Origin of the sequence: Roseateles asaccharophilus, assembly GCF_031458115.1 — a bacterium.
GTDB lineage: Bacteria > Pseudomonadota > Gammaproteobacteria > Burkholderiales > Burkholderiaceae_C > Pelomonas > Pelomonas asaccharophilus_A.
Genome location: NZ_JAVDXV010000003.1, coordinates 1 through 55725 on the forward strand (window position 1 = coordinate 1; position 55725 = coordinate 55725).

50 protein-coding genes, 1 tRNA gene and 1 riboswitch (1 of these 52 only partly in view) are annotated in these 55725 nt (G+C 70.2%); of the genes, 19 read left to right on the forward strand and 32 right to left on the reverse strand.

The features are described 5' to 3' along the window. Positions 1–67 precede the first annotated feature (67 nt). Positions 68–1588: a DUF4139 domain-containing protein gene (locus J2X21_RS08425; RefSeq protein WP_310327248.1), complete on the reverse strand. Its 1521-nt coding sequence runs from the start codon at positions 1586–1588 to the stop codon at positions 68–70. A gap of 44 nt (positions 1589–1632) precedes the next feature. Between J2X21_RS08425 and queC the strand changes: the two genes are divergently transcribed. Further along, positions 1633–2337: a 7-cyano-7-deazaguanine synthase QueC gene (gene queC, locus J2X21_RS08430; RefSeq protein WP_310327250.1), complete on the forward strand. Its 705-nt coding sequence runs from the start codon at positions 1633–1635 to the stop codon at positions 2335–2337. Then, positions 2334–2879, forward strand: a complete 546-nt coding sequence (locus J2X21_RS08435; RefSeq protein ID WP_310327252.1) for a LemA family protein — start codon at positions 2334–2336, stop codon at positions 2877–2879. The genes queC and J2X21_RS08435 overlap by 4 nt, the downstream gene beginning before the upstream one ends. 142 nt (positions 2880–3021) lie before the next feature. Here the strand turns inward: J2X21_RS08435 and folE are convergent, their stop codons facing one another. Continuing rightward, positions 3022–3717 carry a GTP cyclohydrolase I gene (folE, locus tag J2X21_RS08440; protein ID WP_310327255.1) on the reverse strand — a complete coding sequence of 232 codons (696 nt, stop codon included), beginning with the start codon at positions 3715–3717 and terminating at the stop codon, positions 3022–3024. A 43-nt stretch (positions 3718–3760) separates the two neighbouring features. On the opposite strand from folE, the gene rsmB reads away from it, so the two are divergent. From rsmB to J2X21_RS08470, 6 genes are all read left to right on the forward strand, one after another. Continuing rightward, positions 3761–5095, forward strand: coding sequence for a 16S rRNA (cytosine(967)-C(5))-methyltransferase RsmB (gene rsmB, locus J2X21_RS08445; protein WP_310327257.1), 1335 nt, complete (start codon positions 3761–3763; stop codon positions 5093–5095). A 153-nt stretch (positions 5096–5248) separates the two neighbouring features. Next, positions 5249–5809 carry a DUF4390 domain-containing protein gene (locus tag J2X21_RS08450; protein WP_310327259.1) on the forward strand — a complete coding sequence of 187 codons (561 nt, stop codon included), beginning with the start codon at positions 5249–5251 and terminating at the stop codon, positions 5807–5809. Next, on the forward strand, positions 5806–8100 hold the full coding sequence (locus J2X21_RS08455) for a sensor histidine kinase (RefSeq protein ID WP_310327261.1): 2295 nt from the start codon (positions 5806–5808) through the stop codon (positions 8098–8100). The genes J2X21_RS08450 and J2X21_RS08455 overlap by 4 nt, the downstream gene beginning before the upstream one ends. A gap of 6 nt (positions 8101–8106) precedes the next feature. Next, positions 8107–8817: a response regulator gene (locus tag J2X21_RS08460; protein ID WP_310327262.1), complete on the forward strand. Its 711-nt coding sequence runs from the start codon at positions 8107–8109 to the stop codon at positions 8815–8817. 75 nt (positions 8818–8892) lie between these two features. Further along, positions 8893–8968: transfer RNA gene (locus tag J2X21_RS08465), tRNA-Phe, on the forward strand. Between the two features lie 148 nt (positions 8969–9116). Further along, positions 9117–9512: a hypothetical protein gene (locus J2X21_RS08470; protein ID WP_310327265.1), complete on the forward strand. Its 396-nt coding sequence runs from the start codon at positions 9117–9119 to the stop codon at positions 9510–9512. Between the two features lie 93 nt (positions 9513–9605). Here the strand turns inward: J2X21_RS08470 and J2X21_RS08475 are convergent, their stop codons facing one another. The 14 genes from J2X21_RS08475 to J2X21_RS08540 form a co-directional block, all read right to left on the reverse strand. Further along, positions 9606–12575, reverse strand: a complete 2970-nt coding sequence (locus J2X21_RS08475; protein WP_310327268.1) for a TonB-dependent receptor — start codon at positions 12573–12575, stop codon at positions 9606–9608. A gap of 252 nt (positions 12576–12827) precedes the next feature. Next, on the reverse strand, positions 12828–13973 hold the full coding sequence (locus J2X21_RS08480; RefSeq protein WP_310327270.1) for an MFS transporter: 1146 nt from the start codon (positions 13971–13973) through the stop codon (positions 12828–12830). Further along, a complete protein-coding gene (locus J2X21_RS08485; RefSeq protein WP_310327272.1) occupies positions 13970–14428 on the reverse strand; it encodes a thioredoxin family protein in 459 nt (152 codons plus the stop codon). The genes J2X21_RS08480 and J2X21_RS08485 overlap by 4 nt, the downstream gene beginning before the upstream one ends. A 69-nt stretch (positions 14429–14497) precedes the next feature. Then, positions 14498–15424, reverse strand: coding sequence for an extracellular catalytic domain type 1 short-chain-length polyhydroxyalkanoate depolymerase (locus tag J2X21_RS08490; protein WP_310327273.1), 927 nt, complete (start codon positions 15422–15424; stop codon positions 14498–14500). 100 nt (positions 15425–15524) lie between these two features. Beyond that, a complete protein-coding gene (locus J2X21_RS08495; RefSeq protein WP_310327275.1) occupies positions 15525–16886 on the reverse strand; it encodes an efflux transporter outer membrane subunit in 1362 nt (453 codons plus the stop codon). Beyond that, entirely contained in the window at positions 16883–20041 is a 3159-nt protein-coding gene (locus tag J2X21_RS08500) for an efflux RND transporter permease subunit (RefSeq protein ID WP_310327278.1), read from the reverse strand. Before J2X21_RS08500 ends, J2X21_RS08495 begins: the two co-directional genes overlap by 4 nt. Before the next feature lie 3 nt (positions 20042–20044). After that, positions 20045–21241 (reverse strand): efflux RND transporter periplasmic adaptor subunit, encoded by a 1197-nt coding sequence (locus tag J2X21_RS08505; RefSeq protein WP_310327280.1) that lies wholly within the window; start codon positions 21239–21241, stop codon positions 20045–20047. 71 nt (positions 21242–21312) lie between these two features. After that, positions 21313–22557, reverse strand: a complete 1245-nt coding sequence (locus tag J2X21_RS08510) for a multifunctional CCA addition/repair protein (protein ID WP_310327282.1) — start codon at positions 22555–22557, stop codon at positions 21313–21315. Between the two features lie 23 nt (positions 22558–22580). Beyond that, complete coding sequence (locus J2X21_RS08515; RefSeq protein ID WP_310327285.1) at positions 22581–23039, reverse strand: SRPBCC family protein; 459 nt, start codon at positions 23037–23039, stop codon at positions 22581–22583. Positions 23040–23119: 80 nt separating this feature from the next. After that, positions 23120–23776: a glutathione S-transferase family protein gene (locus J2X21_RS08520; RefSeq protein WP_310327287.1), complete on the reverse strand. Its 657-nt coding sequence runs from the start codon at positions 23774–23776 to the stop codon at positions 23120–23122. 2 nt (positions 23777–23778) lie between these two features. Beyond that, complete coding sequence (locus J2X21_RS08525) at positions 23779–24087, reverse strand: DUF1272 domain-containing protein (RefSeq protein ID WP_310327290.1); 309 nt, start codon at positions 24085–24087, stop codon at positions 23779–23781. Further along, on the reverse strand, positions 24080–24766 hold the full coding sequence (locus J2X21_RS08530) for a glutathione S-transferase family protein (RefSeq protein ID WP_310327293.1): 687 nt from the start codon (positions 24764–24766) through the stop codon (positions 24080–24082). The genes J2X21_RS08525 and J2X21_RS08530 overlap by 8 nt, the downstream gene beginning before the upstream one ends. 54 nt (positions 24767–24820) lie before the next feature. Further along, the gene (locus J2X21_RS08535) at positions 24821–25762 is read right to left on the reverse strand and encodes a complex I NDUFA9 subunit family protein (RefSeq protein ID WP_310327295.1); all 942 of its coding nucleotides are present in this window, start codon (positions 25760–25762) and stop codon (positions 24821–24823) included. Between the two features lie 31 nt (positions 25763–25793). Continuing rightward, on the reverse strand, positions 25794–27797 hold the full coding sequence (locus tag J2X21_RS08540; RefSeq protein WP_310327296.1) for a lytic transglycosylase domain-containing protein: 2004 nt from the start codon (positions 27795–27797) through the stop codon (positions 25794–25796). 150 nt (positions 27798–27947) lie between these two features. Here J2X21_RS08540 and J2X21_RS08545 point away from each other — a divergent pair, with 150 nt between their 5' ends. From J2X21_RS08545 to J2X21_RS08555, 3 genes are read left to right on the forward strand one after another with little or no spacing between them, the layout of a single operon-like run. Then, positions 27948–28523, forward strand: a complete 576-nt coding sequence (locus J2X21_RS08545; RefSeq protein ID WP_310327298.1) for a DUF4114 domain-containing protein — start codon at positions 27948–27950, stop codon at positions 28521–28523. A 54-nt stretch (positions 28524–28577) separates the two neighbouring features. Continuing rightward, complete coding sequence (locus J2X21_RS08550; protein WP_310327299.1) at positions 28578–29123, forward strand: 5-formyltetrahydrofolate cyclo-ligase; 546 nt, start codon at positions 28578–28580, stop codon at positions 29121–29123. A gap of 15 nt (positions 29124–29138) precedes the next feature. Beyond that, positions 29139–30830 (forward strand): cation:proton antiporter, encoded by a 1692-nt coding sequence (locus tag J2X21_RS08555; RefSeq protein WP_310327303.1) that lies wholly within the window; start codon positions 29139–29141, stop codon positions 30828–30830. A gap of 5 nt (positions 30831–30835) precedes the next feature. On the opposite strand, the gene J2X21_RS08560 is transcribed toward J2X21_RS08555, so the two are convergent. Genes J2X21_RS08560 through J2X21_RS08570 form a run of 3 tightly spaced genes read right to left on the reverse strand, consistent with a single transcriptional unit; the run spans position 30836 to position 32940 of the window. Then, complete coding sequence (locus tag J2X21_RS08560) at positions 30836–31474, reverse strand: LysE family translocator (protein ID WP_310327305.1); 639 nt, start codon at positions 31472–31474, stop codon at positions 30836–30838. Between the two features lie 4 nt (positions 31475–31478). Next, entirely contained in the window at positions 31479–32012 is a 534-nt protein-coding gene (locus J2X21_RS08565; protein ID WP_310327306.1) for a DUF4199 domain-containing protein, read from the reverse strand. 19 nt (positions 32013–32031) lie between these two features. After that, positions 32032–32940, reverse strand: a complete 909-nt coding sequence (locus J2X21_RS08570; protein ID WP_310327307.1) for a LysR family transcriptional regulator — start codon at positions 32938–32940, stop codon at positions 32032–32034. Positions 32941–33022: 82 nt separating this feature from the next. Between J2X21_RS08570 and J2X21_RS08575 the strand changes: the two genes are divergently transcribed. Further along, positions 33023–33757: a glutathione S-transferase family protein gene (locus J2X21_RS08575; protein ID WP_310327309.1), complete on the forward strand. Its 735-nt coding sequence runs from the start codon at positions 33023–33025 to the stop codon at positions 33755–33757. Here J2X21_RS08575 and J2X21_RS08580 read toward each other — a convergent pair. Continuing rightward, a complete protein-coding gene (locus J2X21_RS08580; protein ID WP_310327311.1) occupies positions 33743–34678 on the reverse strand; it encodes a LysR substrate-binding domain-containing protein in 936 nt (311 codons plus the stop codon). The two genes, J2X21_RS08575 and J2X21_RS08580, sit on opposite strands and share 15 nt — an antisense overlap. 102 nt (positions 34679–34780) lie before the next feature. On the opposite strand from J2X21_RS08580, the gene J2X21_RS08585 reads away from it, so the two are divergent. Beyond that, positions 34781–35095, forward strand: coding sequence for a DUF2917 domain-containing protein (locus tag J2X21_RS08585; protein WP_310327313.1), 315 nt, complete (start codon positions 34781–34783; stop codon positions 35093–35095). Here the strand turns inward: J2X21_RS08585 and J2X21_RS08590 are convergent. Beyond that, positions 35027–35482: a TfoX/Sxy family protein gene (locus J2X21_RS08590; protein ID WP_310327315.1), complete on the reverse strand. Its 456-nt coding sequence runs from the start codon at positions 35480–35482 to the stop codon at positions 35027–35029. The two genes, J2X21_RS08585 and J2X21_RS08590, sit on opposite strands and share 69 nt — an antisense overlap. Positions 35483–35507: 25 nt before the next feature. Between J2X21_RS08590 and J2X21_RS08595 the strand changes: the two genes are divergently transcribed. Continuing rightward, entirely contained in the window at positions 35508–36077 is a 570-nt protein-coding gene (locus J2X21_RS08595) for a 5-formyltetrahydrofolate cyclo-ligase (protein WP_310327317.1), read from the forward strand. 4 nt (positions 36078–36081) lie between these two features. Here the strand turns inward: J2X21_RS08595 and J2X21_RS08600 are convergent, their stop codons facing one another. After that, positions 36082–37134: a hypothetical protein gene (locus tag J2X21_RS08600; RefSeq protein WP_310327319.1), complete on the reverse strand. Its 1053-nt coding sequence runs from the start codon at positions 37132–37134 to the stop codon at positions 36082–36084. 68 nt (positions 37135–37202) lie between these two features. Here J2X21_RS08600 and J2X21_RS08605 point away from each other — a divergent pair, with 68 nt between their 5' ends. The 3 genes from J2X21_RS08605 to J2X21_RS08615 are packed head-to-tail and all read left to right on the forward strand — an operon-like array spanning position 37203 to position 39794. Next, complete coding sequence (locus J2X21_RS08605; RefSeq protein ID WP_310327321.1) at positions 37203–37439, forward strand: DUF1161 domain-containing protein; 237 nt, start codon at positions 37203–37205, stop codon at positions 37437–37439. Positions 37440–37449: 10 nt separating this feature from the next. Beyond that, positions 37450–38766, forward strand: coding sequence for a Xaa-Pro dipeptidase (gene pepQ / locus J2X21_RS08610; RefSeq protein WP_310327323.1), 1317 nt, complete (start codon positions 37450–37452; stop codon positions 38764–38766). Next, positions 38766–39794 (forward strand): hypothetical protein, encoded by a 1029-nt coding sequence (locus J2X21_RS08615; RefSeq protein ID WP_310327325.1) that lies wholly within the window; start codon positions 38766–38768, stop codon positions 39792–39794. The genes pepQ and J2X21_RS08615 overlap by 1 nt, the downstream gene beginning before the upstream one ends. Here J2X21_RS08615 and J2X21_RS08620 read toward each other — a convergent pair. Further along, positions 39773–42022, reverse strand: coding sequence for a WD40/YVTN/BNR-like repeat-containing protein (locus J2X21_RS08620; protein ID WP_310327328.1), 2250 nt, complete (start codon positions 42020–42022; stop codon positions 39773–39775). The genes J2X21_RS08615 and J2X21_RS08620 overlap by 22 nt on opposite strands. A gap of 234 nt (positions 42023–42256) precedes the next feature. Here J2X21_RS08620 and J2X21_RS08625 point away from each other — a divergent pair, with 234 nt between their 5' ends. After that, positions 42257–43768, forward strand: a complete 1512-nt coding sequence (locus tag J2X21_RS08625; RefSeq protein WP_310327331.1) for an MFS transporter — start codon at positions 42257–42259, stop codon at positions 43766–43768. A gap of 4 nt (positions 43769–43772) precedes the next feature. Here J2X21_RS08625 and J2X21_RS08630 read toward each other — a convergent pair whose 3' ends face one another. The 7 genes from J2X21_RS08630 to ahcY form a co-directional block, all read right to left on the reverse strand. Next, positions 43773–44432: a general secretion pathway protein GspB gene (locus J2X21_RS08630; protein WP_310327333.1), complete on the reverse strand. Its 660-nt coding sequence runs from the start codon at positions 44430–44432 to the stop codon at positions 43773–43775. Positions 44433–44446: 14 nt separating this feature from the next. After that, entirely contained in the window at positions 44447–46078 is a 1632-nt protein-coding gene (locus J2X21_RS08635) for an ExeA family protein (RefSeq protein ID WP_310327336.1), read from the reverse strand. A gap of 32 nt (positions 46079–46110) precedes the next feature. Then, a complete protein-coding gene (locus J2X21_RS08640; RefSeq protein ID WP_310327340.1) occupies positions 46111–46575 on the reverse strand; it encodes a low molecular weight protein-tyrosine-phosphatase in 465 nt (154 codons plus the stop codon). A gap of 20 nt (positions 46576–46595) precedes the next feature. Further along, positions 46596–48923, reverse strand: coding sequence for a TonB-dependent receptor plug domain-containing protein (locus J2X21_RS08645; protein WP_310327342.1), 2328 nt, complete (start codon positions 48921–48923; stop codon positions 46596–46598). 83 nt (positions 48924–49006) lie between these two features. Beyond that, positions 49007–49843 carry a methylenetetrahydrofolate reductase [NAD(P)H] gene (gene metF / locus J2X21_RS08650; protein WP_310327345.1) on the reverse strand — a complete coding sequence of 279 codons (837 nt, stop codon included), beginning with the start codon at positions 49841–49843 and terminating at the stop codon, positions 49007–49009. Beyond that, a complete protein-coding gene (locus tag J2X21_RS08655) occupies positions 49840–50586 on the reverse strand; it encodes a TlyA family RNA methyltransferase (protein ID WP_310327347.1) in 747 nt (248 codons plus the stop codon). Before J2X21_RS08655 ends, metF begins: the two co-directional genes overlap by 4 nt. A 7-nt stretch (positions 50587–50593) precedes the next feature. Next, positions 50594–52009, reverse strand: a complete 1416-nt coding sequence (gene ahcY, locus J2X21_RS08660; RefSeq protein WP_310327350.1) for an adenosylhomocysteinase — start codon at positions 52007–52009, stop codon at positions 50594–50596. Between the two features lie 75 nt (positions 52010–52084). Continuing rightward, positions 52085–52162, reverse strand: a riboswitch (S-adenosyl-L-homocysteine riboswitch). Between the two features lie 81 nt (positions 52163–52243). Between ahcY and J2X21_RS08665 the strand changes: the two genes are divergently transcribed. After that, entirely contained in the window at positions 52244–53230 is a 987-nt protein-coding gene (locus J2X21_RS08665; protein WP_310327353.1) for an aldo/keto reductase, read from the forward strand. Here the strand turns inward: J2X21_RS08665 and J2X21_RS08670 are convergent. Both J2X21_RS08670 and J2X21_RS08675 read right to left on the reverse strand, forming a co-directional pair. Beyond that, entirely contained in the window at positions 53220–54311 is a 1092-nt protein-coding gene (locus J2X21_RS08670) for a DNA glycosylase AlkZ-like family protein (RefSeq protein WP_310327355.1), read from the reverse strand. The genes J2X21_RS08665 and J2X21_RS08670 overlap by 11 nt on opposite strands. After that, positions 54295–55725: the 3' portion of a diguanylate cyclase domain-containing protein gene (locus tag J2X21_RS08675; RefSeq protein ID WP_310327357.1), read on the reverse strand. It continues 324 nt past the right edge of the window; only the last 1431 of its 1755 coding nucleotides appear in the window; its start codon lies off the right edge, out of view — the gene reads right to left on this strand; the stop codon is at positions 54295–54297. Before J2X21_RS08675 ends, J2X21_RS08670 begins: the two co-directional genes overlap by 17 nt.

The window sequence follows — 55725 nt, forward strand, 5'->3', positions numbered from 1 at the left end:
CCCATAAGTGTTCACGTGTCCGCCTCCTTCTAAGCGGACAGATGTTCACTACCGAGGCACGGTCAGATCAACATGTGTTCCCTGGCTGCTTACGTGGCAGCTCCCACAGCACCAGGCCCGGCTGCTTGCGCCAGGCCTGCGTCGTGGGCGCGGGTGTGAACTGGGCCTGCACCTTGATGTCCTCGTGCTGCGCCACCGGCGCGGCCTCCACGACCTGCAGCGTCACCGGCGTCGCATGCCGGTTCTCCACCAGCCAGGCGCGCGTGTAGCGCTGCTCGGCGCGGGCGCCGATGAAGCCGGTGTTGCCGGCGTTCTTCTGCTCGGGCTCCAGCTGCACACGCAGGCCGTCGTCGCGGCCGAAGGGCAGCTCCAGCCGTTCCTCGCCGGTGGCGACGTTCAGCGTCGTGCTGCCCACCAGCGTGCCGTCCCGCAGCAGCTGCACCGTGCCGCGCGGCCAGGCGCCGGCGGGGCGCGCCAGGTCGGCCACCAGGTAGGCGGCCGCCTCGGTCTGCGGCTGCACGCGTGCCAGCACCTTGGCCTGCAGCTTGTCGCTGCCCAGCGTGAGGCTGGCGCGCTGCGTGCCGCTGGCGATGTTGACGCGCAGCGGCAGCTGGAACTCGGTGGCATGGGCGCCCTGGAACACGCTCAGGTCGAACCGGTCCAGCGCGGGCTCGGCGATGCGCGAGCCGGTCACGGCGACCTGCGCCGACTGGATGGCGGGCGCCGGCGGGGCCGGTGCGTAGGCGGCTCGCATCTCGGCTTGTGGCGGCGCCGGTTTGTAGAGGTCCAGCAGCCAGGGCCGCGGCAGCGCCTGGCCCACGCGCGGCGTGGCTTGCGCGGTGGACAGGCGCAGCTTCACGTCGTTCCAGTCCTCGCCGCTCTGCTGCGACACCTGGGCCAGCCGCTCCAGGTTCAGTGCGCCGCTGGCGGTGTCCAGCAGCGCGCGGTAGCTGGGCGCCCAGCCGGCCTGCGTGATGCGGTAGCTCAGCTTCAGCTCGGCCTCGCGCGCGGTGGACAAGCGCAGGCGCAGGCTGCGCCATTGCGGGTTGGCGCTGGCCAGCCGGTCTCGCTCGCCCTGCAGCGGCGCGAGCTGCTTGTCCAGCTCCTCCTGCTGGCGGCGCAGCTGCGCCTGGCGGGCCAGCGTGTCCTGCGCGGTCTTGCGGATGCTGTCGGCCGTGGCGCCAATGCCGGCGGCCGGCGTGCCGCGGGCCTCGCCGGAGCCCAGCGCCTTCAGATAGCCCAGCCCGGTGTCCAGCGCGCCCAACTCGGCGGCGATGGCATCGCGGCGCGTCTCCAGCTTGCGGATGTCGTCGTCCAGCGGGCTCTTCGCGCAATCGGGGGCGCGCTCGCGCGGCAGCGTCTCGATCTGCACCGGGCCGAGGTTCACGCCGGTCGGCGCGGTGATCTGCAGCGAGTCGGCGTCGAAGCGCGCCGTCAGGCAGTGCAGCACCAGTTCGCGCGCACCGGCCGCCACGGTGGCCAGCCGCGTGACCTGGGCGCCGCCGGGGTAGACCAGCACCTCGTCGATGCGCGACTGGGCGAGCGTCAGCGCCGGGGCCAGCGCGAGCAGCAGGGGGGCGTGTTTCATGGTTTGACGGCGGTGGCGAGGAGGGCAAAGGTAGCATCCCGCCCATGACCGACCCCCGCAAAGCCCTGGTCCTGTTCTCAGGCGGCCAGGACTCCACCACCTGCCTGGCCTGGGCCCTGGACCGCTATGCCGAGGTCGAGACGCTGGGCTTCGACTACGGCCAGCGCCACCGCATCGAGCTGGACTGCCGTGGCGGCGTGCGCGACGAGATCGCGAAGCTGCGCCCCGACTGGGCCGCCAAGCTGGGCGCCGACCACCTGCTGGACCTGAGCCTGCTGGGCCAGATCAGCGACACCGCGCTGACCAGCGAACGTGCCATCGAGCTGCAGGCCAACGGCCTCCCCAACACCTTCGTGCCGGGCCGCAACCTGTTGTTCCTGACCTTCGCCGCGACGCTGGCCTACCGCCGCAGCGCATCGGTGCTGGTGGGTGGCATGTGCGAGACCGACTTCTCCGGCTACCCGGATTGCCGCGACAACACGATGAAGGCCATGCAGGTGGCGCTCAGCCTGGGCCTGGACGCGCCCATGACGCTGGACACGCCGCTGATGTTCATCGACAAGGCCGCCACCTGGCGGCTGACCGAGCAGTTGGGCGGCGCGGCGCTGGTGGACCTGGTGGTGGAGCACACCCACACCTGCTACCTGGGCGAGCGCGGCCAGCGCCACGACTGGGGCTATGGCTGCGGCCACTGCCCGGCCTGCGCGCTGCGGGCGAAAGGCTTTGCGGCTTACCGGGGCGACGCGTGAGCTTCTGGCAATGGGTCAGCGTCGCCGCGGCGGCGCTGTTGTTCTTCTGGGGCGTGGGCGCCTACAACCGGCTGATGGCGCTGCGCAATGCGATCGGCGATGCCTTCGTGCAGCTGGATACGCAACTGCGCGAGCGCAGCGACATCTGCGACCGCCTGCTGGCCGCCGTCGCGCCGCGCCTGCCCAGCGAGCAGGCCACCTTCGACGCGCTGGCCAATGCGCAGACCGAGTCGCAGAACGCCGCCCATGCCGCGCGCGGCAAGCCCTGGTCGCCCGACCCCATCGGCAGCCTGGCTGTGGCCAGTGCGCTGCATGCGGCGGCGCTCACAAGGCTGTCCTCACTGCTGGACCACCAGCCCGAGCTGCGCAGCGAAACCGAGATCGGCGCGCTGGTCAGCGAGCTGAAGCTCATCGAGCGCCAGCGTGCGTTCTCCCGCCAACTCTTCAACCAGGCCGTGGCGCAGTACAACGAGGCGCTGCACCAGTTCCCGACGAGGGTGCTGGCGAACCTCTACGGCTTCGGAGAAGCGCGCTCCCTCTGAGTATTGCGGGCCGAGCGCCGGGCCGCCCCAAGCCGGCCCGCTGGGCGATGTGCGAGCGGGGCATCCCCCGCGAGCATCGCCGTCCCCTCGGGGGACCGACCAGGCACGCCCGCGTTCAGCAGGGCGAGACTGGGCGAGGGGCTCACACTTTCTTCGGCATGAGGGCCAGGAACTCCCGGCGCAGATTCGCGTCGGTGAGGAACGCCCCGCGCATGACGCTGTTGGTCATCGCCGCCTGGTTGTCCTTCACGCCGCGCCAGTGCATGCAGAAGTGATCGGCTTCCATGACGACGGCCAGGCCGTCGGGCTTCACGCGGCCTTCCAGCTCGTTGGCCAGCATGATGACGGCCTCTTCCTGGATCTGCGGGCGGTTCATGACCCAGTCGGTCAGCCGCACGTACTTGGACAGGCCGATCAGGTTGGACTTCTCGTTGGGCATGATGCCTATCCACACCTTGCCCAGGATGGGGCACAGGTGGTGCGAGCAGGCGCTGCGCACGGTGATCGGGCCCACGATCATCAGCTCGTTGAGGCGGCTGACATTGGGGAACTCGGTGACGTTGGGCGCCTCGGCATAGCGGCCGGCGAACACCTCGCGGATGAACATCTTGGCGACGCGCTTGGCGGTCTCCTGCGTGTTGTGGTCGCTGTCGGTGTCGATGACCAGGCTTCTCAGCACGTCCTGCATCTTGGCCTGCACCTCGGCCTGCAGCGCGTCCAGCTCGCCGGGCAGGATGTGCTCGGCGATGTTGTCGTTGGCATGGTGGCGGCAGCCGGCCGACACGAGGCGGTAGCGGATGCGTTCGGAAACGGGAGCGTCGGCGGCAGGGGCGTTCATGGGGGCGGATTCTCCCGGCAAAGCCGACTTCTACACTGCGCCCATGTCCCAAAGCCCCCAAACCGCCGGCCTCAGCGCTCCGCTGCACCGGCTGCTGTCCCAGGCCGCCGACGCGGTCCAGGGCGTTCGCGAGGGCAAGTCCCTGACCGACCTGCTGGCCCGCACGCCGGCCGACCTGCGCCCCGGCACGCAGGCGCTGGCCTTCACCGCGCTGCGCCGCCTGGGCGGCGCCGAGGCCGTGCGCAGCCAGCTCGCGCCCAAGGCGCCACCGCCGCGCGTCGACTCGCTGCTGCTCGTGTCGCTGGCGCTGCTGTGGCCCGACCCCGAGCCTGCCTATGCCGACCACACGCTGGTCGACCAGGCCGTGCATGCCGCCAAGCAGCGCGCGCCCGCCAGCGCCGCCTTCGTCAACGCGGTGCTGCGCCGCTTCCTGCGCGAGCGCGAGGCGCTCGTCGCCGCGGCCGAGCGCGGCCCGCTGGGCGCCTTCAACCATCCCGCCTGGTGGGTGGAGAAGCTGAAGGCCGACTGGCCTGCGCAGTGGCAGGCCATCCTGGCCGCCAACAACCGGCCGCCGCCGATGACGCTGCGCGTGCACGCGCAGCGTGGCACGGCGGCCGACTACGCCGAGCGCCTGGCCGCGCTGGGCCTGGGCGGCCGCGTGCTGGGCGCGCCGACGCCCCAGGCCATCGTGCTGGACAAGCCCGCCCCGGTGTCGGCGCTGCCGGGCTTTGCCGAGGGCCTGGTGTCCGTGCAGGACGCAGCCGCCCAGCTGGCCGCGCCGCTGGTTGTCGGCGCCGGACTGAAGCCCGGCGCGCGCGTGCTGGACGCCTGCGCCGCGCCCGGCGGCAAGACCGCGCATCTGCTGGAGCTGCAGCCCGACCTGCAGCTGACCGGGCTGGACGCCGACGCCCAGCGCCTGACCCGCGTGCAGGACAACCTGAACCGGCTGGGCCAGACCGCGACGCTGAAGGCGGCCGACGCCCGCCAGACCGCCACCTGGTGGGACGGCCAGCCCTTCGACGCCATCCTGCTGGACGCCCCCTGCAGCGCCTCCGGCATCGTGCGTCGCCACCCCGACGTGCGCTGGCTGCGCCGGCCCGACGACATCACCGCGCTGGCCCGCATCCAGGCCGAGCTGCTGGACGCGCTGTGGCCGCTGCTGGCACCGGGCGGCCGGCTGGTCTACGCGACCTGCTCGGTGTTCCGCGCCGAGGGCCAGGCCCAGCTCGACGCGTTTTTGCAACGCCATCCCGAGGCGAAGGCCCACGACGTGCCCGGGTTCACGGGTCACCTGCTGCCCCTGGTCGACAATGCCCAGCAACCCCAGCCGCCCCTGGACGGCTTCTTCTACGCCATGCTGACCAACGAGAAGCTGTGAACGACCCCTTCACGCCCGCTCATCCCGCCGCGACGCCGCCACTCGGCGTTGCAAATGCTCGCCGCAGTCCCCACTGCGGCTGCGCTTTGCGCCTTGATTGGCAACGCCTCGACGGTCTGCTCGGCCGCGCAGGGGCCATCCACAGCTTCTGATTTGTTCGCCCGGATCGCCATCGTCGCCTTCTTCGCCGCGCTGCTCGCCCTGTTGCCGGGCGGGGTGCGGGCCGAAGGCATCGAGCTGGTTCACCTGACCACCCGCAAGGCCGAAGACGGGCTGGAGCTGAGTTTCACGACCCGCTTCGAGCTGGGCCGGGCCGCCGAGGACGCGCTGCACAAGGGCGTGCCGCTGTGGTTCGTGGCCGAGGCGCAGGTGCTGCGCAACCGCTGGTACTGGCGCGACGCCCGCGCCGGCCGCGTCGAGCGCAGCTGGCGTCTGGAGTGGAAGTCGCTGCTGCGGCAGTACCGCGTCTCCACCGGCGGCCTGCACCAGAGCTTCGCGACGCTGGACGAGGCCTTGACCGTGCTGCGCGGCATCAGCGGCTGGCGCATCGCCGAGCCCAAGGACATCGAGGACAGCGGCAACTACTACCTGGAGTTCAGCTACAAGCTGGACGTGACCCAGCTTCCGCGCCCCATGCAGATCGGCCTGCAGTCCGGCTTCGCGCTCGGCATCGAGCAGAAGCGCAACCTGGCCCCCGACTTCAGCATCAAATGACCAGGGTCGCGCGTTGGGGCTGGGTCATCACCTTGGTGACCCTGACGGGCGTGGCCGGCGTGCTGGCCTTCGTGCTGACCATAGGCACCACCAGCGAACGCGGCTTCTTCGAGCGCCACTACCACTGGCTGTACTGGGTCAACGTGGCGGTGGCCGCGGTGCTGACGCTGGTCATCCTGACGGCCGCCGTGCGGCTGGTGGTGCGCGTGCGCAGCGGTCGCTTCGGCAGCCGGCTGCTGCTGAAGCTGGCGGGCATCTTCGCGCTGGTGGGCGTGGTGCCCGGCGTGATGATCTACGCCGTCTCCTACCAGTTCGTAAACCGCAGCATCGAGACCTGGTTCGACGTGCGGCTGGCCAGCGCGCTGGAGGCTGGCCTCAACCTGGGCCGCGGCACGCTGGATGCGATGGTGGCCGACCTGGGCGTCAAGACCCGCGACGCCGCCGAGCAGCTCGCCGAAGGCGGCACGACGCCCCAGCTGCTGGCGCTGGAGCGGCTGCGCGACAAGCTGGGCGCCCGCACCATCGCGCTGGTGGGCGGCCGTGGCCAGATCCTGATGGAAAGCGGCGGCGACACCCGCCAGCTCGCGCCCGACCGACCCAGCGACACCATGCTGGCCCGCGCCCGTGGCGGCTCTCCGGCCAGCCAGCTTGAAGGCCTGGAAGACGAGGCCGCCGCGCTGCAGGGCAACGCACAGATCCGCGCGCTGGCGCTGCTGCCCAGCACCGAGCTGCGCCTGGGGCTGGGCGAGCGCTACCTGATGGTCATCCAGAGCGTGCCGGCGTCCATGCTGGCCAATGCGCTGGCCGTGCAGACCGCCAACAGCGAGTACCAGCAGCGCTCGCTGGAGCGCGTGGGCCTGCGCCGCATGTACCTGGGCACGCTGACGCTGGTGCTGATCCTGGCCCTGTTCGCCGCGCTGCTGCTGGCCGTCACGCTGGGCAACCAGCTGGCGCGGCCGCTGCTGATGCTGGCCGACGGCATGCGGCTGGTGGCGCAGGGTGACCTGTCAGTGCGCCCCGCGCTGGCCACGCGCGACGAGCTGGGCGGCCTGACGCGGTCCTTCGCGGACATGACCGGCCAGCTGTCCGATGCGCGCGCGCAGGTCTCGCGCACCGTCGTCGAGCTGGACGCTGCCCGCACCCACCTGCAGACCATCCTCGACAACCTGACCGCCGGCGTGCTGGTGTTCGACGCCGACGGCCACATCGAGACCGTGAACCCCGGCGCCACGCGCACGCTGCGCCTGCCGCTGTCCGCCTACGTCGGCCGGCCGCTGGCGGACGTGCCGGGCCTGGAGGCCTTCGCGAGCCAGCTGGACCAGCGCTTCGAGCAGCACCTGGGCAGCCGCGACCCCACCGAGCGCGACATGGACCGCGAGCTGTGGCAGGACTCCTTCGAGCTGCAGCTGGACCCCAAGCAGGATCCGCTGACGCTGCTGGTGCGCGGCGCGCCGCTGCCGCAGGGCGCGCGGCTGGTCGTGTTCGACGACATCTCCGAGGTCGTCTCCGCGCAGCGCTCGGCTGCGTGGAGCGAGGTTGCGCGCCGCCTGGCCCACGAGATCAAGAACCCGCTGACGCCCATCCAGCTGTCCGCCGAGCGCATGCAGCACAAGCTGGAGGCCAAGCTGGAAGGCACCGACCAGGCCATGCTGGTGCGCTCCGTCGCCACCATCGTCAACCAGGTGCAGGCGATGAAGCAGCTGGTCAACGAGTTCCGCGACTACGCGCGCCTGCCGTCCGCGCAGCTGAAGCCTCTGGACCTCAACGCGCTGATCCACGAGGTGCTGAGCCTGTACGCCGAGCCGCAGGAGAAGGGCCGCCTGGCCGCCGACCTGGCGCCCGGACTGCCCAACATCCGCGGCGACGCCAGCCAGCTGCGCCAGGTCATCCACAACCTCGTGCAGAACGCGATGGATGCCGTGCAGGAGCGCGCCGATGGCCGCGTCGTCGTGCGCTCCTCGCTGTCGCTCACCGAGACCGGCGCGCCGCGTTCCGTGCGCCTGCACATCATCGACAACGGCCCCGGCTTCGCCGAGAAGGTGTTGAAGCGCGCCTTCGAGCCCTATGTGACGACCAAGAGCAAAGGCACCGGTCTGGGCCTGGCCGTCGTGAAGAAAATCGCCGACGAGCACGGGGCGCGCATCTCCCTGCGCAACCTGCATGCGGCACCGGATGCGGGTTCTCCCCCCGATGCGGCGCCCGATGCGGCCGTGATCGGCGCGCAAGTTTCGCTATCATTTTCAAATCTGGCGCCGGTCACTGAACCCGGTGCGACAGGCGCCAAGACTTAAGGATTCATGGCCACCATTCTTGTTGTCGACGACGAACTGGGCATTCGGGCCCTGTTGTCAGAAATCCTCAGCGACGAGGGGCACACCATCGAGCTTGCCGAGAACGCCGCCCAGGCGCGGGCGGCGCGCGAGCGCATGCGGCCCGATCTCGTGCTTCTCGACATCTGGATGCCCGACGTCGATGGCGTCACGCTGCTGAAGGAGTGGGGCGGCGCCGGTCTTCTGACCATGCCCGTCATCATGATGAGCGGCCACGGCACCATCGACACGGCGGTCGAGGCCACCAAGTTCGGCGCCGCGGCCTTCCTGGAAAAGCCCATCACGCTGCAGAAGCTGCTGCGCGCGGTCGAGCAGGCGCTGGTCAAGACCGCGCCGCCGCGCCCGGCACCGGTCGCACCCGGCCTGCCCAGCTATGCGCGGGTCGAGCCCGGCAGCCTGAACAGCCTGCCCGTCGCGCCCAGCCACGGCGTCGTGATGAGCAACCACATGCCGGTCAGCAATGCGCTGGCGTCGGAGCAGAGCTTCGAGCTGGACCGTCCGCTGCGCGAGGCGCGCGACGCGTTCGAGAAGAGCTATTTCGAGTTCCACCTGGCCAAGGAAAACGGCTCCATGACCCGCGTCGCCGAGAAGACCGGTCTGGAGCGCACCCACCTGTACCGCAAGCTCAAGCAACTGGGCGTGGACCTGAGCCGCAACAAGCGCGGCAGCGGCGCCTGATTGGCAGCCGCTGTTGCTGTGCTATAGTCGCGGACTTCGCTGAACGGCCAGTTGGCCGCCGGTGATCAGAACAAAGGCCAAGTAGCTCAGTTGGTAGAGCAGCGGATTGAAAATCCGCGTGTCGGTGGTTCGATTCCGCCCTTGGCCACCAAGACTGCAGGCCCCTGATTCCCAACGGAATCAGGGGCTTTCGCTTTCCGGGCTTTGCTTCGGCCTTGCCGCCGGTGTTCGCGGGTCCGCCCATGGGCCTCCGACCGTTCCGATTCCCGTGGGTTGATTGATGTAGCAAGGATCCTCCCGTGGCCGCTGTAAACACCCCCGCGCACGAAGAACTGCTGGCGCTTGTCGCCAAGAGTCTGTGCACCCGTCCGCTGAACGTCTTCGCGCAGGAGTCCCGGCTGGATGGCGAGAGCCTGAAAGATGCCGTGGAGCGCTACGAGGTCGACTACGCCTGGCATGTGCTGGCCTCGGACCGCCTGCGCGACGAGACCGTCGCGCTGCTGGAAGCCAAGCTCAAGCAGCCGGCGACCGACGCGCAGAAGGCCTGCGTGGCTGAAGTGCTGAAGGCTGCCGCTGCAGGCCAGCCTTCTGAGCTACTGATGAGCTTTGACAGCGACGTGCCCGAGCAGCTGGCCGCGCTGCTGTGCGCCCGACATGAGCGCAGGACGCAGGTGCAAGCCGAAGCGGTGAGCTGAAGGCGCACCACATCATTGCCCGCTGAATTCGGGCACCTGGAGCAAGCCCCGCACAGTGCGACTGTCCGGGGCTTTTCTACACCGGCCTGGTCGTCAGAACTTGTACGACATGCCCAGCCCGAACGTGCGCCCGAAGTGCGCGTACAGCAGCGTGTCGTCACGCTGCGAATCGCGGCCGTAGCGGGTGGCCTGATCGGTCAGGTTGGCGGCTTCGAAGGTGACCTTCAGCTTCGGCGACACCTGGTACGACGCCGAGAAGTCCACGTTGGTGGACGCGTTGACGAAGGTGAAGTCGTGGCCGTTCACGTCGCCCAGCACGTTGAACAAATACTTGGCGCGGTAGGCCGCCGAGACGCGCGCGCTGAACTTGCTGTCCTCGTAGAACAGCGTGAAGTTGCGCGTGTTGGGCGACATGCCCACCAGCGCGGCGTTCATCGACAACTGCGGCAGCGTCGGCGTGGCCGTGCGGGTGATGTAGGTGATGTCGGACTTCACCTTCGTGAAGTTGGCCAGCAGGCCGAAGTTGCTCCAGAAGCCCGGCAGGAAGCTGAACGGCATCTGCAGGTTGATCTCGAAGCCGTCCAGCGTGCCGCCCGGCGTGTTGGCCGCGCGGCTGACGGTGACGACGGAGGACGGCAGCGTCGGGCAGGCCGGCACGCCGCCGGTGATGGAGCAGGTGCCGCCGCCGGTCAGCAGGTCGTTGGGCAGGCCCAGCGTGTTGTAGGGCAGGCGCTCGCTGATGCGCTGGATGTAGGTCTCGATCTTCTTGTGGAAGACGCCGGCCGACAGCGCCGAGTTCTTCGCGAAGTACCACTCGGCCTGCAGGTCGTAGGTCTTGGCGCGGATGGGGTCCAGCTGCGGGTTGCCGACGCTGACGGTCTGTGCATTGGTGTTGACGGCGGCCGACGGCGCGAGGTCCACGTACTCGGGGCGCGACAGCGTCTTGCCGGCCGAGAAGCGCAGGTAGAGGTCCTTGGGCAACTGGGCCGTCAGGTTGAAGGAGGGCAGCGTGTCCTTGTAGGTCTTCTCGAAGGTCAGCGGTTGCAGCGTGCCGGCGACGTTGACGAGGGCCGAGGCGGTGGCCTTGGTCTCGGCCGAGCGCACGCCGACGTTGCCGCGCATCACGATGGAGCCGATGTCGAAGTTGAAGTCGGCCGACAGGTAGCCGGCGTTGATCTTCTCGGTCACCGTGCGGTTGGACTGGCCGAGCACGTTGAGCTGCGAGCCGGGCACGGCCGCGCAGTTGCACTCGATGTCCCAGATCTGGCGGAACTTGTCCAGGTCCACGGCCACCCACTGGCTGGGGTAGCCGGAGCCTTCCAGGCCCTTGCCGAAGCCGGAGATCATGCGCGAGACGCTGGCCATCGTGAAGCCGGCCGGGTTGGCCAGGCCGTTGGCGGCGCCGGAGCCGATCTCGTAGTTGTCCCAGCGGTTGTCGCGCGCCGACAGGCCGCCGCGCAGCGTCAGGTGGTCGTTGAGTTCCCAGCTCAGGCCGGCGTTGTTGGTCCTCAGCACGTTGCCGGTGTTCAGGCGGCGGCCGACGAACTGGCCGTGCACGGTGCCGTCGGCGTCGGTGGGGCCGAAGGTGAAGCTGTTGGGGTTGGCCACGTCGATGCCGAAGTTGATGTTCGGCACGTTGCGGTTCTGGCGGAAGTCGAAGGAGAAGCCCTGCACATTGGGCGCGTCGAACTGCACCGTCGCGCGCATCGGCGAGTCCAGCCGGTTGTTGGAGACGCCGCTCATGAACTCCAGCTTGAGGCTGTCGGTCAGCTTGTGGCTGCCGCTCAGCACATGCTGGCGGAAGCTGGTGTTGTTGATGTCCAGCAGGCCTTCGGAGCGCACGTCCACGCCGTTGAACTTGCCGTACTCCCAGCTGCCGTTGCTGTTGAACGAGGTCTCCAGGATGGAGGTCTGCGGCTTGCCGTTGGCGGCGGCCAGCGTGCGGCCGAAGGAGATGGCCGAGATGTAGTTGTCGTAGCGCTTGGTGTCGAAGGTGCCCACCATCATGTCGAGGTTGAGCTCGGTGGCGCTGGACGGCTTCCACTGGAAGGCCGACGAGATGCCCAGGCGCTCGTACTGCGACACGGAGCGGCGGTAGCGCGGGATGCGCGGGTGGAAGGCGCCGCTGCCCGCGGCTGGCGTGGCCATGGTGCCGCCGTAGTTGTCGGTGCGGCCGAACACATCGTTGTAGGCCGTCAGGCTGGACGTACGGGGCAGGCTGTTGCCGCAGTTGGCGGCCGTCACGCCGCGCAGCGCGTCGTTGGCGGGGCTTTGCGGCGTGTAGCCCAGCGGCGAGCAGAAGCCGCCGTCGGCGCTGGCGCTCAGCATCTCGACGGCCTCGTAGCCTTCCTCCGTCGCGTTGCGCTCGGAGTAGGCGGCCGACAGCAGGAAGCCCATCTGGCCGGCGGGCGTGTCCACGCGCGTGGAGTACAGGCCGGTCAGGCGAGGCGCGCTGCGGCGGGCCAGCGTGTTGTAGTTGGACTGGAAGCCCACGGTCAGCGTCTGGCCGGTCTTGAAGTCGAAGGGGCGGGCGCCGCGCAGGTCCACGGTGGCGCCCAGCGAGCCTTCTTCCACGTCGGCCTGCGAGGTCTTGCGCACCTGCAGCGTGTTGAACAGTTCGGCCGCGAACACCGAGAAGTCGAACGCGCGGCTGCGGTTGGTGCTGCCGTTGATGTCGGAGGCGCCGGTGGCCGAGATGCCTTCGATGCCGTTGATGCGCACCCGCGTGAAGCCGGCGTTCAGGCCACGCACGGTGATCTGCTTGCCTTCGCCGCCGTCGCCGCGCGCCAGCGCCACGCCGGGCACGCGCTGCAGCGATTCAGCCAGGTTGGAGTCGGGGAACTTGGCGACGTCCTCGGCCTTGATGACGTCGACGATGCCGTCGGCGTTCTTCTTCAGCGCGAGGGCGTTGTTCAGGCTGGCGCGAAAGCCCGTCACGACGACGGCGTCCAGCTTGTTCGGGTCCTCCTGGGCGATCGCGCTGCTGGCGACGGCGCTGATGGCGAGCGCCATCACGCTCAGGCGCAGCGGTTGACGGCCGCGGCCTCCACGGGTCTTGTTCAATTGAGTCTCCTGAGATCGTTATAGGTGTCCAGCGAGGGACCAACTCATGGTCGTCGTACGACATGAGCGTCGCAATAGCGATGCAGAAACACTCAAAGGCTTGCGCGCTGCGAGCGCGCGGATCTCGGGAACTCCCTTATTTATCTTAGGGATGCGCGCAAAAGCGGCGCGTCTGGCGGGGCCGGGCGTTGCGGCGCAGCGACTGTCAGGCCGTCTGGGTGGCGGCCTGTTGTCATACAACGCGTGTGGGGCTCAGGCCGCCCGCAGCGCCCGCTTGGCCGCCAGCGCCATGAAGATGGCGAACACGACGACGACCAGCAGGCCCATCGTCAGCGACGAGTGCTGGGCGATCAGGCCGATCAGCGGCGGGCCGGCCATCATGCCCGCGTAGCCCACGCCGGCCACGGCGGCGATGCCATGCGCTGGCGCCACGCCGGGTAGCTGCGAGGCGGCGCTGAACAGCACCGGCACGACGTTGGACAGGCCCAGGCCCACCAGCGCATAGCCCAGCAGCGACACCCACGGCGAGTTCACGGCCAGCACCAGCGCCATGCCGCCGGCGGCCAGCACGCCGCTGGCGCGCATCAGCCGGCGCGGCTGCATGCGCGCACGCACCCAGTCGCCGCCGAAGCGGCCTGCCGCCATCGCGCCGCTGAAGCTGGCATAGGCCAGTGCGGCGGTGCTGGCGTCGCTGGCGCGGTCCTGCTTCATGAACAGCACGCTCCAGTCGTAGATGGCGCCCTCGGCGATCAGGCCCATGGCCGCCAGCACGCCCAGCAGCAGCAGCGGGCCGCGCGGCAGGCTCAGCGGGTGGTGCTCGGCGGCGGCCGCCTTGTCCGGCACCGGCAGCATGAAGCGCGACGCCATCAGCACCGCAGCGGCACTGGCGCCCGTGGCCAGCAGCAGGTGGCCCTGCGCCGACAGTCCCATGGCGGGCACGAGGCTGCCGAAGCCGGCGCCGGCCATGCCGCCGAGGCTGAACATGCCGTGGAAGCCGCTCATCAGCGGCTTGCCGGTCAGCCGTTCGATCTCGCTGGCCTCGCTGCTCAGCGACACGTCGAACAGGCTGCCGCAGGCGCCGAACACCAGCATGGCGACGGCCAGCCCCGCGTAGTAGGGCGTGGCGATCAGCACGGCGATGGCGGCGCAACTGGCCGTGCCCATGACCGCCGCGATGACGCGCGGGCCATGCCGGCCCACGATGCGCCCGGCGTGCGCCAGCGCGGTCAGCGCGCCGACGCCGCTGATCAGCATCGCCAGCGCGACGCCCTGCTCGCCCAGGCCATAGTGGGCCTTGACCGTGGGCACGTGCACGCCCCAGGTCGCGAACAGCAGGCCCATGACGAAGAACTGCGTGCGCAGCGCGAAGGCTGCGCCCGTCACAGACGGCGCGCTCACTTGGCGGACGCGGTGATCTGCGTGAAGAAGTCCAGCACGCCCTGGTCGCCCATCTTGCGCGCATTGGCCAGCTCGCCGCCCTCGGTCGCGTACAGCAGCTTGCCCTGCGGCGACAGCACGGCCACGGCGGGGATGCCCTTCTTCAGCGGCACCTTGTAGCGCTCGGCGATGTCCACGTTGCGGTCGAAGCGGCCCACGTCCACCTTGACGACCTTGAAGCTCTTGGCGATCAGCGGCGCGCTGGGGCCCGACTTGAAGGTCGCATCCAGCATGCGGCAGTCGCCGCACCAGTTGGCGCCGAACACCACCAGCACCGGCAGCCTGGCCTTGTCGGCCTCCGCCAGCGTGGCGGTGATGGCGGCCTTGGCGTCGGCGCCTTCGTCGTAGATGGCCGGCGGGCCGGCGTGGGCGGTGAGGCTGGCGGCGAGCAGCAGGGAGGCGGTCAACAGGCGCATGGAGAGTACGTCCGGCGTGGAATCGATTCCACGAAGTTTAGTTTGGGAAATTTGTTTAGTAAAACAAAATCAGCGACCGGCCGCGGCCTGGAAGAAGCGCCAGATCTCGTCGTTGGCATCCAGCGCCTGGGAGGGCGACTTGCCGCGGCGCTGCATGTCGGCGCCGGGCCAGGAGTGGCCGCCGCCCTCGGTGACGCACAGCTGCACCTGCACGCCGCCGGCACAGCCGCCGGTGGTCTCGCACCAGGCGCCGGGCTTGTCCAGCGTGCGCTGCGGCGCGGCGGTGCATTGGTTGCGCTTGGTCCAGCGCGCAATGGTCTCGGGCACGGACACGAAGTCCATCACCTTGCTGGTGTCGCGGAAGGCGTCGGGGCCGGCGCCGCCGTTGAACAGCACATGGGTGTCGTCCTTGGCGTGGATGTGCAGCACGGGGATGGGTTTGCTGGGCGTGCAGCTGGCCGTGGCATCGGTGCCGGCCACGGCGGCGACGGCGCGGAACACATCGGCCGCCTCGCAGGCCAGGCGATGGCTCATCATGCCGCCGTTGGACATTCCGGTCGCGAAGACGCGGGCCGGGTCGGTCTTGAAGCGGGCCTGCACGGCGGCCACGACGGCGCGCGCGAAGCCCACGTCGTCGCTGTCCTTGTCGCGCGCGTCGCCGCAGCAGCCGCCGGCATTCCAGGTGGCGAATCTGCCGCCAGGCAGCTTGCTGTAGCCGTTGGGGAAGGCGACGACGAAGCCGGCCTCGTCGGCCTTCTGCGTGAGGCCGTAGTTCTCGGCCATGTGCTCCGCATGGCCGCCGCCGCCGTGGAAGGCCAGCACCAACGGCGCGGGCCTGGCGGCGTCAAAGCCCTTGGGCAGATGGACCAGCACCTTGCGGCCCTGCACCTGCAGCTCCTGCAGGCCGCCTTTGTCCGCGCGGCGCTGCTCCATGCGCTCCTTGATGCGCTCGCGCAGCGTCTCCTGGGCTTGCGCCGCAGGCAGCAGCAGCGCCAATGCGGCAGCAGAAATGCAACCACGGAGGCACAGAGGCACAGAGAACTCCATGGCTTTCCTCCGTGTCTCCGTACCTCTGTGGTTGCATTTGATTCGCATGTCAGTTCCCTCCGCCCAGGCTTCGATAGACGGCGACGAGATTCTGCGCGCGCAGGCTCTGCACCTGCACCAGCGCCTGGCGGGCGGCGAACAGCGAGCGCTGCGCGTCCAGCACCTCCAGCGAGCTGGAGACGCCGGCGCGGTAGCGCTCGTCGGCCAAGGCCAGGCGGCGGGACTCGGCGTCCACCAGAGCGGCCTGCGCCGCACGCTGCTCGCTCAAGGTCGTGCGGCCGGCCAGCGCGTCAGCCACGTCGCGGAATGCACTCTGGATGGCCTTTTCGTACTGCGCGGTCGCCGCATCGCGCTGCGCGCGCGCGGCGGCCAGGTTGGCGCGGTTGCGGCCGGCGTCGAACAGCGGCTGCAGCAGCTGTGGCGTAAAGCTCCACACCGAGTTGCTGAACAGCTCGGACAGCTCATTGCTGGCCGTGCCGACGCTGCCGGTCAGCGTGATGCGCGGCCAGAAGGCGGCGCGGGCGGCGGCGATGTTGGCGTCGGTCGCGGCGAGCTGCGCCTCGGCCTGGCGCAGGTCGGGCCGGCGCGTCAGCACGTCGGCGGGCACGCCGGCCGGCAGTTCGGCCAGCGGTTCGAAGTCGGCCAGCAGGCCCGTGGGCGCGGGCAGGTCGGCCGGCAGCGCCGAGCCCAGCAGCAGCACCAGCGCGTTCTGGTCCAGCGCGCGCTGGCGCTGCGTCTGCGCCAGCGCCACGCGGGCGGCCTGCAGCGCGGACTCGGCCGCGCGCAGGTCCAGCTCGCTGGTGATGCCGCCCTCGAAGCGCTGGCGGATCAGGCCCAGCGACTGCTCGCGGCTGGCCAGCGTGTCGCGCGTGATCTGCAGCAGCGCCTCGTCGGCCTGCAGCGCGATCTCGGTCGTCGCGATGGCAGCCACCAGCGCATTGCGGACGGCCTGCTGGCTGGCCTCGGCGGCCAGCAGCTGCGCCTGCGCGGCGGTGCCGGCGCTGCGCAGCCGGCCGAAGAAGTCCAGCTCCCAGGCGGTGACCTGCAGGCCGGCCTGGTAGCTGCTGGTGGTGGACGAGCGCGTGCCGGTGACGCCGGCATTCACCGTGGGCCACAGGTCGGCATCGCGCGCCGCGGCGGTGGCGCGCGCGGCCTCGATGCTGGCCGCCGCCACGCGCAGGTCGCGGTTGTTGGCCAGCGCCAGCGGGATCAGCCGCTGCAGCCGCGCGCCCTGGAAGGCCTGCGCCCAGGGCAGGGCGGCCGCGGCCGTGCCGGTGCCTCCCGCATCGGGGAAGGCGGCGGCCGGCAGCGCGGCTTGCGCTGCTTCGGGGGCGCTGGGCTTCCTGGGCTCCGGGCCGGCGCAGGCGGCCAGCAGCACGGCGGCGGCAGCGAGGGTCAGGGCTTGCTTCATGCCTGGCCTCCGTTGTCTTCCTCGGCCTCGTGGGCATCGCGCCTGCGCTGCCTTTCGCTGACGGGGAAGAAGCGCCTCACGACGACGAAGAACACCGGCACGAACAGCACGGCCAGCGTGGTCGCGGTGATCATGCCGCCCATCACGCCGGTGCCGATGGCACGCTGGCTGGCCGAGCCGGCACCACTGGCCAGCACCAGCGGCAGCACGCCCAGGATGAAGGCCAGCGACGTCATGACGATGGGGCGGAAGCGCAGGTGGGCCGCCTCGATGACGGACTCGAACACGCTCTTGCCGTGCGCCTGCAGGTCCTTCGCGAACTCGATGATGAGCACCGCGTTCTTGGCCGACAGGCCGATGATGGTGATCATGCCGACCTTGAAATAGACGTCGTTCTCGAGGCCTCGGATGTTGGCGCCGAGCACGACGCCCAGCACGCCCAGCGGCACGACCAGCAGCACCGCCAGCGGGATGCTCCAGCTCTCGTACAGCGCGGCCAGGCACAGGAACACGGCCAGCAGCGAGAAGCCGAACAGGATGAAGGCGGTGGAGCCCGACAGCTTCTCCTCGCGCGACTGGCCCGTCCACTCGTAGCCGAAGCCTTCCGGCAGCGCGGCGGCCAGCTTCTCCATCTCGGCCATGGCGGTGCCGGTGGACACGCCCTTGGCCGGCTCGCCGGCGATGCGCAGCGTCGCGTAGCCGTTGTAGCGCACGGTCTGCAGCGGGCCGGTGATCCAGCGGCTGGTCGCGAACGACGCCAGCGGCACCGGCTGGCCGGACGTGTTCAGCACGTTCAGCTTCAGCAGGTCCTCGGGCTGCATGCGCGCATTCGCCTCGGCCTGCACGACGACGCGCTGCAGCCGGCCGGCGTTGGGGAAGTCGTTGATGTAGCTGGAGCCCAGCGACGTGCCCAGCACCGCGTTGATGGCGGCGATGGGCACGCCCAGCGCCAGCGCGCGTTCGCGGTCCAGCTGCAGCTCCAGCTGGGCGGCGTCCTCCAGGCCGTCGGGCCGCACGGCGGCCAGCAGCGGGTTCTTGGCGGCGGCGGCCAGCAGCTGGTTGCGCGCGGCCAGCAGCTCGGCGCGCGTGTGCGTGCCGCTGCGGTCCTGCAGCCGGAACGCGAAGCCGTTGGCGCGGCCCAGGTCGCGGATGGGCGGTGGACTGACCGGGAAGATGGTCGCGTCGCGGATCTTGGCCAGCGCCGGGAAGCTGCGCTGCACCAGGGCCTGCGCGCTGTGATCGGCACCGGGGCGCTCGTCCCAGGGCTTCAGCGTGACGAAGCCCAGGCCCGCGTTCTGACCCGAGCCGGCGAAGCTGAAGCCCACCACGCTGACCATGCTCTCGACCTCGGGCTGCTTCAGCAGGTAGTCCTCGGCCTGCTCCATGACGGCCAGCGTGCGCTCGCGCGTCGCGCCGGGCGGCAGCTGCACATTGACGAGGATGCTGCCCTGGTCTTCATTGGGCACGAACGACGTGGGCAGGTTGCGGAACAGCAGCACCGCCGCGCCGATGACGGCGAGGTAGACGATGAACATGCGCCCGCCGCGGTGGATGAGCTTGGCCACCCATCCTTCGTAGCCCTTGGCCGTGCGCGCGAAGCCGCGGTTGAATTTGCCGAAGAAGCCGCGCTTCTCGTGGTGGTGGCCGGCCTGCACGGGCTTGAGCAGCGTGGCGCACAGCGCGGGCGTCAGCGACAAGGCCAGGAAGGCCGAGAACGCGATGGAGCTGACCATCACCGCCGCGAACTGGCGGTAGATGTTGCCGATGGCGCCGCTGAAGAAGGCCAGCGGCACAAACACCGAGATCAGCACCACCGTCACGCCGACGATGGCGCCGGAGATCTGCGTCATCGCCTTGCGCGTGGCCTTGAGGGGCGACAAGCCTTCCTCGCTCATGATGCGCTCGACGTTCTCGACGACGACGATGGCGTCGTCCACGACGATGCCGATGACCAGCACCATGCCGAACATCGTCAGCACGTTGATGGAGAAGCCCAAAGCCAGCAGCGTCGCGAAGCTGCCCAGCAGCGCGATGGGCACGACCAGCGTGGGAATGATGGTGTAGCGGATGTTCTGCAGGAACAGGAACATCACGAGGAACACCAGCGCCACGGCCTCGATCAGCGTCTCGACGACCTGCGAGATGGAGATGTCGATGAACAGCGAGCTGTCGAACGGGATCTGCGCCTTCACGCCCGACGGGAAGTAGGGCTGCAGTTCCTTCAGCCGCGTCTTCACCAGCTGGGCCGTCTCCAGCGCATTGGCCGACGGCGCCAGCTGCACGCCGATGCCCACCGACGGCTGGCCGTTCAGCCGCGTGATGCGGCCCGTGTAGGCCTGGGCGCCCAGCTCCACGCGGGCCACGTCCTTGAGCCGCACGGTGGAGCCGTCGGCATTGGCGCGCAGCACGATGTTGCCGAACTGCTCGGCCGTGCTGAGCTGGCCGCGCACGACGACGGTCGCGGCGACGGTCTGGCCGGGGATGTTGGGCAGGTCGCCGATGGCGCCGGAGTCCACCTGCGCGTTCTGCGCGCGGATGGCGTCGTTCACGTCGGCCGGCGACAGGCGATAGCCCACCAGCTTGGCCGGGTCCAGCCAGATGCGCATCGCGCGCTCGGTGCCGAACAGGGACGCCTGGCCCACGCCGGGCACGCGTTGCAGCTCGGGCAGCAGCGAGCGGGCGACATAGTCACCCAGCGCCGTCGTGTCGACGTCCGGGTTGGTGCTGGACACGATGGTGAACAGCAGGAAGTTGGGATTCGCCTTGTCGACGCGCACGCCCTGCTGGATGACGCTGGCCGGCAGCCGCGGCGTCGCGCGGGCGAGGCGGTTCTGCACGTCCACCTGCGCCAGGTCGGGGTTGGTGCCGGGCTCGAAGTTCAGCGTCAGCGAGCCCGAGCCGTCGGACTGGCTGCTGGCCTCCATGTAGATCAGCCCCGGCGCGCCGTTCATCTCGCGCTCGATGATGCTGATGACGGCGTCTTCCAGCGTCTGTGCGGAGGCACCGGGGTAGGTGACCGAGACCTGGATGGCCGGCGGCGCGACGGGCGGGTACTGCGCGATGGGCAACTGCGTGACCGCCACGCCGCCGATGACGAGGATGAACAGCGCGATGACCCACGCGAAGATGGGCCGGTTGATGAAGAACTGCGCCATGGGTCAGTTCTTCGCGGAAGCTGCGGAAGCCGGGGCGGACGCGGCCGTTGCCGGTCCAGCGACCGGTACTGGCCGCGCCTTGCCGCCGGCCTTGGTCTTCTGCAGGCCGTCGACGATGACCTTCTCGCCGGCCTTCAAGCCGCCCAGCACCAGCGCCTTGCCGCCTTGCGGCGGGCCCAGCTTCACCGGCTTCGCGCTGACCGTGCCGTCCTCGGCAACGACCAGCACCGTGTCGCCCGACAGCCCGCGTGCCACCGCCTGCTGCGGCAGCAGCACGCCGTCGGCCACCTCGGCCTGGGCCACGCGAACGCGCACGTAAAGCCCCGGCAGCAGCAGCCCTTGCGGGTTGGGCAGCTCGGCGCGCAGCGCGATCTGGCCCGTACTGGCGTCCACGCTGAGGTCGGAGAACAGCAGCTTGCCCGCATGCGCGTAGACGCTGCCGTCTTCCAGCAGCACCTGCACCTTGGCCGCTTCGCCGTTGCCCGCGCGCTGCAGCCGGCCCTCGGCCAGCGCCTGGCGCAGCCGCATGACGTCTGCGGCCGACTGCGTGAAGTTCACATACAGCTTGTCCACCTGCTGCACGACGGCCAGCGGTGTGGCTTCGCCCTGGCCCACCAGCGCACCTTCGGTGACCAGCGCGCGGCCGATGCGGCCCGAGATGGGCGCGGTGACGGTGGCATGGCCCAGGTTGATCTGCGCCGTCTGCACGGCCGCCTTGCCCGCGGCCACGTCGGCCGCGGCCTGCTTGGCGGCGGCCTGCGCGTTCAGCGCTTCCTGCTGGCTGACGGCCTGGCTTTTGGCCAGCGGCGCATAGCGGTCGGCCAGCGCCTGGGCTTGCGACAGGTTGGCTTCGGCGCGAGCCAGTTGGGCCTGCGCGCTGGCCAGCGAGGCGCGGTAGGGCGCGGCGTCGATGTCGAACAGCGGCTGGCCGGCCTTGACGTCCGAGCCTTCGTTGAACAGCCGCTTGTTCAGGATGCCGGCGGCGCGGGCGCGCACCTGGGCCACGCGGTAGGCCTCCAGCCGGCCCGGCAGTTCCACGGAGAGGTCGGCCCGGCCGGGCGCCACGGTCACGACGCCCACCTCCGGCGGTGGCGGCGCGGCCGGCGCCGGGGCGCTGCCACTTTGGCCGCAACCGGCCAGCCCCACTGTCGCCAGCGCCAGCACCGTTGCTGCCGCCCGTCCGATTCCCGTCACCCTCATGCCCCGCCCCAGGTTTGCCAAGCTTGCTGCTAGCTGTCTGCCAGCAAAGCTGCCGACTGTAGCGATTCGTTTCAGGCTGCGTTGGTGAACGAAAGCAAAGCCCGCAGACGGGCGGCCTTCACGGCCGCGCCGATGGCCGGGCCCTTGGCGCCGCGGGCGACGGCCTCGGCGGAGACGGCGGCCAGATCCACGGCCTGCGTGGCAGCCAGGTCGTCCAGCAGCCGCTGGCGCTGCGGATAGGGCCGGTCCTCCAGGCCCAGCCGGCCGCGGGCGTCGCACTCGCAGGCCCACAGCGCCTCGGCAAAGCGCTGCGGCCGCCGCCAAGCGTCGCAGCGCTCCAGCAGGCGCAGCCGGGCCTCGGCGCCAAAAGCACCGCTCTGGTGGACATGGGTGTGCTCGCGCGCCACCAGCTCGGCCAGTTCGCGGCAGTCGGTGGGCACCTTCCAGCGCTCGCTGACCTGGCGCGCCAGCTTCTCGCTGCGCACCTCGTGGGCGATGTGGCGGGGCAGCTCCTCCTTGCGCGTGGTGCCCTTGCCCAGGTCGTGGCACAGGCAGGCGTAGCGCACGGTCAGCGGCGCGCCTTGCAGCGCGCACTGGTCCAGCACCATCAGCAGGTGGATGCCGGTGTCGATCTCGGGGTGATGGGCCTCGGGCTGGGGCACGCCGAACAGCGCCTCCACCTCAGGCAGCAGCCGCGCCAGCGCGCCGGCGTCGCGCAGCACCTCGAACATGCGCGAGGGCTTCTTCTCCATCAGGCCGCGCGAGAGTTCCTGCCACACGCGCTCGGGCACCAGCGCGTCCACCTCGCCGGCGGCCACCATGTCGCGCATCAGCGCGACGGTTTCGGGTGCCACCGTGAAGTCGGCGAAGCGCGCCGCGAAGCGGGCCAGCCGCAGGATGCGCACGGGGTCTTCGGCGAACGCGGGCGACACATGGCGCAGCACGCGGTCCCGGATGTCGCGCTGGCCGCCGTGGGGGTCGATGACCGCGCCGGCCTCATCCTCCGCCATCGCGTTGATGGTGAGGTCACGGCGGGCCAGGTCCTGCTCCAGCGTCACGTCGGGCGCCGCATGGAAGGCAAAGCCGTGATAGCCAGCGGCCGTCTTGCGTTCGGTGCGGGCGAGGGCCACCTCCTCGTGCGTCTGTGGATGCAGGAAGACCGGGAAGTCCTTGCCCACGGGCTGGTAGCCGGCGTCCAGCAGCGTCTGCGGCGATGCGCCGACGACGACCCAGTCGCGGTCCTGCACCGGCAGGCCCAGCAGGCGGTCGCGCACGGCACCGCCGACGAGGTAGGTCTGGAAATGGGTAGCAGCCATGGCGCCAGTATCGGCGCGGGTCCTCACCGTTTGGCGCGGGCCTCGCAGAGTGTCTTCAGCGTCAGCAGCGCCTGCGGCCAGGTCTTCTGCATCATGTCCACCCAGTCGGCCGTCATCTGCAACTCCACCTCGACGCGCGTGCCCTGCGGCACGGCGACGAAGCGGTAGTTCTCATAGGCCGGCGCCCAGGCCTTGACGGCGTCGCTGGTGGTGTCTTCCACGCCGTTGTTGATCATGCCGAGATGGCGGATGGAGATGAACTCGTTGGGCCGGTTCTCGGCGATCTCCGACAGCATGCCGTCGCCCGGTGTCGCGAGGAAGCGGATGCGCTCGCCCTGCTGCCAGGAGCCCTCGTAGTACGAGCCTTCGGCAAACACGCGGGTCCATTCGCGGTAGTCGGCCGGGTCGATCATGGCCGTGTAGACCAGCGGCACCGGGGCCTCGATGAGGGCTTCGAACTTGAGGGTCTGCAATTGCGGCATGGCGCGGCTCCGTCGTGCGGGAACCCCATGCTAGTGAAGCGGTCGCGCGGCTCAGCCCCTTGCCTTTGGGATGGTGCGCATCACCACTTCGGCGCGACCTGTTCGCCCGGCAACAGGTCGTAAGGCGGCTTCCACCCCGGCAAAGCGCTCTTCAGCCGCTCGCGCCAGGCGGCAATGGCCGGGTACTGCACGGCCACGTCGATGCCGCTTTCCTCGACCGGAAAGAACTGGTAGCCCGCCAGCGAGATGTCGGCGATGGTCGGTGCGTCGCCGACGATGAAATCCCGCCCGGTGAGGTGCTTGTCGACGATGCCGAAGGCGTTGTCCACGCGGCCCTTGAACCAGGCATGCAGCGTGGGATCGGGCGCCGTCGGCGCGAACGACTTCATGAAGCGGTAAGTGGCGAAGTAACTCGTGAACTTGTGGTTGTCGAAAAACAGCCAGCGCAGCACGTCCTGGTGCTCGTCGGCGTTGGCGCCGCCGAACTTGCCGTGCCGCTGGGCCAGGTACAGCAGGATGGCGGCCGACTGTGTCAGTCGCTTGCCGTCCACCTCCAGGATGGGCACCTCGCCCATCTCGTTCTCCGCCTGTCGCCAGGGCTCGGAGCGGGTCAGGCCGGCGGCGAAGTCGGCCAGCGGCACATGCCGCGCGGTCCAGGGCAGCTGCAGCGCCTGCAGCATCAGCGCGACCTTGTAGGTGTTGCCGGATTGGGCGAAGCCGTGAAGGGTGGTGGTCATGTTCAACGTCGTTCGGGCGGCAGGCCCTTCAGGGATTCGATCAGCTCGGCGTGCGCGGCCAGGTCCACGGGCCGGTGCTTGGGCGTGGTCTTGGCGGGGTAGTCGCCGAGGTAGTTGCCGCCCTTCCAGTCACGACTGGGCCGCACCGGGCGCGGCACGAAGCCGCCGCCGCAGTTGGGGCAGACGTCGTGCAGCAGGCCGTCCACGCAGTCGGCGCAGAAGGTGCATTCAAAGCTGCAGATGCGCGCGTCGAGCGATTCCGGCGGCAGCGCGACGGCGCAGTGTTCGCAGCAGGGGCGCAGTTCAAGCATCGCGGGACTGGCGATAAGGTTCGTCCTCGGCGATGTAGTCCTGCTCGCGCATCGCGTCGGCGACCCAGTCTTCCACGGCCGGATGCGCCAGCAGCGCATCGCGATAGGCGGCGGCGCGTTCGGACAGCGGCAGGCCGAAGCGCGACAGCCGCACGGCCACCGGCGCGAAGAAGGCGTCCGCCGCGCTGAACGACCCGAACAGGAACACGCCGCCGCTGGCCGCCAGCGCGTCGCTCCAGGCCGCGTCGAGCCGCGCCACGTCGGCGCGCAGCGCTTCGTCCTCGACCCACAGCTTCTGGCCGATGTCGGGGAAGAAGGCTTCGATGTTCATCGGGCAGACGCTGCGCAGCCGCATGAAGCCGGCATGCATCTCGGCGCACAGGCTGCGTGCGCGGGCGCGGGCCTTGGCATCGCGCGGCCACACCGCATGCTCGGGATGGCGGTCGGCCACGTACTCGGCGATGGCCAGCGTGTCCCACACGGTGAAGCCGTCGTCCTCCACCAGCACCGGCACGCGCTTGGTCGGTGTGACAGCGGCGATGACGCGCGTCCATTCCGAGCCGGGGCTGAAGTCGAAACGCAACTTGACCTCTTCGAAGGGGATGTCGAACGCGGCCATCAGCACGCCCGCGCGCATGGACCAGGACGAGTAGTTCTTGTTGCCGATGTAGAGCTTCATGCCCGCAAGCCTAACGGCGTCGTGAGCCGTGTGGGATGACCGTTACGCATCGGATCAATGCCTGGCGCGCCACGCATCCAGCCGCGCGACGCCCATGCCCGGCGCCAGATAGCCGGGCAACACGGCCTCCAGCGCGGCCGGGCGTATGCCCAGCCGGCCCGGCCCCGGCAGGTCGCCACCGGGCACGTTGGGCACGGTCAGCGAGGCCAGGTTGTCGCGCGACAGCAGCGGCTCGCCGGGCAGGCATTCCATGACCAGCGCCTGCAGCGTGGCCAGCGGTGCGGGCAGCGCCAGCACGGGGCGCTCGCAGCCGGCGGCGCGGCCGGCCAGGCGCACCAGCTCGCCCAGCGTCAGCTCGCGCGGGCCGGCGATCTCGTAGGTCTGGCCGATGCTGTCGCGGCGCAGCAGCACCTCCACCAGCGCGCGGGCCAGGTCTTGCACCCAGACCGGCTGCAGCCGCGCGTCGGCGCCCCCCAGCGGCATGACGGGCGACCAGCGCTGCAGCCTTGCGAACAGGTTGACGCTGCGGTCCTCGCGGCCGAACACCAGCGACGGGCGCACCACGGTCAGGTCCAGCCCGGCCGTCTGCTCGCCGACGCGCAGCACGCCTTCGCCGGCGGCCTTGCTGCGCAGGTAGCGCGACGGCGCATGCTCGGCCACGCCCAAGGCGCTGACGTGCACGACACGCCTGGCGCCAGAGGCCACGATGCGCCGCGGCAGTTCCACATGCACATGCTCGAAGGCCGCCGCGCTGCCCTGCAGGATGGCCACCAGGTTGACCACGGCGTCATGGCCGCGCACCAGCGCCGGGAGGTCGCGGAACACATCGGCCTGGATGATGGTGACGCCCGGCAGGCTCTGCACCGCTTGCGCATGCGGCAGGCGGCGCGTGGGCACGGTGATGCGTACATCGGCGCCGAGACGGCGCGTCAGCTGCTCGCACAGCGCGCGGCCCACGAAGCCGCTGCCGCCGAGGATGAGGACGGACAGACCCATGACGCAGCCCTCCTGCGGCGGTTGGTGTGTTTCAGCGTGCCGCGTCGCCCGCCGCCGACGGCACGTCGCCCACGTCTCGCGCGCCGGCTGGACCGACGCTCGTGCCCAGGCGCTCGCGCAGCGACGTGGCCGGCAGGCCCAGCACCTGCGCGTACACGGCGCCGCCCAGCAGCACCTTGCGCACATAGTCGCGAGTCTCGTTGAACGGGATGTTCTCGGCCCAGATGGCCGCGTCGATGACGGGGCCATCGCGCCAGCGCGCCGGCCGGCCCGGGCCCGCGTTGTAGGCCGCGGCGGCCAGCGCCTGCGCGCCGTCGAAGCGGTCCAGCACCAGCTTCAGGTAGCTGGTGCCGATGCGCAGGTTGAAGTCGCGGTCGTTGAGCCGCTCGGGGCTGTAGGGCAGGCCCACCTTCTTGGCCGTCCACTTGGCCGTGGCGGGCATGACCTGCATCAGCCCCGACGCACCCACATGCGAGCGCGCATCCATGACGAAGCGCGACTCCTGGCGGATCAGGCCGTAGACATAGGCCGCGTCGATGCCGCTGGCCTGGGCTTCGCGCAACAGCTCCTGGCGGTGCGGCGTCGGGAAGCGCTGCGCCATGTCGATCTCGGCCTTGGTGCGCTCGCTGGTGTTGATGCAGCGGTCCCAGACCTCGCGGTCGCAGGCCTCCTGCGCGGCGGCCAGCAGCTGGCGGTCGCTCATGCCGCGCAGCGAGAAGTTCCATTCACGCACGCCCTCACTGCGCAGGCCCAGCGCGATCAGGCTGAGCGCGCGCGTCAGCCCCAGGTGGGCGCGCGCGGCGCGGCGCTCGTCGGTCGTCAGGGGCGCGGGAGCGGGCGGCAGCGCGGTGGGCAGGCCCAGGTCCTCGATGGCAAGGCGGCCGAAGAAGTTCAGCGGGCCGCCCGGCGTGGCGGTGGCCAGCGCCGTCAGCTGGCTGCGCGCCGCGGTCGTGTCGCCTTGCATGCGGGTCGCGCGCGCCTTCCAGTAGACCCAGGCGGGGTCGCGCTGCTCGCCGGTGCTCATCTGCGCGATGGCCTTCAGCGCCGCGGCGGGCTGCTTGGCGCGCAGCGCGGCGCGCGCGGCCCAGGCCAGCGCGTCGTCGCTCCAGGCCAGCTCGGGCGCCAGCTGGTGGGCGCGCTCGAAAGCGGCGGGCGCGTCGTCCTGCAGCCGCAGCGCGGACTGGCGGCCGATCTGCACCCACAGCCAGGCCTGCAGATCCTTGGGCAGCTGGCGCCACTTGTCGCGCAGTATGTCGCCCGCCTGGTCGGGGTTGCTGGCGGCCACGCGGGCCAGCGCCAGCGTCGTCAGCTCGGCCTCGGCGCGCGGCGTGGTACGGGCCTTGCGCGTGAGGTAGCGGCCGGCGTTGTCCTGCAGCTCGGCCAGCTTCTGGCTCAGCGCCTTGTTGTCCATCAGCGCCACGGCCTGTCGCACGGCCAGCGCGCGGCCCTGCTCCTGGGCCTGGCGGGCGCGGGCCCACAGCGTGTCGTGCTTGAAGACGCCGGCGTCCACCAGCGCGGCGGCCAGCGCGCGGCAGCCCTCGTCGGCGTCCTTCTGCACGAACCAGGCGTCGCGGGCTGCGTCCGCCGAGACCTTGCCGCCGGTGGCCTGCTCGGCCAGCAGCGTGTAGCAGTGCACCTCGCGGTCGTCGCGCATCTGGTAGGTGGCGTGGTCGCGCTTGAAGCCGCTCCAGTCCTTGCGCCGGCCCAGCTCCAGCAGCCAGTCGTTGCGCAGCCGGTCTTCCACGTAGCTGCCGGGATGGCGGGCGTAGAAGGCGTCCATCTCCGATTGATTGACCTGGTACAGCCGCGCGTTCAGGTCGAAGTAGTCGACCCAGCCGGCCAGCGGGTGGTTCTGCGCGCGGGCGGCGTCGACCAGTGCGGCCAGGCGCTTGCGGTCGCGCTTGGCCCAGGCTTCGCGGGCCTGCACGGCGAGGTCCGACCCGGCGGGCTGCGCCGCCACCGGGGCGCCTGTCGCCAGTGCCACCAGCATCGCCAGGGTCCAGCGCCCCAGGCTTCCCACTACCTGCCAACTCATTCGACTCATGCCTACCGCCACTGCACAGGCGAGGAAATTTAACCCAGTGCCCGCGACCCTCCACGCAACAGGCCGTTTGCCTTGTCCTAGGGGCTGGTGGTAGCGCTGTCCACTCACTACGCTGCGCAGCCACGCCAACAAGGAGACCGCATGATCAAGTCCATGCAACGCCTGACGCTCGCGGCCGCTGCCGCGCTGTTGAGCCTGGCGGCCCATGCGGTTCCCGACCCCTATCCCAACAGTGGTACGCAGGCACCGGCCAGCAGCTTTGTCGCGCCGTCCAGCGGCCAGCTGCGCGCCTACTTCACGGGCCTGTCCGGCGGCTTCACCAACCTGCTGGGCGTGCGCATCAACGGCGTCGACGGCGCGCTGGGCCTGGACAACCATGCCAGCGCCTATGGCGACAGCTTTTTGCTGGGCAACGTGGTGGCCGGCGACACGCTGGTGTTCTTCATCGACGTGAACGCCGGCACGGCGCGCTACTACAGCGACCCCAGCCTGAATGCCGACGGCGTCAACCACGCGTGGGCCGCGGCCTATGTGGGCGATGCACAGGTGCCGGCCGGCATCAACGTTGCGTTCGAGGACCTGCCGGGCGGCGGCGACTTCAACTACCGCGACCACAGCTTCGTGTTCCAGGTCACGGCCGTGCCCGAGCCGGCGGCCTGGGTGCTGCTGCTGGGCGGCATGGCCGGCCTGTCTGCCTGGCGGCGACGCCGCGACTGAGCAGCCGGGTGTGTTGAGTTCCAATGGGCGCCAGCCCAGAGGACTCACGCGCCCATGACCGCCACCCACCCCGCCGACCGCCCCGACCTGCGCCGCCAGCTGCTGGCCGCGCGGCGTGACCTCGCCGCGACGCCCGCCTTCCAGGCCGCCGAGCATGCGTTGAGGCAGGCGCTGGCCGACCTGCTGGCGCAGCTGGAGCCCGAGCTGCTGGGCGTCTACTGGCCTTTGCCCGGCGAGTTCGATGTCGGCACGCTGCCGTATCCGCGTGCGCTGCCGTTCGCGCGCCGCGATCCGGCCGAGATGGTCTTCCGCCGCTGGGATGGCGCCGCGCCGTCCGCGCAGGACGAGTGCGGCATCGCGACCGCCACCGGCGCCGTCGCCGTGCCGGACGTCGTGCTGGTGCCCTGCGTCGGTTTCACACGCGAAGGCTTCCGGCTGGGCTACGGTGGCGGCTACTTTGACCGCTGGCTGGCCTCGCACCCGGGGGTGACCACGGTGGGTGTGGCATGGTCGGGGGCCGAAACGCATTTCCCCGTCGAGGCGCATGACCGCGCCCTGACTCTCATCCTGACCGAGCGCGAACTGATCGCTCCCGACTGAAAGGCTCCCCGCACGATGCATGACGGCATGACCCTGATCTCGACGCTGGCCGCGGCGTTTGGCCTGGCCCTGGTGCTGGGCTTGCTCGCGCAGTGGGCGCGGTTGCCGGCGTTGGTGGGCTATCTGCTGGCCGGCGTGCTGATCGGGCCGCACACGCCGGGCTTCGTGGGTGACCTGCATCTGGCGCAGCAGCTGTCGGAGGTGGGCGTCATGCTGCTGATGTTCGGCGTGGGCCTGCACTTCTCGGTGGGCGACCTGATGTCGGTGAAGGGCATCGCGCTGCCGGGCGCGCTCGTGCAGATGGCCGCGGCCACGGCCATGGGCGGCGCGCTGGCGCACTGGTGGTGGGGTTGGACGGTCGGGGCCTCGCTGGTGTTCGGCCTCGCGCTGTCGGTGGCCAGCACGGTGGTGCTGCTGCGCGCGCTGGAGTCGCGCGAGTTGCTGCACACGGGCAACGGCCGCATCGCGGTGGGCTGGCTGGTCGTGGAAGACCTGGCCATGGTGCTGGCGCTGGTGCTGATCCCGGTGCTGGGCGGCAAGGACGAGGGCGCCGGCGGCGGCAATCTCGCCGTCACCATCATCACGACGCTGCTGGCCGTGGCGGCCTTCGTGGCCGTCATGCTGATCGCCGGCCGGCGCCTGCTGCCGTGGCTGCTGTGGCAGGTCAACCGCACCGGCTCGCGCGAGCTGTTCACGCTGGCTACCGTGGCCGCGGCCGTGGGCCTGGCCGTGGGCGCGGCGGCGCTGTTCGGCGTCAGCGTGGCCCTGGGCGCGTTCTTCGCCGGCCTGGTGCTGCGCGAGTCGGCCTTCAGCGAACGCGCCGCGCACGAGAGCCTGCCGCTGCGCGACGCGTTCGCCGTGCTGTTCTTCGTCGCGGTGGGCATGCTGTTCGACCCGCGCATCCTCATCGACCAGCCGCTGGCCGTGCTGGCCACGGTGGCCGTCATCCTGGTGGGCAAGACGCTGGCGGCCGCGGCGCTGGTGCTGCTGCTGAAGTACCCGCTGTCCACCGCGCTGACGGTGGCCGTGAGCCTGGCGCAGATCGGCGAGTTCAGCTTCATCCTGCTGGGCCTGGGCCAAAGCCTGAACCTGGTCCCGCCGGAGGCGGCCAGCCTGGTCGTCGCCGGCGCCATCGTGTCCATCGCGTTGAACCCGGTGCTGTTCTCGGGCGTGGAGCCGCTGCGTCGCTTCGTGCTGTCGCGCTCGGCCTGGGCACGCAAGCTGGAGGCGCGGGACGACCCGCTGGCCGAACTGCCGGCCGACACGCCGCACACGTCGCTGGCGGGGCAGATCGTGCTGGTGGGCCACGGCCGCGTGGGCCAGTCGCTGCTGCAGCAACTGGGCGGCCGGCCGGTCGTCGTCGTGGACCGTGACCGCGATGTCGTCGAGCGGCTGCGGGCGTCGGGCCAGGCGGCAGTGCTGGGTGATGCGTCCGAGGCCATGACGCTGGTGCAGGCCCACATCGCGCACGCGGCCTGGCTGGTCGTGGCGCTGGCGGACGTGCGCGGCGTGCCCGTTCTGCTGGACCTGGCGCGCCAGCTCAACCCCCAGCTGCGCTGTGCCGTGCTGGCCTACACGGAGGAAGAGGCCACGTGGCTGGCTGACACCGGCGTCACGCACGTCGTGCGCTCGCAGCACGCGCTGGCCCAGGCGCTGGCCCAGGTCGTCAACGACGTGGCCGCGCCGCAGGCCGTGCCGGCGCACTGACCGGATCAGCTCCGGGCAGCGGCCGGGCGCGCGCCGCCTAGCGCCGCATAGAGCCCCAGCGCGAAGTACACCAGCGCGGCCACGTAGCGCCCGTGGCCGGCCGCGCCGCGCAGCAGCGGCTTCATGACGCCGGCCAGCAGCGCATAGGCACTATCGGTCGCCGCGGCAACGGCGACGAAGATCAGGCTGAGCGTCAGCGCCTGGGCCGCCTGCGAGCCGCCGGTTTGCAGGAACTGCGGGATGAAGGCGGCGAAGAACAGCGTGGTCTTGGGATTGAGCAGCGCGACGAGGAAGCCGTCGCGGAACAGCCGGCCCGGCGCGGCGGCGCTGAGCGGCTGGCCGTCAGTGGCTGCCGCCGGCTGGCGCAGCGCCTGCCAGCCCAGCCAGAGCAGATAGGCCGCGCCGGCCCAGCGCACCACCGTGAAGGCCAGCGACGACGCCGCGAACAGCGCGGCCAGGCCGATGGATGCGCCCACCGCGTTGGCCAGGTTGCCCAGCGCGACGCCGCCCACCGAGGCCAGGCCGGCCGCGCGCCCTTGGGCCAGCGTGCGCGTGACGATGTAGACCACGCCGGGCCCGGGCGTCAGCGCCAGCACCAGCGTGGCCACGAGGAAGGCGTAGAGCGCGGGGCCGCTGGGCAGCATGGTGTCAGGCCTTGCGCGCGGGCATGAAGCGCGGGTTGCGCAGCAGCGCCGCCGAGGCCAGCGAGATCGCCAGCCCCACCGGCAGCAGTTCGCAGGCGGTCATCGCGAAGCGCAGCAGCGGCTGGCTGTACATGTCCTTGAACCGTTCCATGTCGGCCGCGACTTCCGCCATCCGGGCCTCGGAGGCGCCTCCCAGCTTGGCCTGCTCCATGTGGATGCGCGCCCACTCGGTGCCGAAGTCCAGCTTGCTGACGGCCAGCGTGATCTCCCACAGCGACGCGTACACCACGCCGGCCACCGCCACGATGGCCAGGCCCAGCAGGAAGGCCGCCCCGAACGCGATGCTGCCGCCCAGCTCGCGGTCACGCCGGCGCCGGATGGCGACAAAGATCAGGCTCAGCGCCGCGGCCATGATCAGCGAGCCGATCAGCATGCCGTTGGCCGGCGGCGGGCCCTTGTAGATCATCACGAGCGCGAACAGGGGAATGCCGGCAATGAGGCCGGCAGCGAGGCCGTAGGTGAGGGCGGTTTTCAACATGGGTGCATGTTCCGTGGCGTCATGGTTGCGGGCCAGTGGGGCTTTCGCGCAAACGCTGGCTCAGCGCGTCGACCACGGCGCGCACTGCCGGCAGGCGGCTGCGGGCCGGTGGCATCAGCAAGGTGGTGGTGATGTGGCCGGCGGTCCAGTCCGGCAGCACGCGTTGCAGTCGTCCGGCGGCCAGCGCGGGCGCGCAGGTGTCGGCCGTCAGCCGCGCGATGCCCAGACCAGCCTCCGCCGCGTGCAGCAGTACGGCGCCCTCGTCGGCCACGAAGCGGACGCGCGGCATCGCCTCGGCGCTGCGGCCGTCAGCGTGCGTCAGCTGCCACGGCTGGAGCGGCCGGCTGCTGGGCAGGCCGTCGCAATCCGCCAGCGCGGCGGGGTCAGCCGGCAGGCCGCGCGCGGCGATCCAGCCGGGCGACGCGACGAGCCAGAACGGTTCCACGGTGAGCCGGCGCTGCACCAGCGCCGAATCCGGCAGCGGCGCGACGTGGCTGCGCAGCGCGATGTCGAAGCCCTCCTGCAGCACGTCGACGAAGCGGTCACTGACATGCAGCTCCAGCCGCACGCGCGGCAGCGCCAGCGCCAGGGCCGGCAGGTGGGGCGCCAGCAGTTGCTGGGCCACCGGCACGGCGGCCGTCAGCCGCACGGCGCCGCTGGGTTCTGCCAGCGCCTGGCGGGCCGCGGCCTCGGCCGCCTCGGCGTGGGCCAGCACGCCGCGCGCATGCGCCAGCACCTCGGCGCCGGTGTCGGTGGGGTGCAGCTGGCGTGTCGTGCGGCGCAGCAGCTGCACGCCCAGCTGCGCCTCCAGCGCCGCGACACGCTTGCTCAGCGTGGACTTGGGCGCGCCCAGCAGCCGGGCTGCGGCGGTGAAGCTGCCGGCGTCCACCACGTGGACGAACAACTGGAGGTCTTGCAGGTTCAGCATGCCGGTATTGTCCATTTGCGTGGACGATGCTTCCACGAAATGCCATCTGGTGCGGCTTCGTCCACGCACATAGATTGGAGGCATGAACACACCCCACACCCCCTCCACCCCCATCCTCTTCTACGGCGTGCCCGGCGGCAGCTCCTTCGGCAGCATCGTTGCGCTGGAATGGCTGGGCCGGCCCTACCGGCTGACGCGCATAGGCATGCCCGAGCAGGTCAAGAGCCCGGCCTATGCGGCCATCAACCCGCTGGGCGAGACGCCGTCGCTGCGCACCGCCGATGGCCGGCTCATCAGCGAGAGCGCGGCCATCCTGAACCACGTCAACGCGCTGGGCCTGCCGTACGGGCGCGGCGTGGCCCAGGGCACGCCGGAGTTCGATGCGATGAACTACGCGCTGTCCTTCCTGAACACGACGTTCTACGGCGCCTTCGCACCGCTGTGGGCGCTGCTGGAACACGGGCCCGAGTCCGAGATGGCCGCCGCCGCGCTGAAGGACTATGGCCATGCCGCCGTCCAGAAGGCGCATGCCGCGCTGGAGCGGCTGCTGGAAGGCCGCACCTGGATGGCCGGCGACCAGCGCACCGTGGCCGACGCCTATTTCATGGGCATCGCCCGCTGGCTGGACTACCACCAGGTGTTCCCGCGCGACCGTTTCCCCCGGGTGCATGCGCTGTACGAGCGCCTGCGCGACGACCCGGCCGTGCGCGTGGCCGAGGCGGCCGAAGCGGGCGAGCCCTTGCCCGCCGCGGCGGTGGCGACGGCGCAGCTGACGCTGGACGAGGCGCTGGCGCTGCTGCCGTCAGACGCCCGCTAGGGCGTCCCGGGTGATGGCCGCCTGCGCCCGCACCCAGTCCGCAAACTGCTTCACTTCCGGTCGCCGCGCGGCGACCGGGCCGGTGATGAGCCAGTAACTGAACGGGCAGCCCAACCGGCCCTTCTTGCCGAAGGGCTCCACCAGCTCGCCGCGCTGCAGGTGTTCGTGCACCAGCGGCAGCCGCGCCAGCGCGATGCCCTGGCCGGTCAGCGCGGCCTGCACCTGCTGGTAGGTGAAGTTCAGGTACAGCCAGCGGCGGGGCTGCAGGTCGGGCTGGCCCTGCTCGGTCAGCCAGCGCCGCCAGCTCAGGTACTCGGCGCTGGGGCGGGCGTCGTCCTCCTCGGCCAGCGCATGGCGGGCCAGGTCGGCGGGTTTCTTCAGCGGCGCCGGTGGGTTCTGCAGATACCAGGGACTGACGGCCGGCGACAGCAGCTCCTCGAACAGCTGGTCGGCATCGGCCGGCACCGACGGCCGGTCGTCGTAGCGCAGCGCCAGGTCGATCTCGCCGTCCTCCAGGTCCACCTTGCGGTCATAGGCTGACACGCGGATGTCGATGTCCTCGTGCTCGCGCTGGAAGGCCTCCATGCGCGGGATCAGCCACAGTGACGCAAACGACGCGAACGTGCTGACATTGACGACGCGGCGCCCGCGCGTGCGCCGGATCTGGCGCACGGTCTGGTCCAGCTTGGACAGCACCGCCACCGCCGTGGGCAGCAGCTGTGCGCCGTCGCTGGACAGCTCCACGCGACGCGTGCCGCGCAGGAACAGCGTGCAGCCGATTTCCTCCTCCAGCGACTGGATCTGCCGGCTGACGGCCGACTGCGTCAGGCTCAGTTCCTCCGCCGCCGCGCGGAAGGACAGCAGCCGCGCCACGGCCTCGAAGGCGCGCAGCGGGCCGATGGAGAGTGGGCGTTGGCGCATCGGCTGATTCATGCGCGGATGGTATCAATCCGCGCGCATCCGTCATTGGACCGCCCCGGGTGATCTCAGCAGAATCCCTGACATCAACCCAGGAGAGACATCATGAGCGATGCGCAATCCACATGGCATCTGGACGGCGGCCGGGCCCTGACGCTGGCCGGTGGCGCCGAAGCGCGGCGGCTGGCGGTCGCTTGCGGCCGCGTCTGGCTGACGCTGTCCGGCACGACCGAACAGCCGGCCCAGGACCACTGGCTGGAAGCCGGCCAGACCATCGCGCTGGCGCCGGGCCAGACCGCGGTGCTGGAAGGCTGGCCGGCGGCCGATTTCGAGCTGCTGGTGCCACCGACTTCAACCCCGACGCGCGGCCGCTTTCTTCTTGGCGGCAGGCTTCTTGGCGGTGGGTTTGCTCGGCGCTGATCGGGCCGCCCGCTTCGCGCCGGCCGCAGCTGACGTCTTCTTCACCTTGGCGTTCGCCGCCCGCAGCGCGGCCTCGAACGCCAGGCGTGCCCAGGGCAGCATCAGCGGCGGCGACTCCAGCGCCTCCTCGGGCGCCCGGTAGTAGCCCAGCACGACGCGCTCGCCATCCTTGGTCGCGAAGCTGAACGGCACGCAGCCGGCAGCGATGAAGCGCTCACGGGTGGTGTCGTCGGCCTTCAGGAAGAACTGGCCGTCGGCGATCAAGGCCATGAACAGGCCGTCCACATAGAAGCCGCGGCCGCCGAACATGGCCCGCGTGCGCACCGGGCCCAGCGGCGACAGCAGTTCCACGCACAGGTCGGTGAAGGGATCGGTGGGCGTCGGCATGCGCTGGAATGTAAGCTCCGCCGCCATGGATGCGAATGACCGCGCCGCCCTCCGGCACAAGCTGATCGAGCAACGTCTGGCCCTGCCCAACCGGCTGGAGCTGGCGGCGGAGCTGCAGGAGGTGCTGGCCGTCTGGCTGCTGCGCCGCAAGGAAAAGACCATAGGCGCCTACTGGCCCATCAAGGGCGAGTTCGATCCGCTGCCCACGCTGTACCGCTGGGGCGAGAACCACCCCGAGCGCCGCATCGGCCTGCCGGTGGTCGACAAGGAGCATGGCACGCTGCGCTTTCACGTCTGGTACCCCGGCTGCCCGATGGAGGAGGACGCCTTCCACATCCCCAAGCCCAAGGGTACCGAGGCCTTCCAGCCGCAGCTGATGCTGGTGCCCTGCCTGGGTTTCGGCCCGGCCGGCCTGCGGCTGGGCTATGGCGGCGGCTTCATGGACAAGACGCTGGCCGAGATGCAGCCCCGGCCGGCGGCCGTGGGCATAGGCTATGCGCACGGCTTCCTGCCGCTGCTCAAGCCCAGCGCGCTGGACGTGCCGCTGGACGCGATGCTGACGGAAGAGGGCGTCGTGTGGGATCGCGAGGGCTGATGGCTTAAAAAGCGCCGCGCTCCGGCTCGCCCTGCCAGCGTGCCGGGGTAGGCGCCCAACTGGCGTCGGCCGGCCGCTCCAGCAGCGCGGCGGCAAGGTCCGCGAGCGGCAGGCCCAGGTGTTCATGGGCGGCAGCCTCGCCGCCATCGTCCATGTGGGCCGACAGCGCGAAGGCGCGGAAGCGCGCCCAGTCCCCGGCCAGTTGCGACACCAGGATGCGCGCCAGGTCGTACGACAGCTCGTTGCCCTCGTCGGTGCGCAGGAAGGACTTGCCCGACCAGAACTGCTGGATCTCGTCCACGCCCCAGAACGCCTGGTGGCGGGCGTGCATCTGCCGCGGGCTGGTGCGCGGCGCGAGCACGGGCGGGCACAGCCGTCGTTCCGTGTTGACGGCCAGGCCCTCGTTCAGCCAGGCCGGGATGGGCAGATGGCTGAGGCAGCTGTGCGTCAGCTCATGCGCGATGACGGGCTCGATCGCGTGCAGGTCGGCCTTCACGGTCGCGAAATGGCCGCAGCCCGCGTTGATGAAGACGCCGCCGCTGGCCGCGAACTCGCCCGCGTCGGGGTAGTAGTGGGCCAGGTAGCGGTAGTAGGCCTCGTCGTCGTCGAAGACGATGAGGATTTCCTGCTCGTGCGGCTGCACGGAGCGCGCCAGGCCATCGAGCACGCGCACGATGCGCTGCAGGGTCTTGTCGACGAAGTCCATCGTGGCCGTGGCAATGCGGTCGTCCAGACTGGACAGCAGCACGATATGGCCGCGCTGCATCAGCCGGTAGCCCGGGCCCAGCGCCGCGCCGAGATGCTGCAGCCAGGCGATCTCGCAGGACGACCAGGCCTGTGCCTGTGCGTCGTCGCCGGCGATGCCGGCCACCCAGGCTTGTGCGGCGTCCCAGTCGAGCACCGGCAGGCCGTTGGCGTCGATGAGGTGAGCCAGGACATCGAAGTCGGCAACGCCCGCCGCGGTCACGCGGGTCGTCGGCGTCACTTGGGGCGTCGCGTCAACGGGTGGAGCCGGGTCGCGCGGCCGGGCCACGAGGGAGCGCAGCAGTTTCAGCATGGGCATCCGGACTATCGCAGCCCGCTGCCGGACAATGCCCGCTCCCCTTGCCACAAGCAAACCCCGCCATGTCCACCAAGCCCACCCTGCTGCTGATCTCGGCCACCGCCATCCTGTTGACCCAAACCGTGCAGGCTGCGCCCAAGCCCTGCGACGAGTTGAAGGCGGAGATCGCCACCAAGCTGGACGAGAAGGGCGTCAAGGGCTACGAGATCACGGCCGTGGAGAACGACAAGGTCGGCGATGCCAAGGTCATCGGCAGCTGCGACGGCGGCACGAAGAAGCTGACCTACCTGCGCAAGTGAGGGGCGTGTCATGAGCCTGTACACCGATCACCTCGCCGCGCTGCAGCGCCAGGCCGAAGCCGCGCTGGAGCGCTGCGGCTTCGACACGCTGCTGATCGCCTCCGGCATCGAGAAGTACGCCTTCCTCGATGACCGGCCCTATCTGTTCCAGCCCAGCCCGCATTTCAAGCACTGGCTGCCGCTGACCAACCACCCGCATTCGTGGCTGGCCGTGCGGCCGGGCAGGAAGCCGCGCGTCGTCTACTACCAGCCCGACGACTACTGGCATGTGCCGCCCGAGGCGCCCAGCGGCGAGTGGGTGGACGCAGTCGAGCTGGTCGTCATCCGCGAACCGGCCGAGGCGGCGCAGGCGCTGGCCGACTGCCTCACGCCGCGCACGGCCATCGTGGCCGAGGCCGACGCGGCGCTGCCCAGCATCACGCCCAACAACCCCGAGGCGCTGCTGAACCTGTTGCACTGGGCACGCGGGGTGAAATCGCCGTACGAGCTGGAGCAGATGCGCGCCGCTCAGCGCCGCGCGGCGCCGGGCCACAACGCCGCGCGCGCTGCCTTCCTGCGCGGCGACAGCGAGGCGGAGATCCACCGCGCCTACCTGGTGGCCACCGGCCATACCGACCGCGACCTGCCCTACAGCAGCATCGTGGGCCTGAACGAGCATGCCGCCGTGCTGCACTACCAGTACCAGGACGCGAGCCCGCCCGCCGAATCGCGCAGCTTTCTCATCGACGCCGGCGCGCAGGTGAACGGCTATGCCAGCGACATCACGCGCACCTGGGTGGCGCCCGGCCACGACGAGTTCGCGGCGCTGGTGAGCGCGATGGAGGTGCAGCAGCTGGCGCTGGTGGACGAGGTGCGCGAGGGCGTGGATTACCGCGACATCCACCTCAGCACGCACCGCCGCATTGCCCGCGTGCTGCGTGAGGCCGGCATCGTCCACATGAGCGACGAGGCCATGGTGGAGGAGGGCGTGACCAAGCCCTTCTTCCCGCACGGCATCGGCCATCTGCTGGGCCTGCAGGTGCACGATGTGGGCGGCTTCATGGCCAGCGAGAACGGCGGCGTGGCCGACAAGCCCGAAGGCCACCGCTATCTGCGGCTGACGCGCCCGCTGCAGGCCGGCATGGTGGTCACCATCGAGCCTGGCCTGTACTTCATCCCGACGCTGCTGCGCGGCCTGCGCGCATCGCCGCAATCGGCGAACGTGGACTGGGATGCGGTGGAGCGCCTGTCGCGCTACGGCGGCATCCGCATCGAAGACGACGTGGCCTGCCGCGCTTCGGGCGAAGCGCCCGAGAACCTGACGCGGGACGCATTCACCGCGCCGTGATGCGCGCCGCGGCTCTGTTGCTGGCACTGACCTGCGCGAGCGCGTGGGCCGCCGATGCGCAACTCGGCCGTGTCGAGGTGCAGGGCGAGGCCGCCACCGCGCGCGAGAAGAAGACGCTGGCCCAGCTGTTCAAGGCGCAGGCCTTGTTTGACAAGCACCGAGCGCTGGCGCCGGCCGCCGAGTTGAAGTTCAAGGTCTATGCGCGCACGCAGGCGGATGCCGCGCCCAGCCTGGACCTCGGGCTGATGCTGCCGGCCGGGCGCCAGCCGCTGGTGCTGGATGCCGAGGACCGCTTCGTCATAGCCCCCGCCTGGCGCACGCTGCCCGAGCGAACGGAGGTGCGCAGCCGGCTGGCCGATGGCCGCGTGACCTGGCGGCCGGATATCCGCACGCCCGGGGTGCCCGACGGTGAGCGGCGCCTGGGTGATCTGCGGCTGCAATGCCATGTGGGTTTCGGCAGCGGCGTGGCGCGCGGTTCGATGCTGTTTGGGCTCTTTCGGCTGGACACCAGCGATTGCCAGAGCCGCGACTGGAGCGGCAGCAGCTTTGCCGACAAACCCATCTTCGCCGTCACGCTGGTGCATGGCGAGCGGCGCATGACGCTGAGCGCGCGGCTGCTGCACGGCCTGCGTGACGATAGAGGGCCGTTGTACGACTGGGGCTATTCGCTGCGCGAGCGCATGTTCCGCCTGCCCATGGGAGACGTGAGCTGGCCGGACGACACGCGCGTGGTCTTCGAGACTATGGACGATGCCGTGGGGCCGCCGGACCCGATGCTGGCGGCGATGACAGGCCCCTGGGTTCAGGCGGACTTGCCGCCCGGGCTGTCCACGGCCGAGGTCACGCAGCGGCTGGGCGAGGCGCAGGACGATCTGCGCTTCGAGTCCGGCCGGCGGCTGCAGCGCCGCGTGAAGGAATTCAAGCTGCGGGCCGGGCCGCTGCAGCTGGAGTGGGTCAGCCTGTTCGACGCGCAGGGCCGGCTGCTGAAGTCGCAGCTGCGCGCCGATCAGTTGCGCGGGTCGCCGTAGAGCACGCCGCGGCCATGCGTGCCGACGTAGACGCGGCCGAACACTTTTGGGTCGCCGCTGATCTGCAGGATCAGCCCCCATTGATGCGCGTCGTCGTTGATGCGTTGCCAGCGCTTGGCGCCGTCGGTGGAGCGAAAGATGCCGTACTGGCCGGCCACGGTACCGACGAGGTACAGCGCCGGTTCCGTTGAGCCCGGCGCCGCGCGGCCGAAGCCGAACGCGTGGATCTGAGACACGTCCGGCAGGCGCTGGAAGGCCCGGTCATCGCCGCCGCGGTACAGGCCGTGGAAGGCCGCGAGCCACAGGTCGCCTTCGCGGCCGGGCGTGGCGTAGAGCCGGTCCTGGCCACCGCGGTCGTCACCGCGGTTGCTGTGGTTGTGCACGCCCGACGCGGGCCGGGTGGCCGGGCCGTCGGGCAGTGCCAGTGCACGCGCGTTGAAGGTCTTGCCAGCGTCGTCGCTGGTGTAGCGCTTGTCGTCGAACAGTGCCATCGCATGGAAGCGCCGCGGGTTCACGCGGTCGGCCACCACGCGGGTGCCGGCGGGCAGGCCTTGGACTGGCGTCCATGTGTCGCCGCGGTCGTGGCTGACGTGGGGTTGTTGGCCCTTTGGCGTCCACACCCAGGCCTTTCCGTCGGCGGACACGGCGACGAAGCCGTCGCTGGACTTGGGATCGGGCGCGCTCTTCGTGTTGTGCCAGGTGTTGCCACCGTCCAGCGAATAGCCCAGGTTGCTGCCGGTGCGCGCCTTGCCGATGCGCACGACGACCTCGGGCGCGGCTTCCGCGCCGGTCACGTCGTGCGTGTTGCCGAAGAAGGGCGGCTTGGGGTTGCCGGGGGCCGGCCTGTCGAGGTCGGCATGCACGAAGCCGGAGTAGTCGCCGATGGCCGTCACCAGCGGCACGCCCTTGGTCGGGCTGTGCAGCGCCAGCGCCACGGTCTCCTCGATGCCGCTGCTCATGACGCGCCAGGTCGTGGGCCGCCCGGCATCGGCCTCGCGCAGGTTCAGCGTCTCCCAGCCGCCGTAGCCGGTCGTGAAGATCGCGTGGTCGGGGTTGGCGGGGTTGATCTTGACGTCGTACAGCCAGTGCAGATGGGTGTCGGCCACATAGGGCGCGGCGGAGGCGTCGAACTTCGCGACGGTGAACAGCGGCGCCCAGGTCGCGCCGGCGTCGCTGCTGCGGAACAGCTCGTCGCCCTTGCCGCGGCCGGCGGTGCTGGCCAGCAGGCGCTGCGGGTCGCGCGGGTCCACGGCGACGGTGGCGTAGCCGAACGGATCGGCGGCGCTCGCGCGGGCCGGCGTGATGTCGGTCCAGGCGCTGCTGCGCGGGTCCAGCCGCCAGACGCTGCCGTCCTTCATGCGGTGCGGGCCGGGCTCGCTCGCGTAGGCGATGTAGAGCTTGCCGTCGCTGGCCAGCGCGGCGCGCATGGGGCGGTGCGTGGCGGGGCCGCCGGGTAGTGCTTGCCAGGTCGCACCGGCGTCCGTGCTGCGCCACAGGCTGGGCCGGCCGACGACCGATACGCCGGCGTAGATGACTCGGCTGGGCTGGCCGCGCGCGCCGCTGGCGGGGTCGAAGAGGATGAAGTTGATCGTCGCCTTGCCGTCACTGCCGCCCCAGGACGGTGGCGGGCCGTCGGACTCGTGGCGGCGCCAGGCAGAGTCGGGAAAGGCGTCCACGCGCTGCCAGGTCGCCGCGCGGTCGGTGCTGCGCCAGAGGCCCGCGTGCCGGGTGCCGAGGTAGAGCACGCGGCCGTCGTTGGGGTCCACCATCAGCCGCTCGCCGTTGCCGCGGCCGCCTTCGTTGGCGCCCAGCTTGAACGGCAGGTCCACGCGCTGGAAGGTGCGGCCGCGGTCCGACGAGCGCAGCAGCGCGCCGTTGGGCGTGGCGGGGCTGGTGTAGGTGCCGCAGGCCAGGTAGACGGCATCGGCGTCGTTCGGATCCACCGCCACGCTCTCGACGCCCATCAGGTTCACGTCGGCCAGCGGCAGCCAGTCCAGCAGCGGTTGCCAGCGGCCGGTGGCGGTGTCGCGGCGGTAGGCGCCGCCCATGTCGGTGCGGGCGTAGCTCAGGCCCGAGGCGTTGGGGTGGAAGACGATGCCGTCCACGAAACCGCCGCCGACGATCTCGACGGGCTTCCAGTCGTAGCGCGTGGCAGCCGGGGCCTGCGCTACGGCGGTGGCGCCGGCCAGCGCCAGCAGCGCCCCCAGCAGGGGCTTGAGGGTGTTCATGTCTCGGCACCGTCTTGTTCGAGTGCCGGCATGCTAGTTTGTTCGTGTGGCGAACAAATCAGGCAAACCCGCGGAAACAGCGTGTTCCAGCCGCGCTCGGTGCCGGCTCCCGAGGTGGGCGGCGCCAGGGTTCCCGGCAGGTTCTCAGGCGCACGGAAATGGGATACTTGTTTGCCGGAACGGTAGGCCGCAAAAAATGGAACGGCCGTCCATTTTTAGAAAGAGCAGCGAGACATGAGCAGACCGATCACGATGAAGCACACGCTGGCCTACGGCAGTGCGAACCTGCTGGGCAGCGGCGCCCTGGCCATCGCGTCGGCCTGGCTGCTCTATTTCTACACGACCTTCTGCGGCCTGACGGTGGTCGAGGCGGCCACGATCTTCGCCATTGCGAACATCGTCGACGCCATCAGCAACCCCATCATTGGGTATATCAGCGACAACTTCTACAACACGCGCCTGGGCCGGAAATTCGGGCGGCGGCGGTTTTTCATCCTGATCGGCATACCCGCGGTGCTGCTGTATCCGCTGATGTGGGTGGAGGGTTTCGGGTTCTGGTATTACCTGAGCATGTACATCCTGTTCGAGCTGGTGTACACGATGATCATGGTGCCGTATGAAACCCTGGCCACCGAGATGACCGACGATTTCGCGGTGCGCTCCAAGCTGACGGGTTCCAAGGCCATGTTCGGCAAGGCGGCCAACTTCCTGGCCGCCTTCATCCCGGCCCAGCTGTTCCTGATCTACAGCAAGGAATCGGCCGTGCCCTTCCTGCTGACTGGCATCATCTACGCCGGCATCATGTGCGCCGCGATGGCGGCGCTGTACTTCACGTCGTGGGAGCGGCCCGCGCACGAGGTGGTGCAGGAGCGCGCTGGCAGCCTGCTCCAGGCACTGAAGAAACTGTGCCTGGACATGATGTCCACCTTCCATCTGAAGATTTTCCGCAAGCACCTGGGCATGTATCTGTGGGGTTTTGGTGCGGAATGGCTGTTCGCCTCGATATTCACCTACTTCATCATTTTCTGCATCGGGCAGGACAAGGCCACGGTGGGGTATCTGAACAGTTTCAGCTCGGTGATGCAGCTGATCTCGACGATGGCCTTCATCGGTTTCTGCATCAAATTCGGTTTCGCACGGCCGTATCGCATTGCGCTGCTGGTGGTGTGCGGCAGCGTGCTGGCCTATGCGGGCCTGTATTACCTGGGCTGGTCCAGGGAGACCACCGTCATCGCGCTGTTTGCCGTCACGGCCGTGTTCGGCCTGGGCACCGGCGGCGTCTACTACATCCCCTGGACGGTCTACACCTTCCTGGCCGACGTGGACGAGGTGCTGACCGGCCGGCGCCGTGAAGGCATCTATGCCGGCGCGATGACCTTCGCCGGCAAGATCACCCGCTCGGCCATCGTGTTCGCGATGGGCTGGATCCTGGGCCAGTTCGGCTTCCTGTCGGGCCAGGCCACGCAGCCCGAGACGGCGGTCAACGCCATCATCGGCATCTTCACCCTCGGCGTGATCGGCCTGGGCCTGGGCGGCGTGTACTACACCTACCAGATGAAGCTGGACCGCAAGAACCACGCGGTGCTGCTGAAGGAGATCGCGCGCGTCAAGGCGGGCGGCAGCATCGCCGATGCGCCGCCCGAGGCGCGCGCCGTGGCCGAGGAGCTGACCGGCTGGAAGTACGAGCAGTGCTGGGGCAACAACAGGCTGGCCCCGCAGGGCGCCGAGGTGCCTGCGCGGGCCTGACGGCCTACACCGGCTGCCTGAAGCGCTGGCCGCGGAAGCGCAGCACCAGCTCGCGCGGGCCGATCTGCTCCAGCAGCAGGTCGGCGCCCAGCTTGGCGCCCTCGCGCTGCACCTCGCCATTGATGATGACGAAGCGGCCGGCCGGATCCTCCGAATAGACCGAACCGCTGATCGCCAGCCGGGGCAGCTCGCGCCGGAAGTTCTCGGGCAGGTCGGCCAGGCGTGGCGGCGCGGCTTCGGTAGGCGCAGCTTTCGGGGCCGGGAGCTGTTCTGTCGCGGCAGGTCGCGGCGCCATGGCTTGTGGCGGCGGTGCGGGTGGCAGGAAAGGCGACTCGGCCGCCGAAGCGGCAGCGGGCGGCAGGGGCAGCGGCGCGGCAGCGACCGGTGTCGAAGATGTGATGGCCGGCGGCACCGGTGCCGGTTGGGTTGATGGGGGCAGGGCTGGAGACGGTGTCTGCGGCGCGCCGCTGGTCCACCAGCTGCCGGCGCCTATGCCCGCCAACAGCAGCAGTCCGCCAGCTGCCCAGGGCAGCCAGCGGCGCTGGCGGGTGGATGCCGCAGCGCCAGGGCCGGATGGAGCCTGCGTGTGCAGGCCGGGCACCTGGCCGCGCTCGCGTTCGCGGTCGGCTTCGGCGCGGCGCAGCGCGTCAAGGATGTAGGACATGGTGGTTCTGTCGGTCAGGGGGCCGCGTCCAGCTGCGGCTCGGCCACGCCAGCGGCACGGTTGATCTGCATCAGCGTGATGGGCCCCACGCGGCCGTCCGGCTGCAGGCCCTGGCTGGCCTGGAAGGCCTGGACCTGGCGGGTCAGCTCGCCGGGGCCGGACGCGGCGCTGGCGGGGGCACGGGCCAGTTGGGCGGCCAGCCAGTCGCGCAGCGGAGCGCCGTCGTCGGCGCGCTGCAGATAGCCCGGCGGCACGCGCCAGAAGGTCGTGAACTCGCCGCGCCAGGCGCTTGCCAACTCGCGCAGCGCGACATGGCGCGGCTCGCCGTCGACCAGCAGCGTGGCCTGCTGCGCATCCAGCCCCACCAGTGCGGCCAGCGCCGGCGCCTGGCCGGGGCGATGCAGCGTCAGCAGCACCGGGCGGTCGATCAGGCGGATCAGCGACAGGCTGCCGCTGCCGCTGCGATAGCACTGCAGGCCGCGCTGCGCGGCGGCGGCGCAGGGCTCGGCCTGCTCGGGCAGCGGCAGCCCCCAGCGTTGCGCCAGCGCGGCCCAGGCATCGCCGTCCCGTGCGGCCCAGTCGGCTAGCTCAAGCGGCTCGGGTGTCGATGCGGCGCTGCTGGCGGCCGGCGCCGGCCCGGAGGCCGCGCTCGCGCTCGGCGTTGCCGCCGACGCCGCGACGGCGGAAGACGCTGCAGGGGCGACCGTCACCGGTGCGCCACCGGCGCGCTGCTGCAGGCTCCAGGTCAGGCCCGCGCCGGCCACCGCGGCGGCCACGACGGCCAGCCCCACGCCCACCGCGGCCGATGCGCGCCGGGAGGCCGGCGTTGGCGCCTGGGTGTCGAACACCTCGGCGGCCGCCTGTTGAACGATGGCCGGCGTGACCTGCGCCTGGCCGCTGGCATAGCCGCCCAGCAACGCACGGTCGCACAGCAGGTTGATGCGGCGCGGCACGCCGCGGGTCAGCTCGTGGATCAGCCGCAGGCTCTTGCTGTCGAAGGGCAGCGCGCCGCTGAGGCCGGCCACGCTCAGGCGGTGGCGGATGTACTGCGCGGTCTCGTCCTCGGACAGCGCGCCGAGGTGAAAACGTGCGATGACACGCTGCGCCAGCTGCTCCAGCTCGGGCCGCGCCAGCATGCCGCGCAGCTCGGGCTGGCCGATCAGCACCACCTGCAGCAGCTTGCGCTCGGCGGTCTCCAGGTTGGTCAGCAGGCGCAGTTGTTCCAGCACATCGGCCGACAGGTTCTGGGCCTCGTCGATGATGAGCACGTTGTTGCGCCCGGCCGCATGCTGCGCCAGCAGGAAGGCGTTCAGCGGGTCGACGTAGTCCTTCACCGTCTGCGCACCCGGCGGCACCGGCGCATGGAACTCGTCACAGATGGCCTGCAGCAGTTCGGTGACGGTGAGCTTGGGGTTGAAGATGTAGGCGACGTTGCAGTTCGCCGGAATCTGCTCCAGGAAACAGCGGCAGACCGTGGTCTTGCCCGCGCCGATCTCGCCGGTCAGCAGCACGAAGCCGCCGCCACCGTCCAGCCCGTACAGCAGGTGCGCCAGCGCCTCGCGGTGCCGCTCGCTCATGAAGAGGTAGTGCGGATCCGGCGCGATCGAGAACGGCGGTTGCTTCAGGCCGAAGAAGGGCGCGTACATGGGGCGGCAGGATAACCAGTGCGCCGGCGGCGTCAGCGCGTGCGCAGCGTGGTGACCAGCCCCTCGCAGGCCGCTTCCACCAGGTCCAGCACCTCCTCGAACCCGGCCGCGCCGCCGTAGTACGGATCGGGCACATGGCGCTTGCCGGTGTGGGGCGCGTAGTCCAGCAGCAGCTTCAGCCGGTGCCGCTGGCTGGGCGGGCACAGCGCCTCGGCGTGGGCGAGGTTGTCGGCGTCCATCGCCAGCACGAGGTCGAAGCGTTCGAAGTCCTGCGCGATGAGCTTGCGCGCGCGCAGCGGGCTGAGGTCGTAGCCGCGCCTGAGCGCGTGTTCCTGGCTGCGCTCGTCCGGCGGCGCGCCGACGTGATAGCCGTGCGTGCCGGCGGAGTCGACCTCGATGTCCAGCCCGGCGGCCTGCAGCTTGGCGCGCATGACGCCATCGGCCGTGGGGCTGCGGCAGATGTTGCCCATGCAGAAGAAGAGGATGCGGCGTGTCATGGCCGCATTTTCTTCAACGATCAGAACCGCATGTCGGCGCGCAGGGAAATGACGCGGAAGGTCTTGTTGCGCGACCAGCTCTCCGTCAGGTACTCGTGCTGCGTGACGCTGTTGATGCTGATGCCCTCGGAGCGGTCCTCGGCGTCGCGCGGCATCAGGTTGGCCATGGACAGGCGCCAGTTGATGCCGTCGCGCACGGCGCCACTGCTCCAGGACAGATAGGCGTCGAACTGGCGGCGGGCCGTGATGTCGCGGCGCAGTGTCTCGGTGACCTGCTCGCGGGTAGCGGGCACGTAGTTCATGTTGAACCCGCTGCCGAAGTTCAGGCCCCAGGCCTTCCAGCGGTGGTCTAGCCCCAAGTTGAAGCTGCCGCGCGGCTGGTCGCCGACGCGGTTGCTGTTGCCCGGAAACCCTTGCACCTTGTTCTTGAACACGGCCGCGTTGAAGCGCAGCAGCATCATCTGCAGTTCGGCCGGCGCGTCTTCCCAGAGCTCGTCCATGCGGGCCTTGAACTCGAACTCCAGCCCCATCATGCGGGCCGTGCCCATGTTGCGCGGGCGGCTGACCCAGCGCTGGGCGGTGTCCCAGCTGACCGTCTCCAGCATCACCTGGTTGCGGCTCAGGTTGTTGATGTCCTTCCAGAAGGCGGTGCCGGAAATGATGCCGCCGGTGGGCAGCCAGTGCTCCAGGCTGAGGTCCACGTTGGTGGACAGCTCGGGCTTGAGGTCGGGGTTGCCGGCGCGGTCGGCGTGGGTCTGGTAGTTGGGGCCTTCGGGGTAGGTGGTGTTGATGACGGGCCGGGCCACCAGGTTGTTGAGGTTGGGCGGGCGGTAGCTGCGCGTCAGCCCCAGGCGCACCTGGTCCTTCGGAAAGGCCTCGGGCTTCCACAGGATGTGGAACAGCGGCGAGGTGACCTGCGAGACGTTGCGCGTCTCGGGCAGTGCGCCCGACGCGGCGGCCGTGGTCGCTATGCGTTCGTAGCGGATGCCGGCGTAGAGCGCCCACTGCTTGTTGGGGCTCCACTCATCCTGCGTGAAGGCCGCGAAACGCTCGTTGCGCGTGGACAGCGTGTTGCCGAAGCGCGCCAGGCCCGGCAGCGGGGCGCCGTTGACCAGCGTGTCGGCCACCTGCGTGCGCTGGCTGCGCTCGGTCTCCAGGCCGCTGACCCACTGATGCTCCTGTGCGGTCTTCAGGTTCCAGCGGCCGCTGAGGCTGGCCTGGTCTTCCTCGACGGCGTTGTGGTCCTGCTGCAGGCGCTCCGTGGTGACGCCGCCGATGCTCATCGTGTCGCGGCGCTGGCTGTTGCGCGTGTTCTTGGACGTACCGGCGCCCATGCGAACGGTGAAGCTCTCGCCCATCTTGGGCCGGTAGTCGGCCGACAGGCTCAGGCGCAGGCTGTGGTTGCGGGCGTCGTTGTCGCCGTGCACGTCGCGAAAGCGCGTGCCTTCCGAATTGAACTGGTTGCTGCCCTCGTTCTGCGAGAAAACGAAGAAGGGGTTGACGTTGAAGCTCAGCGTGTCGCTGTACTTCCAGCGCAGGCGGCCATTGCCGTTGACGCTGGTGTTCTGGTTCTCGCTGGTGCCGAGTTGCGTGTTCTGCTCGACGACCTGGCCGGTTTCGGTGTCGGTGATGCGGTTGCCCGAATCGACGTTGTTGAAGAAGCGGCGGACGGCGGCGTTGGTGGAGATGGCGCCGACGAACTCGTCGCCGTTGGGGCCGCCCCCTTTCAGGTTACGCGTCCAGCTGGCATCGAACTGGGGCTCGTTGCGGTCCCAGCCCAGGCCCACGCGCACCTCGTGGTTGGACTTCTGCAGCGGTTCGCGCAGCACGATGTTGATGGTGCCGGCGTTGGAGCGCGTGCCGGTGGCGGCGGTGGGCGCGCGGTAGATCTCGATGCGCTCGATCTGGTCGGGCGGCAGGTCTTCCACCGCGAAGCCGGGCGGTGGAGATTCGTCGTCGATGGTGATCCGCGTGCCGGCCATGCCGCGCATGCGGATGTCGCCACCGCGGCCGGGGCGTCCGCCGAGGGTGACACCCGGCAGCCGGCGCAGCACGTCGCCCAGCACGACGTCGCCGTACTTCTCCAGGTCCTCGCGCTCGATGACGATCTTGCTGGCCGTGCTGTTGCGGCGGCGGCTGTTGGCGGTCGGGCCGCTGCTGACCTCCACGCGGTCCAGGCGGTTGCCGCTGTTGCCGGCCGCAGGCGCGGAAGCGGGCGCTGCAGCGGCGGCCGGTGCCTTGCCCGGCTCGGCGGGCGCGGGCGGTGTGGCGGGTGGGGTCTGGGCCGTGCTGAGGCTGCTGAGGGCGCAGGCAAACAACGCGGCCGGCGCAAGGTGGAGACGGCTCATGGCGCGAATTCTGCGGACTCGCCGTTACGCCTGTTCACGTAAAGCGCTCATTTACATGAGCGCGACCTTGCTTTTACCGATCTTTACGGGCGGCCCAGGCCCAGCCGCTTGCACAGCTCCAGCGTCAGCGCCGACTGGTTCAGCGTGTAGAAGTGGATGCCCGGCGCGCCGCCCGCGATGAGGCGTTCGCACAGCCCGGTGACCACGTCCAGGCCGAACGCGCGGATGCTTGCCGCGTCGTCCATGAAGCCTTCCATCTTCATCTGCACCCAGCGCGGGATGTCGATGCTGTCGCGCTGCGCGAACTGCGCGATGCGGCCGTAGTTGTGGAAGGGCATGATGCCCGGCACGATGGGCTGGGTGACGCCCAGCTTGCGCGCCTCGTCGACGAAGTGGAAGTACGCGTCGGCGTTGAAGAAGAACTGCGTGATCGCGCCGTCGGCGCCGGCGCGCATCTTGTCGGCGAAGTGCTGCAGGTCGCGCGCCGCGTAGCGCTGCTGCGGATGGGTCTCGGGGTAGGCGGCCACCTCGATGTGCCAGTCCTTGCCCTGGGTCTCACGGATGAAGCTGACCAGCTCCGACGCGTAGCGGAACTCGCCGGCCGTGGCCGTGCCGCTGGGCAGGTCGCCGCGCAGCGCGACGACGCGGTGGATGTTCTGCGCGCGGTAAGTGGCCAGGATCTCGGCGATGTTCTCGCGCGTGGAGCCCACGCAGGACAGGTGCGGTGCGGCTTCGAAGCCGGCGCCGGCAATGTCCATCACGGCCGCCAGCGTCTTGTCGCGCGTGGAGCCGCCGGCGCCGTAGGTGACGCTGAAGTACTGCGGCGACAGCGCGCCCAGTTCCTGCACGACGGTCTTGAGCTTTTCGACGCCGACCGGTGTGTTGGGAGGGAAAAATTCGAAACTGACAGGGGTGCTCATCGGGAGGCCCACAAGAAGAATTCGCGATTGCCATCACCGCCGGTGATGGGGCTGTCGAAGTAGTCCAGCACCTTGAGGCCCAGGGCCGTACAGGCCAGGCGCACGCGGGCTTCCAGTCGCGGGTAGTCGGCCTCGTCCTTGACGAGCCCGCCCTTGCCCAGGGCTTGTGGCCCCAGTTCGAACTGCGGCTTGATGAGCACGAGCAGGTGGCCGTGCACTTCCAGCCACGGCAGCAACTCCGGGAGGCTGCCGATCATGGAGATGAAACTCAGGTCGCCGACGATGAGCGTGAAGCCCCCCGTCGGCACGTGCTGGCGCAGCACGTCCAGCTCGCGCACGTGCACGCCTTCCAGCGCCGTCACGCGCACGTCGGCCTGCAGTCGCGGGTGCAGTTGCTCGTGGCCCACGTCCACGCCCACCACGTGGCGGGCGCCGTGGGCCAGCAGGCAGTCGGTGAAGCCGCCCGTGCTCTGGCCCACATCCAGCACGGTGTGGCTGGACACGTCGAAGCCGGTGCGCTTCAGCGCGCCTTCCAGCTTGAGCCCGCCGCGCGACACGTAGCGCAGCTCCGCGTCGTCGGTGACGCGCAACTGCGCGGTCTCGGGCAGATCCTCGCCGGCCTTCTTCACAACGGCCCAGCCGGTGGGCGATGCCCACTCGGCCGCGCCGTTGCTGATGAGCCGCTGCGCGACCGAGCGCGTGGGCGCCAGGCCTTGGGCAACGAGGAGCTGGTCAGCGCGCATCGAGGGCTTAGTAGCGGTAGGTGTCCGGCTTGTACGGGCCGGCCTTGTTCACGCCGATGTAGGCGGCCTGCTCGTCGGTCAGCTCGGTCAGCTGCGCGTTCAGCGTGGTCAGCTGCAGGCGGGCGACCTTTTCGTCCAGGTGCTTGGGCAGCACATAGACCTGGCCCACGGCGTAGTTGTCCTTGTGCGCGTACAGCTCGATCTGGGCGATGGTCTGGTTGGCGAAGGACGAGCTCATCACGTAGCTCGGGTGGCCCGTGCCGCAGCCCAGGTTCACCAGGCGGCCCTTGGCCAGCAGGATGATGCGCTTGCCATCCGGGAAGATCACGTGGTCGACCTGCGGCTTGATCTCTTCCCACTCGTACTTCTCGAGCGACGCGACGTCGATCTCGTTGTCGAAGTGGCCGATGTTGCTGACGATGGCGTTGTTCTTCATCGCGGCCATGTGCTCGTGGCGGATGACGTTCTTGTTGCCGGTCGTCGTCACGAAGATGTCGGCCTTGTCGGCGGCGTATTCCATCGTCACGACGCGGTAGCCTTCCATCGCGGCCTGCAGCGCGCAGATCGGGTCGATCTCGGTGACCCACACCTGGGCCGACAGCGCGCGCAGCGCCTGGGCCGAGCCCTTGCCCACGTCGCCGTAGCCGGCCACGACGGCGATCTTGCCGGCCACCATCACGTCGGTGGCGCGCTTGATGCCGTCCACCAGCGATTCGCGGCAGCCGTACAGGTTGTCGAACTTGCTCTTGGTGACCGAGTCGTTGACGTTGATGGCGCGGAACAGCAGCGTGCCCTTGTCCGACATTTCCTTCAGGCGATGCACGCCCGTGGTGGTCTCTTCGGTCACGCCGATGATCTCGGCGCTCTTGCGGGTGTACCAGGTGGCGTCTTCGGCAACCTTCTTCTTGATGGCCGCGAACAGGATGCGTTCTTCCTCGCTGCCCGGGTTGGCCAGCACGGACAGATCCTTCTCGGCCTTCTGGCCCAGGTGCATCAGCAGCGTCGCGTCGCCGCCGTCGTCCAGGATCATGTTGGGGCCTTCGCCGGCCTCGCCCTTGCCGGCGAATTCGAAGATGCGGTGGGTGTAGTCCCAGTAGTCTTCCAGCGTCTCGCCCTTGTAGGCGAACACGGGCGTGCCGACGGCGGCCAGCGCGGCGGCGGCGTGGTCCTGCGTCGAGAAGATGTTGCACGAGGCCCAGCGCACTTCGGCGCCCAGCGCCTGCAGCGTCTCGACCAGCACGGCCGTCTGGATGGTCATGTGCAGCGAGCCGGTGACGCGCGCGCCCTTCAGCGGCTGCGACGCGGCGTACTCCTTGCGGATGGCCATCAGCGCCGGCATCTCGTGCTCGGCGATCTTGATTTCCTTGCGACCCCAGTCGGCCAGCGAGAGGTCCTTGACGATGTGTTTGACGGCGGCGGTCATGCGGGCTCCTTCAAGCGAATGAAGCCGCTGGGGACGTGCAAGGGGAGAGTTGTCTTCACCCAGGCACGGTTGGCCAGCGGGTGAGCGCAGTTGCAGGGGATGGTTCCGAGCCTGGCCTCAAAAGGAGTTGAGGTTGCAACGCTCCTCGGAAGCTGCGCATTCTAGGGCTTTGCGCTTGGGGCGATGATGCGAACAGAGAGGTCATCGATGACAAATCCCGTTTCACCGAACGAAATGCCCCGCCGCCGCCTGGGCTCGACTGGCCCCGAGGTCTCGGCGCTGGGTCTGGGCTGCATGGGCATGTCCGAGTTCTACGGCCCGGCCGACGACGCGCAGTCACTGGGCGTCATGCACCGGGCGCTGGATCTCGGCGTCGACTTCCTCGACACCGCCGACATGTACGGCAGCGGCGCCAACGAGCGCCTGCTGGGCCTGCTGCTGGCGCAGCGCCGCAAGGACGTGTTCCTGGCCACCAAGTTTGGCCATGTGCGCGCCGCCGACGGCACGGTGCTGGGCATCGCCGGCAGCCCGGCCTATGTGCGCGAGGCCTGCGACGCCAGCCTGCAGCGCCTGGGCGTGGACCACATCGACCTGTACTACCAGCACCGCGTCGACCGCAACGTGCCCATCGAGGACACTGTCGGCGCGATGGCCGAACTGGTGAAGGCCGGCAAGGTGGGCCACCTGGGGTTGTCCGAGGCGTCGGCCGAGACGATCCGCCGGGCGCACGCCGTGCATCCCATCGCGGCGGTGCAGACCGAGTACTCGCTGTGGAGCCGCGACGTGGAGGCCGAGGTCCTGCCCACCTGTCGCGAGCTGGGCATCGCGCTGGTGCCCTACAGCCCGCTGGGCCGCGGCTTCCTGACCGGTGCGATCCGCTCGGCCGCCCAACTCGCCGACAACGACCGCCGCCGCGTGCATCCGCGCTTCCAGGCTGGCAACCTCGACGCCAACCTCGCGCTGGCCGATGCGCTGGTCGCGCTGGCGGCCGAGTGGAGCTACACGCCGGCGCAGCTCGCGCTGGCCTGGCTGCTGGATCAGGGCGACGACGTCATTCCCATTCCCGGCACGCGCAGCATCGCGCGGCTGGAAGAGAACACGCAGGCGGCCCACATCCGGCTGGACGCCGGCCGCCGCGACCGTATCGCCGCGCTGGTGGCGGCGCATCCCATCGCGGGTCTGCGCTACCCGGATCAGGGCATGGCGTTGGTCAACGCCTGACGTCGAGGAATTCGGCGAGGCGCTGGAGCTCCTCGTCCAGCGCCGCCTTGTAGCCCGCCTCCCGCGGCGCTTTGCCGCTGACATAGCCGCAATCCACCTTCAGCGCGCCTCCCTTCACGCTGGCGTTGGCCCAGCCTATGACCTGGTCGCGCCACAGCAGAGGCAGCGCGTAGTGGCCGCGCACGCGTTTGGCGGCCGGCGTGTAGGCCTCGAAGCGGTAGGCCCAGCCCCACAGCAGCTCGAAACGGCGGCGGTCCCAGACGACGGGGTCGAAAGGCGCCAGCAGCCGCACCTGGCCCGGGATGCGCCAGCCGCGCGTCGGGTCTTCGTCCGCAGGCCAGTACCAGTCCGTGCCGTCCACGCGGGCATGGGCCAGCCGCTCCTTGGCGCGTGCGAAGGTGGGGCGGCGCAGCTCCTGCCACTGGTGGGCGGCGTTGAAGAGCATGCTGATCAGCGTCGACAGACTGCCCGCCGGCAGCGGCGCGTACTTTTGCACCAGTACGTCGGCCATCGCGTCCATCGCGGCCTGCGGGTCGGGGTGGGCCTGCCACTCGGGTGCGAGCCGGTAGACGCGCGTGCCGCTGTCGCGCCGCGCGACGTCCAGCCGGCCGCGGTAGTGCAGGCCGTCCAGCAGTTCGGTGGACAGCCGGCTGTTGCCGCCGAACCAGTTCTTCACTGGCCCGTGGCCCAAGGCGGCGTCGACGTCGGCCGGGTGGGCGTCGCCCAGGCGGCCCACTTCGGCCAGCACCGCATCGGCCAGCTTCCAGCGAGGCTTGTCCCAGACGCGGCGTGCCGTGCGCGGGTGCATCAGCGCGCGCAGCTGCGGCGTGACGAAGCCGTAGTTGATGAAGAAGTCTTCCTGCAGGTCCAGCCGCGGGTAGCGGCGCTCCAGATCGCCGGCCTTGTAGCCCTTCACGCGGTGGCGCAGCGTCAGGTCCTGCGCGCGCGCCGGGGCGCGCAGCGGGTCGGCCTGCACGAAGCCGCCCAGCTTCTCTATCGCCTTGGGCAGCGTGGTCGGCGTGAAGAGGCTGCGCGCGACGGCGTGGCGGCGCAGCGTGTCGAGATTAAGACGGGTCGGCATCGGGAGCGGTGGCCTGCTTGCGGGCGTACATGTCGGCGTCGGCGTGCTTGAGCAGCGTCTCGGTGTCCTGGCCGTCGTCGGGGTAGAGGGCGATGCCGAAGCTGGCGCCCAGCGGGTGATCGGGCGCGATGTCGGCCAGGCATTGCAGCGGCTGGGCCATGGTGCGCTCCAGGTGGGCGCGGGCGGCCTCGGCGTCGGCGCGGCTTTCGACGGATTCCAGCAGCAGCACGAACTCGTCGCCCGCGTAGCGCGACACGATGTCGCCGATGCGCACGCCGGTGCGCAGGCGCTGGCCGATCTCCTTCAGCACGGTATCGCCGATGGCATGGCCGAAGCGGTCGTTGATGTCGCCGAAGCGATGGAAGTCGATGAACACGACGGCGAACGGCCAGCGGTCGCCGCGGCGGCGCTGCTGCAGGATGCGGTCCTCGATGCGGCGCAGGATGGCGCTGCGGTTGGACAGGCCGGTCAGCTGGTCGGTCAGCAGCCGGCGCTGCATGTCGGCGAAGCTGCGTGCCAGTTCGCCCAGCTCGTCGTTGCGGTGCACCTCGGGCGGCTCGTCCAGCACGCCGTCGCCGACGCGCCGGGCGGCTTCCGCGAGCTGGCGCAGCTCGCGCGTGACGATGCCCAGCACCGCCCAGCCCAGCGCCAGCGCGACGACCGTGGCAACGCCGGCGATGGCGGCGGCCTGCATGAAGCCGCGCTGCACGCCGGCCAGGTAGTCAGCACGCGGCACGGCGGCGATGACCAGCCAGTCCAGCCCCAGCGCCGGTGCCAGGCGCACATAACCTACCTGCACGGCATGGCCGTCGGGGCCGGTGAAGCTGAAGGTCTGTGGGGCCGTGCCCAGGCCTTGGGCCTCGGCGCTGCCGCGGCCCGCCACAGCCTCGAAGGTCTGGGCCACCAGCGTGTCGGGGCTCTGGCGCGCGTTCAGCCGCTCGTGGCCGCCGGTGCCGCCGGCCTTCAGGTGCGCGCCGCGCGACACGCCCACCAGCCGCCCGTCGCCTTCCACCACCATGGCAACCGCGTTCTCGCTGAGCGCCAGCCGCCCCAGCAGCGCGTTGAGCTGCTTCAGCGGCAGGTCGGTGGCGCCCACGCCTTCAGGTTCGCCGGCATCGTTGCCCAGGCGCTTGGTGCGCGTGACGATGAGGTCTTGCGTCTTGAAGTCGACGTACACCGGCGTCCAGGCCAGCGGCGCAGGCGTGGCCATCGCGGACTGGTACCAGGGCCGCTCGCGCGGCTCGAACACCTTGTCCTCGACGACCGGTGAGCGCAGCGGGCCGTCGATGCCGCTGATCCGGTGGATGGTGCGCGGGCCGGTGTCGCTGGTGCGCAGCCGTAGCTCGGCCTCCTGTTCGGAGAACCGCCACAGGCCCATGAAATGACCCCGGCGGTCGCCGTAGTAGACGTAGTT

Excerpts from the sequence above, each read along its gene's own strand:
- J2X21_RS08620 (WP_310327328.1), bottom strand. The coding sequence starts at position 42,022 with ATGAACACCCTCAAGCCCCTGCTGGGGGCGCTGCTGGCGCTGGCCGGC.
- J2X21_RS08670 (WP_310327355.1), bottom strand. The coding sequence starts at position 54,311 with ATGCCGACCCGTCTTAATCTCGACACGCTGCGCCGCCACGCCGTCGCG.
- J2X21_RS08520 (WP_310327287.1), bottom strand. The coding sequence starts at position 23,776 with ATGACCACCACCCTTCACGGCTTCGCCCAATCCGGCAACACCTACAAG.
- J2X21_RS08550 (WP_310327299.1), top strand. The coding sequence starts at position 28,578 with ATGACCGCCACCCACCCCGCCGACCGCCCCGACCTGCGCCGCCAGCTG.
- J2X21_RS08545 (WP_310327298.1), top strand. The coding sequence starts at position 27,948 with ATGATCAAGTCCATGCAACGCCTGACGCTCGCGGCCGCTGCCGCGCTG.
- folE (WP_310327255.1), bottom strand. The coding sequence starts at position 3,717 with ATGAACGCCCCTGCCGCCGACGCTCCCGTTTCCGAACGCATCCGCTAC.
- J2X21_RS08510 (WP_310327282.1), bottom strand. The coding sequence starts at position 22,557 with ATGGCTGCTACCCATTTCCAGACCTACCTCGTCGGCGGTGCCGTGCGC.
- J2X21_RS08600 (WP_310327319.1), bottom strand. The coding sequence starts at position 37,134 with ATGCTGAAACTGCTGCGCTCCCTCGTGGCCCGGCCGCGCGACCCGGCT.
- J2X21_RS08535 (WP_310327295.1), bottom strand. The coding sequence starts at position 25,762 with ATGGGTCTGTCCGTCCTCATCCTCGGCGGCAGCGGCTTCGTGGGCCGC.
- J2X21_RS08505 (WP_310327280.1), bottom strand. The coding sequence starts at position 21,241 with ATGAGGGTGACGGGAATCGGACGGGCGGCAGCAACGGTGCTGGCGCTG.
- J2X21_RS08580 (WP_310327311.1), bottom strand. The coding sequence starts at position 34,678 with ATGCGCCAACGCCCACTCTCCATCGGCCCGCTGCGCGCCTTCGAGGCC.
- J2X21_RS08525 (WP_310327290.1), bottom strand. The coding sequence starts at position 24,087 with ATGCTTGAACTGCGCCCCTGCTGCGAACACTGCGCCGTCGCGCTGCCG.
- J2X21_RS08425 (WP_310327248.1), bottom strand. The coding sequence starts at position 1,588 with ATGAAACACGCCCCCCTGCTGCTCGCGCTGGCCCCGGCGCTGACGCTC.
- J2X21_RS08625 (WP_310327331.1), top strand. The coding sequence starts at position 42,257 with ATGAGCAGACCGATCACGATGAAGCACACGCTGGCCTACGGCAGTGCG.
- J2X21_RS08460 (WP_310327262.1), top strand. The coding sequence starts at position 8,107 with ATGGCCACCATTCTTGTTGTCGACGACGAACTGGGCATTCGGGCCCTG.
- J2X21_RS08590 (WP_310327315.1), bottom strand. The coding sequence starts at position 35,482 with ATGCCGACGCCCACCGATCCCTTCACCGACCTGTGCGTGGAACTGCTG.
- J2X21_RS08575 (WP_310327309.1), top strand. The coding sequence starts at position 33,023 with ATGAACACACCCCACACCCCCTCCACCCCCATCCTCTTCTACGGCGTG.
- J2X21_RS08560 (WP_310327305.1), bottom strand. The coding sequence starts at position 31,474 with ATGCTGCCCAGCGGCCCCGCGCTCTACGCCTTCCTCGTGGCCACGCTG.
- J2X21_RS08495 (WP_310327275.1), bottom strand. The coding sequence starts at position 16,886 with ATGAAGCAAGCCCTGACCCTCGCTGCCGCCGCCGTGCTGCTGGCCGCC.
- J2X21_RS08515 (WP_310327285.1), bottom strand. The coding sequence starts at position 23,039 with ATGCCGCAATTGCAGACCCTCAAGTTCGAAGCCCTCATCGAGGCCCCG.
- J2X21_RS08615 (WP_310327325.1), top strand. The coding sequence starts at position 38,766 with ATGCGCGCCGCGGCTCTGTTGCTGGCACTGACCTGCGCGAGCGCGTGG.
- pepQ (WP_310327323.1), top strand. The coding sequence starts at position 37,450 with ATGAGCCTGTACACCGATCACCTCGCCGCGCTGCAGCGCCAGGCCGAA.
- J2X21_RS08540 (WP_310327296.1), bottom strand. The coding sequence starts at position 27,797 with ATGAGTTGGCAGGTAGTGGGAAGCCTGGGGCGCTGGACCCTGGCGATG.
- J2X21_RS08635 (WP_310327336.1), bottom strand. The coding sequence starts at position 46,078 with ATGTACGCGCCCTTCTTCGGCCTGAAGCAACCGCCGTTCTCGATCGCG.
- J2X21_RS08570 (WP_310327307.1), bottom strand. The coding sequence starts at position 32,940 with ATGCTGAACCTGCAAGACCTCCAGTTGTTCGTCCACGTGGTGGACGCC.
- J2X21_RS08645 (WP_310327342.1), bottom strand. The coding sequence starts at position 48,923 with ATGAGCCGTCTCCACCTTGCGCCGGCCGCGTTGTTTGCCTGCGCCCTC.
- J2X21_RS08555 (WP_310327303.1), top strand. The coding sequence starts at position 29,139 with ATGCATGACGGCATGACCCTGATCTCGACGCTGGCCGCGGCGTTTGGC.
- J2X21_RS08595 (WP_310327317.1), top strand. The coding sequence starts at position 35,508 with ATGGATGCGAATGACCGCGCCGCCCTCCGGCACAAGCTGATCGAGCAA.
- J2X21_RS08485 (WP_310327272.1), bottom strand. The coding sequence starts at position 14,428 with ATGCGCCTGTTGACCGCCTCCCTGCTGCTCGCCGCCAGCCTCACCGCC.
- J2X21_RS08655 (WP_310327347.1), bottom strand. The coding sequence starts at position 50,586 with ATGCGCGCTGACCAGCTCCTCGTTGCCCAAGGCCTGGCGCCCACGCGC.
- ahcY (WP_310327350.1), bottom strand. The coding sequence starts at position 52,009 with ATGACCGCCGCCGTCAAACACATCGTCAAGGACCTCTCGCTGGCCGAC.
- J2X21_RS08665 (WP_310327353.1), top strand. The coding sequence starts at position 52,244 with ATGCCCCGCCGCCGCCTGGGCTCGACTGGCCCCGAGGTCTCGGCGCTG.
- J2X21_RS08455 (WP_310327261.1), top strand. The coding sequence starts at position 5,806 with ATGACCAGGGTCGCGCGTTGGGGCTGGGTCATCACCTTGGTGACCCTG.
- J2X21_RS08640 (WP_310327340.1), bottom strand. The coding sequence starts at position 46,575 with ATGACACGCCGCATCCTCTTCTTCTGCATGGGCAACATCTGCCGCAGC.
- rsmB (WP_310327257.1), top strand. The coding sequence starts at position 3,761 with ATGTCCCAAAGCCCCCAAACCGCCGGCCTCAGCGCTCCGCTGCACCGG.
- J2X21_RS08605 (WP_310327321.1), top strand. The coding sequence starts at position 37,203 with ATGTCCACCAAGCCCACCCTGCTGCTGATCTCGGCCACCGCCATCCTG.
- J2X21_RS08630 (WP_310327333.1), bottom strand. The coding sequence starts at position 44,432 with ATGTCCTACATCCTTGACGCGCTGCGCCGCGCCGAAGCCGACCGCGAA.
- metF (WP_310327345.1), bottom strand. The coding sequence starts at position 49,843 with ATGAGCACCCCTGTCAGTTTCGAATTTTTCCCTCCCAACACACCGGTC.
- J2X21_RS08565 (WP_310327306.1), bottom strand. The coding sequence starts at position 32,012 with ATGTTGAAAACCGCCCTCACCTACGGCCTCGCTGCCGGCCTCATTGCC.
- J2X21_RS08500 (WP_310327278.1), bottom strand. The coding sequence starts at position 20,041 with ATGGCGCAGTTCTTCATCAACCGGCCCATCTTCGCGTGGGTCATCGCG.
- J2X21_RS08530 (WP_310327293.1), bottom strand. The coding sequence starts at position 24,766 with ATGAAGCTCTACATCGGCAACAAGAACTACTCGTCCTGGTCCATGCGC.
- queC (WP_310327250.1), top strand. The coding sequence starts at position 1,633 with ATGACCGACCCCCGCAAAGCCCTGGTCCTGTTCTCAGGCGGCCAGGAC.
- J2X21_RS08585 (WP_310327313.1), top strand. The coding sequence starts at position 34,781 with ATGAGCGATGCGCAATCCACATGGCATCTGGACGGCGGCCGGGCCCTG.